This is a genomic window from Salinigranum salinum (assembly GCF_009176545.1).
GTDB classification, from domain to species: domain Archaea; phylum Halobacteriota; class Halobacteria; order Halobacteriales; family Haloferacaceae; genus Salinigranum; species Salinigranum salinum.
Genome location: NZ_VTOJ01000001.1, coordinates 2370991 through 2428096 on the forward strand (window position 1 = coordinate 2370991; position 57106 = coordinate 2428096).

51 protein-coding genes and 1 tRNA gene (1 of these 52 cut by a window edge) are annotated in these 57106 nt (G+C 68.0%); 27 read left to right on the forward strand and 25 right to left on the reverse strand.

Features of this window, described 5'->3' with window-relative positions:
* Positions 1–22: 22 nt before the first annotated feature.
* Complete coding sequence (locus tag FZP69_RS22555) at positions 23–616, reverse strand: cupredoxin domain-containing protein (RefSeq protein WP_192918548.1); 594 nt, start codon at positions 614–616, stop codon at positions 23–25.
* Between the two features lie 260 nt (positions 617–876).
* On the opposite strand from FZP69_RS22555, the gene FZP69_RS11420 reads away from it, so the two are divergent.
* A complete protein-coding gene (locus FZP69_RS11420) occupies positions 877–1704 on the forward strand; it encodes a hypothetical protein (protein ID WP_152041417.1) in 828 nt (275 codons plus the stop codon).
* A 20-nt stretch (positions 1705–1724) separates the two neighbouring features.
* Here FZP69_RS11420 and FZP69_RS22560 read toward each other — a convergent pair whose 3' ends face one another.
* The 7 genes from FZP69_RS22560 to FZP69_RS11450 form a co-directional block, all read right to left on the reverse strand.
* Complete coding sequence (locus FZP69_RS22560) at positions 1725–1886, reverse strand: hypothetical protein (RefSeq protein ID WP_192918549.1); 162 nt, start codon at positions 1884–1886, stop codon at positions 1725–1727.
* A gap of 48 nt (positions 1887–1934) precedes the next feature.
* A complete protein-coding gene (locus tag FZP69_RS11425) occupies positions 1935–2786 on the reverse strand; it encodes an N-acyl homoserine lactonase family protein (protein WP_192918550.1) in 852 nt (283 codons plus the stop codon).
* A 131-nt stretch (positions 2787–2917) separates the two neighbouring features.
* On the reverse strand, positions 2918–5047 hold the full coding sequence (locus FZP69_RS11430; RefSeq protein ID WP_240137557.1) for an ArnT family glycosyltransferase: 2130 nt from the start codon (positions 5045–5047) through the stop codon (positions 2918–2920).
* 6 nt (positions 5048–5053) lie between these two features.
* Positions 5054–6292 carry an ABC transporter ATP-binding protein gene (locus tag FZP69_RS11435; protein WP_152041419.1) on the reverse strand — a complete coding sequence of 413 codons (1239 nt, stop codon included), beginning with the start codon at positions 6290–6292 and terminating at the stop codon, positions 5054–5056.
* Positions 6282–7874, reverse strand: coding sequence for an ABC transporter permease (locus tag FZP69_RS11440; RefSeq protein ID WP_152041420.1), 1593 nt, complete (start codon positions 7872–7874; stop codon positions 6282–6284). The genes FZP69_RS11435 and FZP69_RS11440 overlap by 11 nt, the downstream gene beginning before the upstream one ends.
* Before the next feature lie 15 nt (positions 7875–7889).
* Positions 7890–9086, reverse strand: coding sequence for an extracellular solute-binding protein (locus FZP69_RS11445; RefSeq protein ID WP_152041421.1), 1197 nt, complete (start codon positions 9084–9086; stop codon positions 7890–7892).
* Between the two features lie 54 nt (positions 9087–9140).
* Positions 9141–10304: an alpha-1 4-glucan-protein synthase gene (locus FZP69_RS11450; protein ID WP_152041422.1), complete on the reverse strand. Its 1164-nt coding sequence runs from the start codon at positions 10302–10304 to the stop codon at positions 9141–9143.
* Between the two features lie 161 nt (positions 10305–10465).
* Between FZP69_RS11450 and FZP69_RS11455 the strand changes: the two genes are divergently transcribed.
* Entirely contained in the window at positions 10466–11884 is a 1419-nt protein-coding gene (locus tag FZP69_RS11455; protein WP_152041423.1) for a two-component system sensor histidine kinase NtrB, read from the forward strand.
* Between the two features lie 424 nt (positions 11885–12308).
* Here the strand turns inward: FZP69_RS11455 and FZP69_RS11460 are convergent, their stop codons facing one another.
* On the reverse strand, positions 12309–14663 hold the full coding sequence (locus FZP69_RS11460; RefSeq protein ID WP_152041424.1) for a DEAD/DEAH box helicase: 2355 nt from the start codon (positions 14661–14663) through the stop codon (positions 12309–12311).
* Between the two features lie 143 nt (positions 14664–14806).
* Between FZP69_RS11460 and FZP69_RS11465 the strand changes: the two genes are divergently transcribed.
* From FZP69_RS11465 to FZP69_RS11485, 5 genes are all read left to right on the forward strand, one after another.
* A complete protein-coding gene (locus FZP69_RS11465) occupies positions 14807–15331 on the forward strand; it encodes a transcription factor (RefSeq protein WP_152041425.1) in 525 nt (174 codons plus the stop codon).
* The gene (locus FZP69_RS11470; protein ID WP_152041426.1) at positions 15331–16002 is read left to right on the forward strand and encodes a DUF2110 family protein; all 672 of its coding nucleotides are present in this window, start codon (positions 15331–15333) and stop codon (positions 16000–16002) included. Before FZP69_RS11465 ends, FZP69_RS11470 begins: the two co-directional genes overlap by 1 nt.
* Before the next feature lie 15 nt (positions 16003–16017).
* The gene (locus FZP69_RS11475; protein WP_152041427.1) at positions 16018–16794 is read left to right on the forward strand and encodes a DUF5803 family protein; all 777 of its coding nucleotides are present in this window, start codon (positions 16018–16020) and stop codon (positions 16792–16794) included.
* A 460-nt stretch (positions 16795–17254) separates the two neighbouring features.
* Positions 17255–17596, forward strand: a complete 342-nt coding sequence (locus FZP69_RS22885) for a TrmB family transcriptional regulator (RefSeq protein ID WP_204959963.1) — start codon at positions 17255–17257, stop codon at positions 17594–17596.
* A gap of 70 nt (positions 17597–17666) precedes the next feature.
* The gene (locus FZP69_RS11485) at positions 17667–18365 is read left to right on the forward strand and encodes a competence/damage-inducible protein A (protein ID WP_152041429.1); all 699 of its coding nucleotides are present in this window, start codon (positions 17667–17669) and stop codon (positions 18363–18365) included.
* 14 nt (positions 18366–18379) lie between these two features.
* Here the strand turns inward: FZP69_RS11485 and FZP69_RS23255 are convergent, their stop codons facing one another.
* Positions 18380–18502, reverse strand: coding sequence for a hypothetical protein (locus FZP69_RS23255; RefSeq protein WP_275689356.1), 123 nt, complete (start codon positions 18500–18502; stop codon positions 18380–18382).
* Between the two features lie 96 nt (positions 18503–18598).
* On the opposite strand from FZP69_RS23255, the gene FZP69_RS11490 reads away from it, so the two are divergent.
* Both FZP69_RS11490 and FZP69_RS11495 read left to right on the forward strand, forming a co-directional pair.
* Positions 18599–19732 (forward strand): ATP-NAD kinase family protein, encoded by a 1134-nt coding sequence (locus tag FZP69_RS11490; RefSeq protein ID WP_152041430.1) that lies wholly within the window; start codon positions 18599–18601, stop codon positions 19730–19732.
* Between the two features lie 198 nt (positions 19733–19930).
* Positions 19931–20962, forward strand: coding sequence for a phosphate signaling complex PhoU family protein (locus FZP69_RS11495; RefSeq protein ID WP_152041431.1), 1032 nt, complete (start codon positions 19931–19933; stop codon positions 20960–20962).
* A gap of 49 nt (positions 20963–21011) precedes the next feature.
* Here the strand turns inward: FZP69_RS11495 and FZP69_RS11500 are convergent, their stop codons facing one another.
* Positions 21012–21587, reverse strand: a complete 576-nt coding sequence (locus FZP69_RS11500; protein ID WP_152041432.1) for a hypothetical protein — start codon at positions 21585–21587, stop codon at positions 21012–21014.
* 167 nt (positions 21588–21754) lie between these two features.
* On the opposite strand from FZP69_RS11500, the gene FZP69_RS11505 reads away from it, so the two are divergent.
* The 4 genes from FZP69_RS11505 to FZP69_RS11520 all read left to right on the forward strand — a co-directional run bounded on the left by FZP69_RS11505 (position 21755) and on the right by FZP69_RS11520 (position 23574).
* Positions 21755–21934, forward strand: a complete 180-nt coding sequence (locus FZP69_RS11505; RefSeq protein WP_152041433.1) for a DUF7525 family protein — start codon at positions 21755–21757, stop codon at positions 21932–21934.
* A 72-nt stretch (positions 21935–22006) separates the two neighbouring features.
* Entirely contained in the window at positions 22007–22231 is a 225-nt protein-coding gene (locus FZP69_RS11510) for a DUF7123 family protein (RefSeq protein WP_152041434.1), read from the forward strand.
* 92 nt (positions 22232–22323) lie between these two features.
* Positions 22324–22758, forward strand: coding sequence for an SRPBCC family protein (locus FZP69_RS11515; RefSeq protein ID WP_152041435.1), 435 nt, complete (start codon positions 22324–22326; stop codon positions 22756–22758).
* Between the two features lie 6 nt (positions 22759–22764).
* Complete coding sequence (locus tag FZP69_RS11520) at positions 22765–23574, forward strand: nitrilase-related carbon-nitrogen hydrolase (RefSeq protein ID WP_152041436.1); 810 nt, start codon at positions 22765–22767, stop codon at positions 23572–23574.
* A 283-nt stretch (positions 23575–23857) separates the two neighbouring features.
* On the opposite strand, the gene FZP69_RS11525 is transcribed toward FZP69_RS11520, so the two are convergent.
* Together FZP69_RS11525 and FZP69_RS11530 are read right to left on the reverse strand one after the other, a co-directional pair.
* Complete coding sequence (locus tag FZP69_RS11525) at positions 23858–24766, reverse strand: universal stress protein (RefSeq protein WP_152041437.1); 909 nt, start codon at positions 24764–24766, stop codon at positions 23858–23860.
* A gap of 217 nt (positions 24767–24983) precedes the next feature.
* Positions 24984–26510: an aldehyde dehydrogenase family protein gene (locus tag FZP69_RS11530; RefSeq protein ID WP_152041438.1), complete on the reverse strand. Its 1527-nt coding sequence runs from the start codon at positions 26508–26510 to the stop codon at positions 24984–24986.
* 160 nt (positions 26511–26670) lie between these two features.
* On the opposite strand from FZP69_RS11530, the gene FZP69_RS11535 reads away from it, so the two are divergent.
* On the forward strand, positions 26671–27387 hold the full coding sequence (locus FZP69_RS11535) for a helix-turn-helix domain-containing protein (protein ID WP_152041439.1): 717 nt from the start codon (positions 26671–26673) through the stop codon (positions 27385–27387).
* A gap of 257 nt (positions 27388–27644) precedes the next feature.
* Here FZP69_RS11535 and FZP69_RS11540 read toward each other — a convergent pair whose 3' ends face one another.
* On the reverse strand, positions 27645–28481 hold the full coding sequence (locus FZP69_RS11540) for a proline dehydrogenase family protein (RefSeq protein WP_152041440.1): 837 nt from the start codon (positions 28479–28481) through the stop codon (positions 27645–27647).
* A 183-nt stretch (positions 28482–28664) separates the two neighbouring features.
* Between FZP69_RS11540 and FZP69_RS11545 the strand changes: the two genes are divergently transcribed.
* From FZP69_RS11545 to FZP69_RS11565, 5 genes are read left to right on the forward strand one after another with little or no spacing between them, the layout of a single operon-like run.
* On the forward strand, positions 28665–30020 hold the full coding sequence (locus tag FZP69_RS11545) for an ABC transporter substrate-binding protein (protein ID WP_152041441.1): 1356 nt from the start codon (positions 28665–28667) through the stop codon (positions 30018–30020).
* Between the two features lie 7 nt (positions 30021–30027).
* Positions 30028–30969: a branched-chain amino acid ABC transporter permease gene (locus tag FZP69_RS11550; RefSeq protein ID WP_152041442.1), complete on the forward strand. Its 942-nt coding sequence runs from the start codon at positions 30028–30030 to the stop codon at positions 30967–30969.
* A gap of 1 nt (position 30970) precedes the next feature.
* Positions 30971–32149, forward strand: coding sequence for a branched-chain amino acid ABC transporter permease (locus FZP69_RS11555; RefSeq protein WP_152041443.1), 1179 nt, complete (start codon positions 30971–30973; stop codon positions 32147–32149).
* On the forward strand, positions 32142–32987 hold the full coding sequence (locus FZP69_RS11560; protein WP_152041444.1) for an ABC transporter ATP-binding protein: 846 nt from the start codon (positions 32142–32144) through the stop codon (positions 32985–32987). Before FZP69_RS11555 ends, FZP69_RS11560 begins: the two co-directional genes overlap by 8 nt.
* Positions 32984–33694 carry an ABC transporter ATP-binding protein gene (locus tag FZP69_RS11565; RefSeq protein WP_152041445.1) on the forward strand — a complete coding sequence of 237 codons (711 nt, stop codon included), beginning with the start codon at positions 32984–32986 and terminating at the stop codon, positions 33692–33694. Before FZP69_RS11560 ends, FZP69_RS11565 begins: the two co-directional genes overlap by 4 nt.
* 200 nt (positions 33695–33894) lie before the next feature.
* On the opposite strand, the gene gghA is transcribed toward FZP69_RS11565, so the two are convergent.
* Together gghA and malA are read right to left on the reverse strand one after the other, a co-directional pair.
* A complete protein-coding gene (gene gghA / locus FZP69_RS11570) occupies positions 33895–36345 on the reverse strand; it encodes a glucosylglycerol hydrolase (protein ID WP_152041446.1) in 2451 nt (816 codons plus the stop codon).
* The gene (gene malA, locus FZP69_RS11575) at positions 36342–38363 is read right to left on the reverse strand and encodes an alpha-amylase MalA (protein WP_275689357.1); all 2022 of its coding nucleotides are present in this window, start codon (positions 38361–38363) and stop codon (positions 36342–36344) included. Before malA ends, gghA begins: the two co-directional genes overlap by 4 nt.
* A 271-nt stretch (positions 38364–38634) precedes the next feature.
* Between malA and FZP69_RS11580 the strand changes: the two genes are divergently transcribed.
* The 3 genes from FZP69_RS11580 to FZP69_RS11590 all read left to right on the forward strand — a co-directional run bounded on the left by FZP69_RS11580 (position 38635) and on the right by FZP69_RS11590 (position 44571).
* Positions 38635–43179, forward strand: a complete 4545-nt coding sequence (locus FZP69_RS11580; protein WP_152041448.1) for a glycoside hydrolase family 15 protein — start codon at positions 38635–38637, stop codon at positions 43177–43179.
* 589 nt (positions 43180–43768) lie between these two features.
* On the forward strand, positions 43769–43975 hold the full coding sequence (locus FZP69_RS11585; protein WP_152041449.1) for a hypothetical protein: 207 nt from the start codon (positions 43769–43771) through the stop codon (positions 43973–43975).
* A 122-nt stretch (positions 43976–44097) separates the two neighbouring features.
* Positions 44098–44571, forward strand: a complete 474-nt coding sequence (locus tag FZP69_RS11590) for an SRPBCC family protein (RefSeq protein ID WP_152041450.1) — start codon at positions 44098–44100, stop codon at positions 44569–44571.
* A 36-nt stretch (positions 44572–44607) separates the two neighbouring features.
* Here the strand turns inward: FZP69_RS11590 and FZP69_RS11595 are convergent, their stop codons facing one another.
* Positions 44608–45258 carry a class I SAM-dependent methyltransferase gene (locus tag FZP69_RS11595; RefSeq protein ID WP_152041451.1) on the reverse strand — a complete coding sequence of 217 codons (651 nt, stop codon included), beginning with the start codon at positions 45256–45258 and terminating at the stop codon, positions 44608–44610.
* Between the two features lie 88 nt (positions 45259–45346).
* Between FZP69_RS11595 and FZP69_RS11600 the strand changes: the two genes are divergently transcribed.
* Positions 45347–45781, forward strand: coding sequence for a VOC family protein (locus FZP69_RS11600; protein WP_152041452.1), 435 nt, complete (start codon positions 45347–45349; stop codon positions 45779–45781).
* Between the two features lie 12 nt (positions 45782–45793).
* Here FZP69_RS11600 and FZP69_RS11605 read toward each other — a convergent pair whose 3' ends face one another.
* From FZP69_RS11605 to FZP69_RS11620, 4 genes are all read right to left on the reverse strand, one after another.
* Entirely contained in the window at positions 45794–46735 is a 942-nt protein-coding gene (locus tag FZP69_RS11605) for a DMT family transporter (protein WP_152041453.1), read from the reverse strand.
* Positions 46736–46760: 25 nt separating this feature from the next.
* On the reverse strand, positions 46761–47573 hold the full coding sequence (locus FZP69_RS11610) for a class I SAM-dependent methyltransferase (RefSeq protein WP_152041454.1): 813 nt from the start codon (positions 47571–47573) through the stop codon (positions 46761–46763).
* Positions 47574–47663: 90 nt separating this feature from the next.
* Positions 47664–48074, reverse strand: a complete 411-nt coding sequence (locus FZP69_RS11615; protein WP_152041455.1) for an acyl-CoA thioesterase — start codon at positions 48072–48074, stop codon at positions 47664–47666.
* 144 nt (positions 48075–48218) lie between these two features.
* Positions 48219–48494 carry a hypothetical protein gene (locus FZP69_RS11620; RefSeq protein ID WP_152041456.1) on the reverse strand — a complete coding sequence of 92 codons (276 nt, stop codon included), beginning with the start codon at positions 48492–48494 and terminating at the stop codon, positions 48219–48221.
* 313 nt (positions 48495–48807) lie between these two features.
* Here FZP69_RS11620 and FZP69_RS11625 point away from each other — a divergent pair, with 313 nt between their 5' ends.
* Positions 48808–49161 carry a 2Fe-2S iron-sulfur cluster-binding protein gene (locus FZP69_RS11625; RefSeq protein WP_152041457.1) on the forward strand — a complete coding sequence of 118 codons (354 nt, stop codon included), beginning with the start codon at positions 48808–48810 and terminating at the stop codon, positions 49159–49161.
* Positions 49162–49237: 76 nt separating this feature from the next.
* Here the strand turns inward: FZP69_RS11625 and FZP69_RS11630 are convergent, their stop codons facing one another.
* Entirely contained in the window at positions 49238–50221 is a 984-nt protein-coding gene (locus FZP69_RS11630) for a ferritin-like domain-containing protein (RefSeq protein WP_152041458.1), read from the reverse strand.
* A gap of 560 nt (positions 50222–50781) precedes the next feature.
* On the opposite strand from FZP69_RS11630, the gene FZP69_RS23415 reads away from it, so the two are divergent.
* Positions 50782–50985: a phage NrS-1 polymerase family protein gene (locus FZP69_RS23415; protein ID WP_394350161.1), complete on the forward strand. Its 204-nt coding sequence runs from the start codon at positions 50782–50784 to the stop codon at positions 50983–50985.
* 481 nt (positions 50986–51466) lie between these two features.
* On the opposite strand, the gene FZP69_RS11635 is transcribed toward FZP69_RS23415, so the two are convergent.
* Together FZP69_RS11635 and FZP69_RS11640 are read right to left on the reverse strand one after the other, a co-directional pair.
* On the reverse strand, positions 51467–51865 hold the full coding sequence (locus tag FZP69_RS11635) for a ribonuclease HI family protein (protein WP_152041459.1): 399 nt from the start codon (positions 51863–51865) through the stop codon (positions 51467–51469).
* 466 nt (positions 51866–52331) lie between these two features.
* Positions 52332–52405: transfer RNA gene (locus FZP69_RS11640), tRNA-Tyr, on the reverse strand.
* 99 nt (positions 52406–52504) lie between these two features.
* Here FZP69_RS11640 and FZP69_RS11645 point away from each other — a divergent pair.
* Positions 52505–53296 (forward strand): class I SAM-dependent methyltransferase, encoded by a 792-nt coding sequence (locus FZP69_RS11645; protein ID WP_152041460.1) that lies wholly within the window; start codon positions 52505–52507, stop codon positions 53294–53296.
* Positions 53297–53390: 94 nt separating this feature from the next.
* Here FZP69_RS11645 and FZP69_RS11650 read toward each other — a convergent pair whose 3' ends face one another.
* Positions 53391–55769 carry an N-6 DNA methylase gene (locus FZP69_RS11650; protein ID WP_152041461.1) on the reverse strand — a complete coding sequence of 793 codons (2379 nt, stop codon included), beginning with the start codon at positions 55767–55769 and terminating at the stop codon, positions 53391–53393.
* Between the two features lie 252 nt (positions 55770–56021).
* Here FZP69_RS11650 and FZP69_RS11655 point away from each other — a divergent pair, with 252 nt between their 5' ends.
* On the forward strand, positions 56022–57106 hold the 5' portion of the coding sequence (locus FZP69_RS11655; RefSeq protein ID WP_152041462.1) for a hypothetical protein. It continues 415 nt past the right edge of the window; the window shows 1085 of its 1500 coding nt (coding positions 1–1085); the start codon lies at positions 56022–56024; its stop codon lies beyond the right edge, outside the window.

The window sequence follows — 57106 nt, forward strand, 5'->3', positions numbered from 1 at the left end:
GGCAGCCTCGCCGGGTCGTCACTCAGTAGCCCGACTCACACGGCAGGTCGCCGTCGAACGTCGCGTCGCCGACGCTGACCAGCCCACACGAGGTCGACCGCCCCCACGTGGGACTGAAGTACGCGTACGTCCCCGGGTCCCGGAAGACGCGCGCGACGCTCCCGCCGCGGCCGAACTCGCGGGAGGTGAACTCCCACGGCGTCGTCGCCTCCCCGACCTGCGTGCTCTCGATCCGGTGGGCGTCGGGGTCGTCGTTCACCCACCTGACGCGGGTGTTCGGGGCGACGGCGAGCCGGTGCGGGTCGAACGACCCACCCGAGATCCGGACGGTCGCGGTCGCCGCCGGTTCGGGGGTGGGCGTCGGTGTCGGCGTCGCCGTTGGTGTCGCGGTTGACGTCGACGGAGAACTCGGGGTCGTCGACGCCGGCGACGTCGCACTCTCCGACGGCGTGGTGGTCCGAGTCGGTGTGGGTTCGGTCGTGACCGTCGTGGGAGTTCGTCCGTCGTCGGTCGTCCGGTCGGTGTCGTCGCTCCCGTCGTCTGCACCCCCGCCGAGACAGCCGGTCACGAGTGGGAGGCCAGCGACGCCGAGGAGGACGTGGCGTCGGGTTCGCATACGAGGGGTACGCTCGCTGGATTCATAACTCCCGGCCGGTCGATGGGCGCACACGGCCCGACCAACGCCCCGATCCACGTCAGGTCCGGGTACGGATGCGGTTTACACTCGAGTCGGGTTGTAGTCGGATTCGCCCGTCCCAGCGGCGAAGACGGCGAGCGAGTCGGGGGCGAAACGAGTCTACGCGGCCGCGTCGGTGGGTCAAATCACGCTCTGAGCCATGCGAACGTTGAGGTGTCGGGGCGACGTTCGGGCCCACGATGTCGATGCGCCGACGGACGGTCCTCGCGGTCGTCGCCGGCGGGCTCAGCGGCTGTCTCGGGCGATCCGACGAGGCCGAGACGAACTCGCCGCTGACGTCCGCGAACGCGACCGCGAACACGACGCCGACCGTGGTCGACCAGGGCCACGACGAGGAGGAGTACGCGCTGATCCGCCGCTCCGTCGGCGAGTCGGTCGAGGTGGTGGGCGGTACCGTCACCGTCGAGAACCCCCGCGTCCGGAAATCGGTCGTCGTCGACCAGCACACGAGCCCCGTGGCGATGCATCGAGGCGTCCAGTTCGTCGTCGTCGACGTCCCACACTCGCTCCGCGATCCGGACCTCGCCAGCCGGTTCCGGGTCCTCCGCGACGGTGCTCCCGCCGCGGGGAGGTCCGCGGCGGTCCGGACGGGGGCCCCCGAGCGGCTGACCGTGGCAGCGCCGGCCCCTTCACTGTCCGTCGACAGACTCGGACTCGCGTGGGTCCGCGGTCTCCCGGACTCGATCGTCTGGACGCTCCCGGCGTCGATCGGCGAGCGTCTCCGACACGAACCGGTCTTCGTCGTCCACGACGTCGCGCGCGGCACGGAAGCCGACCTCACGGTCACGTTCGACGTGGAGAACACCGGCGACCGCGACGGGCGGTTCAACGCCGTGGTTCGTAACACCGCGGCGGCCGACGCCTTCGACGTCGTCTCGTTCGACGTGTCCGCCGGGGAGCGCCTCGCGACGACGACTACGCCCGCGGTCGAGACCGACCCCGACCGGGCGCCGCCGCTCCTGGTCGAGTGGGGAACGGGGTCGAGGCGACTCGGGACGGACGGGTAGCGGCGACGACCGGTGCAGCGTCACTGCGCCGTCGGCGCGGAGAGGACGTCCTGGAGCACGTCACACTCCGAACAGGTCAGCACGAGCGCGTTCCCGACCGGGACGTCGCCTTCCCACACGGCGACCGACCGTCGTTCGAACGTCGCCGTCGCCCCGCAGTGCCCACAGACGTAGTCGGACATGCGTCACGGTACGCGGACGGGAGCCTAACCGTTGTGGTCGGGAGGGATCTACACCGTCGTCGTCGACTCGGTCTCCGCCGATGGTGCGCGAGCCAGCGGCACCGTCTCCCGCCGACGGAGACGTCGTGGGGCCTCGGGGTCGTGTGCCGGGAGGTAGACCGTCGGCGTCTCCTGTGCGAACCCTCGGATCCGCTCGATGGTCGCCTCGGCGTCGTCGTAGTCGTGGACGATGCCGCCGACGCCACCGCTGAGCAACTGTGCCTGCGAGAACGTCGCGTCGCCGGCGAGGAACACCGCGCACTCGTCGTCGTGACAGATAACGGACTGGTGACCGGGAGTGTGGCCCGACGTCGCGACGAGGACCACACCCTCGGCGAAGACGTGGCTCTCGGGGAACGGACCGAGCGAGCAGTCGTAGTCGACCGTGTGGAGGCGGACCCAGGTCGGCCAGTCGGGGTCGACCCCGATCACCGACGACGCCTCCCACTCCCGCCGTGCGACGACGACCTCGGCGTTGCGGAAGTAGGCGACCCCGTCGGCGTGGTCCGGGCCGAGGTGCGTCTCGACGACCCACCGGACATCGTCGGGGTCGAGCCCCATCCGTCGGAACTGGGGACCGATCTCCTCCTCGGGGGCGACGTCGAACCACTCCGCACGCGTGGCCAGGAGTCGCGAGCGGAACTCCCGTCGTTTCCGGTCGTAACAGGCCACCGTCGCCCCGGCGTCGACGACGACCAGTCCGTCGGGATGTTCGACCACCCACGCGTGGACGGGCAACGGCGCAGTCCACCGCCGGTCGGCGAGGATGTCGAGATACCGGAGCGACCGGCGTCGCCAGCGCGCGGCGACGTACCGCCGCTTCAGTCGCACCGTCCCCGTCCGGATCGGGTGGATCTTCATGACACCCGTACGGGGTGCCCGGTCATGTGGTTTGCTCTCGTTGCACGTCGTCGCGCCTGCCAGCCGTCCCGGCACTCGGGTCGACTCGCCGGCCGTCGGGGTGTAGTCCGACCCGCCGACCGCCCCGAGAGTCAGGTCGACTCGTCGACTCCCCGTGCGTCGGTCGCGACGGAGACGCCGTCGAGGTACTCCCCGTCGGGGCCGACCCACGTCCCCTCCGTGCCACATTCGGGCTGGAGCCGGCAGACGCGCGTCTCCGGCGGCCAGAGCACGCGGAGCCCCTCGTCGGAGGCGTCGACGGTTGCCTCCTGCCGGTAGGTGACCGACGATCCGCCGGTCGTCGCGAACCGCACGACGAGATCGACCTCGCTCGCGCCGGGGGGGATCGAGAGCCGGGGCGCGCCCGCCGCTCGCGCGTGGCTCGTCACCCTGGAGCCGTCGGGAGCCAGCGTCCACTCGACCTCGACGGTGTCGGCCCCGCGGATCGAGTCGACCCGGTAGCGCGCGAAGCCGTCTTCGGTCTCGAGCCGTATCGAGGCGGCCGTCGCGCCGGCGGGTACGCCGACGGTCGTCACCGCCGCGACCCGGTCGCCGTCGAGGACGTCCAGTGGGACCAGCCGCGGTTCGACCGGGCGGACCGCACCCGTCCACTCACCCCGGTAGGTGAAGCGGTACGGCGTCCTGCGGGTCGCGTCGAGCGCCCGCACGTCGTCGTCGGGCCCCTGATCGAGGACGAACAGCGCGGCACCGTCGAAGCCGGGGTCGTTGCGGAGGTACTGGAAGGGGTGCTGCTGCCAGTCGCCGTACGGATCGGGCGTGTAGATCAGGGCGTCCGTGAACTCCTGTCCGGGTTCCCGGTCGAACGGCTGGTAGGTCGCCGCGAGGCTGGCCGTGCGCTGGCGGTTCTCGCTCCACGGCTCCGCGAGCGCCGATCGCTCGACGCCCACGACGACCGGTGCCGAGACCACGAGCAGGAGGACGAGCACGAGCCGTGCCCGGGGGCGGGAGAGCCGCGTCGACAGCGTGGCCCGTAGCCGACGCCACAACGTGACCGCCCCGAGCGCGCCGAACACGGACAGCGGGAGGAGCAGGTCGAAGTGGTAGAACGGCCCGAGGAGGTCGATCAGCCCGTTCCGGAGGCCGTTGAGCGTCCCCCAGAAGTAGACGTTGCCGACCACGACGCTGCCGACGAGCCCACCGAGGAGCGTCACCCCCTCGCGGTCGACGGTCGGGACGCGGGAGGCGGCGACGACCCCGACGGCCGCGAGCGCCGTCCCGAGCGCGCCGAGCGGGGCGAACCGCGTGGCCAGCATCGAGAGCGCCTCGACCGTCGACGCGAACCCGAGCGCCGGGGTGTACTGCTCGGTGTAGCCCAGGATCGACCGGGTGCCGAAGCCGAGGCCGTCGCGGGGGGCGAACGCTTCGTAGGGGAACGTCGTGGGCTGTCCCGTGACGATCGCGTTGTAGCCGAGCGTGACGGCGACGAAGCCGAGACCCGGACCGGCGATGGCGGCGGTCCGTCGGGCGACGAGTCGGAGACGGTCACGAGACTCCCGGGCGCCGCGATACAGTTCGACGAGGGCGTGGACGACGAACGGCGTGGCGAACAGGACCGCCGTGTACGGCCGCGCGAAGAAGGCGACGCCGATGGCGACGCCCGCGGTGAGGCCGTACGCCGGGGAGTCCCGGCGGACCGCCCGGAGGTACGCGACTGCAAAGGCGAGGTTCCAGGCCGTCGTCGGCGCGTACGGGAGGAACACCGACGACGAGAGGAGGAACAGCGGTGCCGTCGACAACAGTCCGGCGGCGACGACGCCGACGGCCCGGTCCGCGACTTCACGCCCGACGAGGTACGTCGAGAACGCGTTCGCGGCCGCGACAGCCGCGAGTGCGAGATGCCAGTCACCCGCGAGCCGTCCGAGCGAGAACATCGCGGCCGGGACCGGGGCGTACTTCGAGTACATCCGGGGGCCCGTGGGGGTCGGCTCCGTCACGAAGAACCACGGACGGACCAGGTCGGCGATGGCGGGCGCGGGACGGAGGAACAGTTGGCCGTCGAGGAGCATCGCCGCCTGCAACAGATAGACGCCCTCGTCGTCGTTGACCGAGTGGTACGCGAAGAGGTCGGTCGAGACGAGGAAAACGCAGACGCCGGCCGCGAGTGCGACGAGAGCCGCGAGCGCGTCGAGACGGTCGCAGCCCCGCAGCCGGGCGCGTCCCCACGCACTCACGCCGTGGTCGAGGTCGGGGGTCGGGACCACGGGTGGTCAGTCGTCGGCGCCGTGGCGGAGGCGGTCCTCGCGGTTCTCGATCGCGGGACGCTGTTCGCGCGGGAACCACGCGAGTTCGTGGTCCGCCTGGAGCGTCACCCGAACGCGCTCGTCGAGCGGCACCTGTTCGTCGTGGTTGTGCATACACTGGACGCGGGTGTCGCCGTCGAGCGCGACCTCGTAGAGGATGGTCGGGCCGAGGTAGCGTTTGGTCACCACGCGGGCGTTGCCCGCCTCGTCGTCCCCGTGGTCACCGTCGGCGCGCGACAGCGGCGTCGCGTGCACGTCGTCGGGGCGGACGAGGATGTCGATGGCGGTGTCGTCGTACTCGGGGGCCAGCCCGTGGATCTGCTCGCGCGGGACCGGACCGACCTGCGTCTCGACGACGTCGCCGTCGACGTGGCCCGGGATGAACGACGCGTACCCCAGGAAGCCGGCGACGAACCGCGACTCGGGGTGCTGGAAGACGACCTCGGGGTCGCCGATCTGTTCGATGTGTCCGTCGTTGACGACGGCGACCCGGTCCGAGATGCTCATCGCCTCCTCCTGGTCGTGCGTGACCGAGATGGCCGTCACGCCGGCCTCCTTGATGATGTCGCGAACCTCCTCGCGCATCGCCACGCGGAGGTCGACGTCGAGGTTCGAGAACGGCTCGTCGAGGAGGAGAATCGCGGGTTCGGGCGCGAGCGACCGCGCGAGCGCGACCCGTTGCTGCTGGCCGCCCGAGAGTTCGTCCGGGTACGAGTCCGCCTGTGCCTCGAGACCGACGAGGTCCAGCAGTTCTGCGACCCGCCGTTCGGTCGCCTCGTCGTCGAGGTCCTTCAGTCCGAAGGCGACGTTCTCGGCCGCGGTCAGGTGGGGGAAGAGGGCGAACTCCTGGAAGACGACGCCGACGCCGCGCTGTTCGGGCGCGACGAACGTCCCCTCGCCGGAGACGGGGTCGCCGTTGAGGCGGATGGTTCCAGAGTCGGGGCGTTCGAGCCCGGCGATGAGCCGGAGCGTCGTGGTCTTCCCACAGCCCGAGGGACCGAGCATCGTGAGGATCTCGCCCTCCCTGACCGACAGGGAGAGATCCTCGATGACGGGCTCGGGGCCGAACCGTTTCGAGACGCCGTCGAGCTCGAGCACGGACGTCTCGCGCTCGGTCCCCGTTACGGGCTCCGTCCCCGTCTCGGACTCTGCCGTCGATTCCACCGCCGTCCGTCCGTCGTCGTTCGAGAGTACACTATCTGACATCGTACCCCTCCTGTGAGAGGATGACAAGCATCGACAGTCCGGAGACGCCGAGGAGTATCAGCGCGGGGATCGCGGCCTGGCCGAAGTAGCCGGACGCGTAGGCGGTCCAGATGTGGACGACGAGCGTCTTGAACCCCGAGGGCCGCAGGAGTAGGGTCGCCGGGAGTTCCTTCATCGTCGTCAGGAAGACGAGCGCAGCGCCGCCCAGGAGCCCCGGGGCGACGAGCGGGAGCGTCACCGAGCGGAAGGCTCCCACGGGGGTCCGACCCAGGGTTCGTGCCGCCTCGGGGAGCGCGGGGTCGACCCGGAGGAACGAGGCCTGGAGCGACCCAACCGCCTGCGGCAGGAACCGGACGAGGTAGGCGAACACCAGGAGGAACGTCGTCTGGTAGATCGGTGTCGCCACGGTCGTTCCGAGGAAGACGAGCGCCAGTCCGAGGACGACGCCCGGAACGGCGTAGCCGACGTAGGTCGCGCGCTCGGCGAGCGTCCCAATCGTCGACTCGCGTTTCGCCGCGAGGTAGGCGACCGGGAGGCCGGCGATGGTCGCGACGATCGCGGCGGCGGCGGAGACGCCGACCGAGTTGAACGCGTACTCCGCGCGGAACGCGAGCCCCTGGCCCACCGCGCTCGTGTCGCCGAGCCAGGTGACGAGGATGCCGAGCGGGACGACGAGCGCCAGACCCGCCACGGCGGCGCAGAGGCCCACGGCGGGCAGCGTCCACCGACCGAGCGGGACCACGTCGGTCGAGCGTCCGCCGGCAGTCGTCCGCTCGTTTCCGCTGATCTTCGACTCGAGCGCGAGGATGAACACCGTCAGCCCGACCAGCTGGAGCGACAGGAGGGTCGCGGTGTCCCGGCCGAAGGCGTTGAACTCCACGTAGATCACCCGCGTGAACGCGTCGAACTGCATGATCGCGGGCGTACCGAAGTCCGACAGCGCGTACAGCGCCACGAGCAGCGACCCCGCCGCGACCGCCGGCCGGATGTGTGGCAGCGTGACGTGTCTGAACGCCTCCCGGCGGGAGTGCTGGAGTGTCCGCGCCGCGTCGATGAGCGTCGTATCCAGCGACTTCAGCGCCGCCCGCGTCGTGATGTACACGTACGGGTAGGTGTACAGCGTGAGGACGAGGACCGCACCGTGAAAGCCGTAGATCTCTGGCAGGGATTCGACGCCGAGCGGAGCCAGGAAGCGCTGGAACGCCCCCCGAGGACCGAACGCCGAGACGAACGCGAACGCCCCGATGTAGCTCGGGATCACGAGCGGCAGCGACACCGCGACCGTCCAGAACCGGGCGAACGGCAGGTCCGTCCGGACGGTGAGAAAGGCGAGCGGCACTCCCAGGAGGATGGAGGCGGCGGTGACGCCGGCGACCAGGAGCGCGCTGTTGAAGAACACCTCGACCGTCGTCGGGCGAGTGAGGAGCGCGATCCCTTCGGCGACGCCGACGTCGAGCGCTGTCCGCACGAGCCAGACCAGGGGCAAGAGCACGGCTGCTGCGACCGCCGCCGCCGCGACCGTGAGGCCGAGGGGGAGCGGGTCGTCGGCCGTCTTCTGCGTGGTTCCCTGGTCTGTCGCCATCGTTTCTCCGTGGTCTTACAACACCCCGACGTCGCGCATCAGCCGCACCGTCCCTTCGAGATCGGACAACTGTGTCAGGTCTAACCCCTCGGGGGGATTCAATTCATCGATACTCGGCAGCGCGCCGATGGGGTCGACACCGGGGACGAGCGGGTACTCGAACGTGGTCCGCGCGAAGTAGTCCTGCGCCTCCGCCGACAGCAGATGTCGGACGAAGTTCGACGCGAGTGTCTGGTCCTCGGCGGTGTCGAGAACGAGCGCACCAGCGACGTTGAAGATCGCCCCGGCGTCACCCTCGGTGAACGCCGTCGAGATGGGTGCGTTCGGCCGGCCGGCCAGCACTCGCTGGATGTAGTAGTGGTTCGCGAACCCGGCGTTGATCTCGCCGTCGGCCACCGCCTGTGAGACGAGGAACTCGTCGGAGAACTCCTGCGCGCCGAGCTCCTGCATCCCCTCGAGCCAGGATCGGGTCTCCTCCTCGCCGTTGAGGACGCGCATCGCCGTGACGAACGCCTGGAACGACGAGTACGTCGGCGCCCAACCGATCGAGTCCTGGAAGGCGTCCGTCTCGGGGAACGCGAAGATGTCGTCGGGGACGTCGTCGTCGGAGAGCGCGTCCGTGTTGTACGGGATGGTCCGCGCCCGGCCGGAGGTCCCGATCCACTGGCCGTCGGGATCCTGGAACTCGCTTCGGACCATCTCGAGCACCTCGGAGGGGAGCTCGACCGTCCGCCCGGCGTCCTTCAGCGCGCCGAGCGCGCCGGCGTTCACCGAGAAGAACGCGTCCGCCGGGGAGTTTTGCCCCTCCGTCTGTATCTGGTTCACGAGGTCCGCCGCGGCGTTGTAACGCGGCCGGACGGTGAAGTCGGGGTAGAGGTCCTCGATGTAGCTGACGAGTTCGCCGACGAGCGCCTCGCCACGGCCCGAGTAGAGGGTCAGTTCGCCCGAGAGATCGGGCATCTCGGCCATCGGGACGCCGGAGATCTCTCGGTCGCCGAACGGGGAGCGCCCGGAGCCGATCTGTCCGACGGCCGCGGACCCACCGCTGCCGTCGCCGCCGCCCCCGTCACCGCCGCTCGTGTCGGTCTCGGTGTCGTTCCCGTCACCGTCACCCGATTGCCCGCCACACCCCGCGACCGACGCAACGCCGACAGTCGAGGCGACCGCGAGGAACTGACGCCGACTTCGACTGCTGTCCGAATCGTCGCTCATACATTGATTTAGGTCTGCCTAAAACCTAAATACCTACCGGTTCGTCGGCTCGCTTCAGTCGTCCGCCGGCACCGGCTCGGGATCGGTCTCGACGGGCGAGAGCGCGTCGAGACAGTCGAGCCAGTCGCGCATGTAGTCGCCGACGTGGTTCAGGAAGGCGCCGTTGTTCAGCGAGGAGAAGTCGCCTTCGGCGAGGCGGTCTGCCATCGACTCGAACGCCCCGGCGTACGTCTCCGCCCCCTCACCGACCTCGTCGACGTACTCCCAGAGGTGTTCGTTGAGTTCGAGTCCGGGCACCTCGTTGTTGAGGTCGTCGAACGTCGGCCGGGGGGCCTTGTTGTGCTCGCAGAGCGGGTAGCCCGTCAGCACGTCGTGGCCCAGGAGGTCCGCGGCGCGCTTGAGGAAGACGCCCGACCAGATGTCGTCGAACCGCCCGACGTCCCACTCGTTGTCGTCCATCGGGAGCTGGTAGAAGGCGGGGACGACCTCTCTCCTGAAGGCGAGGTTCATCGAGCAGACCGTCAGATACTGGCCGGGTTCGGTGACGAAATCGCCCGTGAAGTCCTCCCTCGTCGTTCGCGTCTGTGCCTGCCCCCGGAGGTCGCCGTCCATCAGGATGCGGACGGCGTCGAGGTCGGGGACGTTGGTCCACAGCCCCTGCGAGGCGACGACGTGGTCGACCTCCCGGACGCCGGTTTCGACCGTCTCGTCCATCGCGGCGTATGGGTACCCCCGGGGGTAGAGGCCGTGGTCCTCGAACGTCTGGTACAGCACGTTGACCCAGCGCTCGTCCGACCGGACGGACTCGACCTGCCCCTCGAACGCCAGGTTCTCCATGTGGCGACCGAAGAAGTCCCACTCGTCGTGTGGGAGCGTGTCGTCGTCGATGAAGACGCCGTAGTCGAAGTCGTTCGCCCACAGATACAGCAGGCCGAAGCTCGTCTGGGCGTGGCTCGCCGCCGGGATCAGGTGTGCGAACTCCGAGACGCCGTGGTCGTCGAACCACTCCTCGCGCCGGGAGCCGTCGAACACCGCGCCGGCGACGCCGAGCTCGTCGAGCATCCGCTCCATCGCCTCGCGGTCGCAGAAGTCCTCGGTCACGAGGACGAAGAAGAGTCGGTCGGTGTCGAAACCGTGCACCCGAGCGTTCTCGACGTAGGCCCGCACGCACTCGTACTCCCGGATCGTGGGGACGACGACGCAGACGTCGTGAGTCATCGCTCCCGAGTTTTTAGGCCGCCCTAAAATATCTGTTGATCGCGCGTGGAGCGCGCCCGGGCCCACGCCCGCGTGTCGGCCGCAGGATCACACCGGTGTGATCTATCACGACTGAGAACTGGTAAGTGATCGTTAAGTTCTGTAACTCTGAACAGAACGGCATGGAGGCGCCGATCCCGGGTCGCTGGTCCGTCGACCAGGTGGGAGAGTTCGTCTGGACGGCCCCTGCGGTCGTCGACCTCCCACCGAACTCGGGGAGTGTCACGGTGCTCACGGTCGGGTTCGTCGCGTGCGGTGCGGCCGTGATGGTGTACGCGTCGCTCTGGACGCGACGGTTGATCGAGTCGGTCGACCATCCTCCGGTTCGACGGACGTGGCGGGTCCTGTTCGGCCTCATGGTGTTCTTCGTGGTGGGGTATCTCGGGACGATCGCGCTCGTGTGGACGCGGAACCTCTGGGCGCTGGTTCCAGTGACGGGGGTGGTGTTCGGCGGCGGTGCGGTGTTCGTCCTCCTCGTCGTGCGGACGAGTCACGACACGGTCGATCGACTCGTCGAAACGACCGTCTCCCGTGAGTTCCTCAACGACGTCCTCGCGTCGATGGGCGATGCGCTGTTGATCGTCTCTCGGGACGGGCGAGTCCAGGAAGCGAATCCGGCAGCCGGGAAGTTGTTCGGTCTCGAACCCGGGAAGCTCGTCGGACGGACAGTCGACGACTTCTTCGTGGGCAATGCGGCCGCCATCGGCGTGGGGGACGACCCGGCCACGACGGACGGCGAAGCAACGGTCGTGACGGTGTCCGGTGAGACGGTGCCGGTGCTGTACTCGGCGTCGACCCTCTCGGCCGACAGCCACGACGGGCGCGGCGTCGTCTGTATCGTCCGCGACATCACCGGCCGCAAACGCCGCGAGGAGGCGCTCAGACGTCAGAACGACCGACTGGACGAGTTCGCATCGGTGATCTCACACGACCTCCGGAACCCGCTCGGCATCGCACAGGGACACCTCGACCTCGCCCGTGAAACCGGGTCGACGGAACACTTCCGGACGGTCGACTGTGCGCTCGAACGGATCGAGTCGCTCGTCGACGGGCTGTTGCGGCTGGCGCGACAGGGACAGACCGTCGGCGAGAGCCGTCCCGTTCCGCTCGGCGAGGTGGTCGACGGGGCGTGGCGGACGGTCGAGACCGAGGAGGCGAGTCTCCGAGTGACCGGCGAACTCGGTTCCGTGGAGGCGGACGAGGACCGATTGCGTCAGGCGCTGGAAAACCTGTTCCGCAACGCCCTGGACCACGCCGGGAGCCGGGTCACCGTCACGGTGAGTCCCCTCGCTGACGCGCCGGGGTTCGCCGTCGAAGACGACGGCCCCGGCGTCCCCGCGGACGAGCGCGGGGACGTGTTCGACTACGGCTACTCGACCGACGAAACAGGGACGGGGTTCGGCCTCGCGATCGTCCGGACCGTCGTCGAGGCCCACGGGTGGGACGTCTCGCTCACCGAGGGCGACGGCGGTGGGGCCAGATTCGAGATTCGGACGGCGGGGGCGTTCTCCGATCCGACGGGCGTCGAAGCCGCCGCCTGAACCGATCCCCGTGTCCGCGGGGGCGGTCGGTCACTGCGCGCCGAGCGCCGCCCGTTCGTCCTCGTCGAGTTCGAACCGATCGACCACGTCGTGGAGACTCTCACTCCGCTCCGACAGTCGGACGACCGTCGATGTGATCTCGTCGGTCGCCCAGGTCTGTTCGTCGACGCCCGTGAGGAACGGCTAGGTCGGCGTCTTCGTCCCCTCGACCGAACTTCGCGCGTCCTCGTTCGTCGTCTCGTCGACTGACTGGTCGCGGTCGGTCTCTCGGCGAGGGTGGTGACGTCCGCGACGACCGCGCGGTCGTCGTCCACGGATCCGTCGCTCCCCCGGTCGATCGAGCCACCTCGCGCGCCGGGTGAACCGGTAGAACTCGGGAGATGCTCGACGGGTGCGGTGGCAGCACGCCCGACCACGACTTCACTCAGTCCGTCGTCGTGAGCGACTCCAGCAACCGGACGGCGGGTGCCTTCGCCAGCGGCTCGTTCGCGTTCCCGCAGTGGGGCGACTGGACGCAGGCGGGACAGCCGTCGTGACAGGAACAGCCGTCGATCAGCCGGGCGGTCCGCCGCATCAGCGCCGCCACGTCATCGTAGCCGCTCTCGGTCAGCCCCACCCCGCCGGGGTGGCCGTCGTAGATGAAGATCGTCGACCGGTCGGTGTGTGGGTGGTACGGCGTCGAGAGCCCGCCGATGTCGGCGCGGTCGCAGAGCAACTGCAACGGAAAGAGCGAGATCATTCCGTGCTCGGCGGCGTGGATCCCGCCGTTGAAGCCGGTCTCACTCCAGCGCTCGCGTATCTCGGCCTCGACGTCGAGCGGGACGGTGAAGTACAGCGCCTTCGTCCGCAGGGTGGTCTCGGGCAGGTCGAGCGTCTCCCGCCCGAGGGTCGTCCCCCGGCGTGCGTCGCGCCGCTCGTACCCCGTGATTCGCTTGCGCATCGTCACCGTGGCGAAGGTGACCGCGTTGCCGTCCGCCGGGAGCGGCTTCGAGCGGTGGTCCCGCTCGACCGTGATCTCCTTGTCGTGGAGGACGCGGGTGTAGTAGTCGGCCCACGTCCGGTCGAGCGTCGCCACGTCGCGAGCGAGGTCCAGCTCCGTGACCTCGTACGTCGTCCCCTGGTGGTGGTAGATCGCGCCGGGGTGGGCGTCGCGGAGCGCGTCGTCGAACGCGAGCGAGGCGATCACCTCGTTCGACCGCCCGTCGAGCAGGTCGATCTCGCGGTCGGAGATGGTCCGCAGGCTCATCTCGTGCTGGGGGCTCCCTCCACCCGCGTACAGCCACCGCATCCCGTCGTCCGTCCCCCTGCGCTCCAGCCGTCCCGCCTCGGTGAGGTCGGCGACCACGTCGGGGAACGACGCGCCGAAGACCGCCTCGTCCGCCGGTGAGAGCCAGCTCTCGGCGGCGGCGCTGGCGACGTGGTCGGGGAGGAGGTAGTCGTTCGCGGGGTCGGTGACGGCCCGCTCCGGCTCTCCCGAGAAGAACTCCTCGGGTTCGCCCATCAGGTACTGGTCGAGCTGGTCCTCCCCGCCGACGAGGACGACGAGCGCGGGGTCGTCGCCGCGGCCCGCTCTACCGGCGCGCTGGTGGGTGGACATCCGCGTCCCGGGATAGCCGTCGAGCAGCACGGCGTCGAGGCCGCCGACGTCGACGCCCACCTCCAGCGCGTTCGTCGACCACACGCCCCGGAGGTCGCCCGCGTGGAGGTCGGCCTCCAGCTGGCGACGGCGGTCGTGCGTGAGCGCGGCCTGGTACGCCGCGACCTGCCCGGCGAGGTCGAACTCCCCGCGTTCCCTGAGCGCCGAGGCGCTCTCCGTGGCGTACCGTTCGGCGGTCTGTCGCGCCCGGGTGAACGCGAGCGTCTGGTACCCCTTCGCCACGAGGTCGACGAGGAGGTTCTTCGTCTCGACGTGCGACGACCTGCGGCGACCGCTCCCCGATCCGCCGCCCGCGGTTTCGCTCGCACCCCCGCCCGCGTCCTCGTACTCCGGGGGGTTCCAGAACAGCCAGTGGCGCGGCCCCGTCCCCGACGTGTCCTCGTCGACCAGCGCGTACGACGGTTCGGGCTGACCCGTCACCCGCGCGGCGTGTTCGACCGGGTTGCCGATGGTGGCCGAGCAGCAGACGAACCGCGGCTCCGACCCGAACCGTTCGCACGCCCGCGAGAGCCGCCGGAGGACGAGCGCGACGTGACTCCCGAAGACGCCGCGGTACTGGTGGACCTCGTCGACGACGACCAGTTCCAGAGAGGAGAAGAGCCACTCCCACAGCCGGCCCGCGTGGGGGAGGAGGGCGTAGTGGACCATGTCGGGGTTCGAGAGGACGAACGTGGGGCGACGGTCGCGGACCTCCCGTTTCTCGGTCTTGGAGAGCCGGCCCGTGTACTGGTCGACGGACACCCGGGAGCCGAAGCCCAGCCCGTGGGAGAGGTCCGACAGCGTCTCGGTCTGGTCCGCGATCAGCGCGTTCTGCGGACCGAGGTAGAGCGTACGACCGCCGTGGTCCATCGCGCGCTCGAACGCCGGGACGGTGTACGCGAGGCTCTTACCCGACGCGGTCTGCGTGGCGAGCACCACGTTCTGCCCCGCGCGGACGGCCTCGATCGCCCGGGCCTGGTGGTCGTACAGCTCCTCGATCCCGCGGTCGGCGAGCGCCGATTCGAGCCGGGGTTCGAGGTCGACGCTCGTGAAGGAGGGGTCGCGACCGGGGATCGTCCGGTGGTCGCGGATCTGTCCCCGGTAGTACGGGCGGTCGCGCAGCCACTCGATGAGGTCGTCCACGACCTCTCTGAGGCGTCGTCGGTTCTAACGGTTTGGGTCACGCGAGACGAACACGGGACGGGCGGAATCGACGTCTGCCCCCGACGCGGCCAGCCACCACACATCCGGAACTTTGAAACGACTGACCGGCGGAGAGATACCCAATGGCTTTTGAGGAGCTCTTGAACGATCCGGTCATCCAGAAGTACCTCCACGAACTGGTGGGACCGACGGGGATGCCGGTCGCTGCCGCACCGCCGGACGGGGAGGTGACCGACGAGGAACTCGCCGAGGAGCTCGGGCTCGAACTCAACGACGTGCGCCGGGCGCTGTTCATCCTCTACGAGAACGACCTCGCCTCCTACCGCCGGGTGCGCGACGAGGACTCGGGGTGGCTCACCTACCTCTGGACGTTCGAGTACGAGAACATTCCCGAGAACCTCGAAGAGGAGATGTACCGCCTGCTGGAGGCGCTGGACGCCCGGGAGGAGTACGAACGCACCCACGAGTTCTACCTCTGTGAGGTCTGTTCCTTACGATTCGAGTTCGGCGAGGCGATGGACTTCGGCTTCGAGTGTCCCGAGTGTGGCTCGCCGCTGGAGTCGATGGAGAACGGTCGCCTCGTCGAGGCGATGAACCGCCGCCTCGACGAACTCGAAGACGAACTCAACGTCGACGTGACCGGCTGATGGTCGTCCTCGCAACGAAGTGTTACGTGCGGGGTGACGCCCGTCGCCGCGCGCTCGACGGGATGGACGCGATGCTCCGCGACGACCTCGGGGATCTGGCCGTCGAGTGGACCGTCGGCGTCCGCGACGACGACTTCGTCTCCGTGACGGTCACGGGCGACGACGAGACGGTCGCACGCAACCTCCTCCGCGAGCGGTGGGGCGAGGTGCCCTCCGACGGTCGCCTCGTCGAGGGCGAGACCTACACGGGGACGCTCGAATCGTGGGACGACGAGGGGTTCGTCCTCGACGCCGGGGCCCAGGTACGGATCCCGACCGCGGAACTCGGCCTCGGTCGTGGGAGCGCCGGACAGATCCGCGACCGCTTCGGACTCGTCCAGCACCTCCCTCTCGAATTCGTCTACGGCCAGCCCTCGCGGCTCGCCGACGCGGAACGCGACCGCCTGTACGACTGGTCGCGCGGCCAGGGGCGCGTCAACGTGAACTCCACCACGAGGGGCGAGGCGCGCGCGACGGTCAACCGTGCGGGACACGCCGGAGACATCGTCACGGTCGAGCGGCTGGGACTCCTCGAACAGAGCATCGTCTGCGCCGAGGGGACCGACCCGCCGGGCCTCCTCGCGAGTATCGGCGGCTACCTTCCCGCGGAATTGAAGTGTGTCATCCCCTAGAGTCGAGGGGAACCGATGAATCGCCGCCATCTCCTCGCCTTCGCAGGGGTCGCCGTTCTCGCCCTGACGGCTGGCTGCTTCGGCCCCGGGGCGATCTCCGACGAGCAGCTGGATCAGGAACCCGCCGAGCCGTACGCCTGGGACAGCGGCCGTGACGTCCACATCGCCATCCAGACCGACTCGTCGTTCCGGGCGGTGTACAACGTCTCGGGCGAGAGCATCGAGCTGTTCAGACGCGACGGCTTCGGCGGTCGGAACCCGCTGAACGTCCGGGCCGTCAGGTATCGGTACCCCAACGGGACGGTCGTCTCGGGAGCGGAGTTCGAGGCGCGCGGGGGTGAGATCGACCGCTCGCGCGAGACCGTCACGGTGACGTTCCCCGACGGGGGCGAGGGTGGAAAGCTGGCGTTCACCGCGGGTGCGACCCCGAAACGGTTCAGTCTCCCCGTCTTCGTCGAGGGGTCGTACGAGGTCGTCCTCCCGCCGAACCGTCGCATCGACATCCCCGTCTTCGGGTCGGTCTCTCCGCGTGGGTCCTCCGCGGAGACCATCGACGGGCAGACCCACATCCGCTGGGAGGAGGTGACCTCGCGCGGGATCACCGTCCAGTACTACCTCCAGCGTGATATCCCGATCTTCGGCGCGATCGCCGCCGTCTCGATCGTGATCGGCCTCGGGGGGGCGTACTACTACAAGCGCCAGATCGACCGACTGCGGGAACTGCGCGAGGAGATGGGGCTCGACGTCGAGGTCGAAGAGAAGGACGACGGCCCGCCGCCGGGGATGCGGTGAGGTGCACGGGACGCGCCGACTCCCGTGTCCGCGTGCAGACGGAGCATCACCCGACACACGGTGAGTGGACCGACGACGGTGGGAGAAGCCAACTACGACAGGAGGGTGCCTGCACGTCGACCCGGGGGGAGTGAGGGGGGACGAGCCGAACGTGGCTTCTCCCGCTCTCCCATGGTCGAGTGACAAAATAAGTATTTGTCATTTGATGGGTGACAGCACGGCTCACGACGAGCGGAGAGCATCTGCGTCTATCGAAGAAAACGGGTCGGTTCGTCACGGACTGTTCCGGCGAACGCTCCGACTCCTCGCGTGTCACCGATACACTCACAAACTGTTTTCAGACCGTGTTTCGTCCGGGCGAACATGCCCGAACCGGGGCCCCCCGTCGATCCGTTGTCTCGCTCCGATCAGTCCGCCTCTCCGCCACCTTCTGACACACACGTGTCCTGCATTTCGGACGTTGACCACTGACGACGTCGGCACGGAGGCGATCGAACAGCTCACGGAACTCGGACTCGGCCTGTACGCCGCCCGGACGTTCGTCGCTCTCGTCGCCCTGTCGGGAGGGACGGCCGTCGACGTGAGTCGGGTGGTCGACGTCCCGCGTACCCGCGTCTACGACGCTGCCGAGGAGCTGGCCGACCAGGACCTCATCCGTGTCGACGACTCGACCCCACAGCGGTTCTCGCCGGTCGACGGCGACGAGGCCGCCGAGCGACTCCTCGACGACTACCGGACCCGGGTGGAGACCCTCCGATCCGCGCTGGCCGCGCTGGAGGACGACCGGCACCGGATCGGCTGATTCGGCGCTCCTCCGTGTGGCGGTCACCCGCCGCCTCCTGCTTTTTGTATCGGGGGTTCCTAGACGATCTATGCGAGTGGCCCTCGTGACCGTCGGTGACGAACTCCTCGCGGGCGACACGGTGAACACGAACGCGACGTGGCTCTGTGAACAGCTCACGAGCCGTGGCGTCGACGTCGAACGCGTCACCACGCTCCCCGACCGCGTGGCGGACATCGCCCGCGTCGTCAACGAGTACCGCGCCGAGTACGACGCCGTCGTCGTCACCGGCGGGCTCGGACCCACCCACGACGACGTGACGATGGAGGGGGTCGCCGCCGCGGTCGGCCGGTCGGTGGAGCAGCACGACGAGGCGCTCGAGTGGCTCACGACCCACGGCGGATACCAGGCGGCCGACCTCGTCGAGGGGACGACACATCTCCCTGCAGGCGCACGAATGCTCCCGAACCGCGAGGGCGTCGCGCCGGGCGCGGTCGTCGAGTCGGTGTACGTCCTCCCGGGCGTCCCGGCCGAGATGAAGACCATGTTCGAGGAGATCGCCGACGAGTTCGCGGGCGAACGCACCTACACGGTGGTCGTCGAGACACCCGACCCCGAGTCGTCGCTCATCCCGGTGATGGAGGCGGTCCAGGAGCGGTTCGCGGTGCGGATCGGCTCGTACCCCGGCGACTCCGTCCGACTGAAGCTCTCGGCGGCGAGCGAGGAGGAGGTGTCGGCGGCGGCGGCGTGGCTCCGCGAACAGGTCACACCGATGGACGAGGAGGCGTAGTCGGCGACCGAGTGTCAGCGACCGAGATAGAGCAGCCACGCGGCGGTGACGAGCAGGCTCGCGATCAACACGGCTGCGCCCGTCGCGCCGATGGGCAACACGGTCTCCGCGGCCTCCTGGAGCACGACAGCGTTCATACCCGATGCGTCCGACCGCCCCGGCATAACCGTGGCGATTCCGGCGACCGCGGACGAGTCCGCGCCCTTTTGACCGCACACCCACAATCGCCAGCTATGCGCATCGGTGTCGTGATCAACCCGATCGCCGGACTGGGCGGGCGGGTGGGACTGAAGGGAACGGACGGGAAAGTCGAGGAGGCCCGCGCGCTCGGCGCCGAACCCCGCGCCCCGGACCGGGCCCGACGGGCGCTGGAGGCGTTTGCCCGGCGTGCGCCCGACGCCACCGTCCTCACCTGGGATGCGCCGATGGGGGCCGACGTCGTCCGCGCGGCCGGCCTCGAACCGACGGTGCTCGGGTCGCCCGACGGGAGCGAGACGTCCGCGGCCGACACGCGCGATGCGGTCCGTGCGTTCGTCGACTACGTCCCGCCCCGGGAAGATCGAGACGGGCGAGCAGCGGAGCCCGAAGACGCGGGCGTCGACCTCGTGCTGTTCGTCGGCGGCGACGGAACCGCGGGGGACGTGGCCGACGCCATCGCGGCGGCGGTCTCGGACGCCACCGACGACCGACGGATCCCGATGCTCGGCGTGCCGGCGGGCGTGAAGGTGTACTCGTCGGTGTTCGCGGTCTCACCCGAGGACGCCGGGGAGATCGCGGCCACGTTCACTCGCGTCGAGGAGCGCGAGGTGATGGACATCGACGAGGACCAGTATCGCGAAGGGGAGGTCAACCCGGAGCTCCGCGCCGTCGCGTGGGTGCCCGTCGCGGAGTCGCTCCAGTCGTCGAAACAGACGGGCGGTGGCACCGTCGAGACGCTCGCGGAGGGCGTCGCCGCGGACGTCCGCGAGGGCGTCACGTACGTCCTCGGGCCCGGGAGCACCGTCGGCGCGATCAAGCGCGCGCTCGGGTTCGAGGGCTCGCCGCTGGGTGTGGACGTCTGGCGTGACGGCGAGGTGGTCGTCCACGACGGGACCGAGCAGGAGATCCTCGCGGCGCTCGGGGACGAGAACGTGATCGTCGTCTCGCCGATCGGCGGCCAGGGATTCGTCTTCGGTCGCGGCAACCCACAGCTGTCGCCCGCGGTCGTCCGCCAGTGTGACCTCCGGATCGTCGCCTCCCGGTCGAAACTCGACGACATCGGCGTGCTCAGAGTGGACACGGACGACCCCGAGCTGGACGAGGAGCTCCGGGGGTGGACCCGCGTCCGGATCGGTCGCGTCGAACAGCGGATGATGGAGATCGTCTGAGACAGGGGAGAGGGCAGGCGCACACCGGGGAGACGCGGGGCGGAGGCGGGGTCGGGTGGTCACTCCCGGACAGATCCGTGCCGACGGTGTCCATTTGTGACTATGTGATACTGTCTCGTGAAGATTCGAACGAGAAAATAATGTTGTATAAACTCACGATGGTGAAGATTAAGGTTGTTGAAGGTATACCTGGCGTGTATGGAGACGCGGAAGGTCCAGCGGCTCGGTCCGTCGACGCTAGCGATGACGCTGCCGGCGGAGTGGGCCAAGGAGCACGGTGTCGAGAAGGGAGACGAGGTGTCGTTGCGCATGGGCGGGAAGGGGACGCTGACCGTCCTGCCCGAGTCCGCCAACACGGAGGACTCGAAGGCGGTCATCCGTGCGGACAAACTGAACGCGAACGCGCTCGAACGCGCCATCGTCGCGCAGTACGTCCTCGGGCGGCGCATCATCCACATCGAGAAGAGCGAGGGCGCGCTCGACTCCGAACACATCAACGCCGTCTACAAGGCCGAGACCCAGCTGATGGGACTCGGCGTCATCGAGGAGACCCCCGAGCGGATCGCCATCCGCTGCTCCGTCGACCCCGAGGACTTCACCCTCGACAACCTCCTCGAACGGCTGGAGAACACGGGGAGCACGATGCGCGGGGAGGCGATCAAGGCGCTCGCACACGGGAACCCCGACCTCGCCCAGCGCGCGCTCAACCGCGAGCGGCAGGCGAACAAGATCTTCGTCCTCCTGCTCCGGTTGATCTTCACGGCGTACCAGAACCCGAGTCTGGCGCGCGCCGTGGGGCTCGAAGAGGGCTTCCCCCTGATCGGCTACCGGTCGGTCGCCAAGAACCTCGAACTCACCGCGGACAACGCCGAGGACATCGCCAACATCTGTCTGAACGCCGAGAACCACACGCTCGACGTCGACTCGGCGACGATGCGGCGGATCCGCGAGTTCACCGATCAGGTCGACGAGGTCACCGCGACGGCCGTCCGCGCCGTCGTCGACCGCGACTACGACCTCACCATCGAGGTGCGCGACATGTTTCGCGAACTCAAGGACCGCGAACGCGACATCCTCGACGACCTCCCCGAGATGGAGAACCAGAAGCTGCTGCAGGTGCGCGAGGTGCTCGTCAGCCTCCAGCAGACCGCGCAGTACGCGATGCGAAACGCCGAGATCGCGGCGAACCTCGCGCTCAACGAGGAGTCCGAGCACGTCACGTTGATCTAGACGCCGTGCCGTCGGCCCGTCCGACGGCGGGACAGCCGGGCAGGACGACTCACGCCGTCGTCGCGAGGAACGACGCGAGACTCACGACGACGCCGACCAGCAGGTAGCTCCCGATCCCGACGACCCCGGGACGGAGCAGGTCCGCCACGCGGGCCGTCCGGAGGTCGACTGTCGTCCTGAACGTCGACAGCCGGATGAAGATGACGAGCGCCGGGAGCAGAAACACGAGCGCAGAGAGGACCAGACCGGCCGCGACCGAGACGGCATCGGCGGGGACGGTTCCGGCCGCGGCGTCGAGACCCCGCCACCGGTGGACCCACGCCACGACGCGAAGCGTCGGATACGTCCAGAGCCACGCCACGAGGACGCTGCAGACGAGGTGGTAGACGCCGACCCGCCAGCGCGCCGTGTCGGTGTCGTACACGGGCATGGTCCACGGCGGGACGAGTCCGACGCCCTGCCACCACAACAACGGCAGCGTGAGGATCCCGGAGACGACTCCGATGGGGAGCCAGAGCCGGACGTCCCGGACGGCCAGCAGCAGGAAGTCCGGCCCTTCGAGGACCAGTGCGAACGAGAGGACGACGGCGGTGACGCGCAGGCCGAGGATCGTTCCGCGTCTCATCGTGTCCGTCCCGACGCGCGACCGTTCACGCTCATCCGTTCGAGCAGGAGCGACGGGGATCCGTCCGACGGCCGAAACAGCACGTTCGACGGTGTGTGGTTCGCCCGCCGGCGACGGCCGTCGGCGGTGTCGAATGAACTAAGTACGCAGTCGCGTTCTCGGGACACATGGAATCAACGGTCAGCTCGGACAAAGGAATCGGTTTCGCCGTGGTGCTCTCCCTCCTGACGCTGGTCGGCGCGGCCGTGATGCTGGGCGGTCCCGGACAGGTGGCGAAGGCGTGGGGGTTCGCCCTGGCGATGGTCGCGGCGATGCTGGCGGTCGTGTTCACACAGCTGTACTGGTGACGTCGACGATCGGCTCTCGAAACTGATACCCCACAAGTAACCGTTAAGAACGTCTGCCCCTAACCTTCTACGATGACTGACTACACCGAGGAAGAGCAGCGGATCGTCGCGTACCTGCGAGAGAGTGTCTCGTGCGGTGAGCGATACTTCCGTGCCAAGAACATCGCGGAGGCGATCGGTCTCTCTGCGAAACAGGTCGGTGCCCGCCTCCCCACGCTCGCGGAGAAGTCCGACGAGGTCGAGATCGAGAAGTGGGGTCGCGCGCGGTCGACGACCTGGCGCGTGACGCCGTCGTAAGGCGCTCTCTCCGTCGGTGCGGTTCCCCGATCCGACCCCGTCTTCTCCGGACGATTCCGCGCTTTTTTACCCGCTCCCACAGACGTACACACATGACAGTCCGTGTCCAGCGGACCTTCGAGTTCGACGCTCCGGGCGAGCGGGTCTGGGAGTTCATCTCCGACCCCGGAAAGCGCGCCGAGGCGATCAGCGTCGTCGAACGGTTCGAGGTCGACGAGGCGGGCAAGCGAGCCACCTGGCACATCAACCTCCCCATCCCCGTCATCAACAGGACGGCCGAGGTGGAGACGCGAGACGTCGTCGTCGAACCCCCTCGTTACGTGAAGTTCGTCGGCAAGTCCTCGGTGATGCGCGTCACGGGGGAACACACGATCGAGACGATCGACGAGTCGTCGTGCCGACTGGTCAACGAGTTCGTCGTCGACGGGCGGCTGCCGGGCGTCGAACGGTTCTTCAAGAAGAACCTCGATCGCGAGCTCCGCAACCTCGAACAGGCGCTCCGGCGCGAACTCGAACTCACGGCCTGACCCGCGATGCAGCTCACACTTGCCCAGCTGGAACAGAAGACGGGGGACGTCGAGGGGAACCGCGGCCGTGCCGCCGCGGCCGTCGAGCGCGCGGCGGATCGCGGCGCGGACCTGATCGCGCTCCCGGAGCTCTGGAACGTCGGCTACTTCTCGTTCGAGTCGTACGCGCGGGAGGCCGAGAGCGTCGAGGGTCCCACGCTGTCGGCCCTGAGTGCGCTCGCGGAGCGACACGACGTGGGGCTCCTCGCCGGGAGCATCGTCGAGGACCTCGGCGCGTCGGCTGCGGACGGCGTCGACGTGCCCGCCGACGAGGGGCTCGCCAACACCGCCGTCTTCTTCGACCGCGAGGGACGCCGTCGCGGGATCTACCGCAAACACCACCTGTTCGGCTACGGCTCGGCCGAGACGCGGCTCCTGACCGCCGGCGAGAACCTCCCGACGGTCGACTTCGAGGGGTTCACGCTCGGCTTCACCACGTGTTACGACCTCCGGTTCCCCGAACTCTACCGCGAACTGGCAGAGGCGGGCGTGACGCTCGTGCTCGTCCCGAGCGCGTGGCCCTACCCGCGCGTCGAACACTGGAAGCTCCTCCCACGCACCCGCGCCGTCGAGAACCTCGTCTACGTGGCGACGATCAACGGCGCGGCGGCGTTCGACGAGGCGACGCTTCTGGGGCGGTCGACCGTCTACGACCCCTGGGGGACGCCGCTGGCCAGTACCGGCGACGAACCGTCGCTCGTCACGACCGAGGTGACGCCCGAGCGCGTCGCCGCCGTGCGCGAGGAGTTCCCGGCGTGGCAGGACCGCCGCCGGTGACGGCCGACCGGCCCGGGTCGCCGGGTCCAGCCGCAGTCGGTGGGTTTAACTCGTTGCTCTTCATACGAGTAGTTGCCAACGGACGACGCTTTTCTCGTCGAAGTTGGCATTCAACGAAACACCGCGTCGACACCGCAGTATCGGGGTCTACTGTGGTACTCGTCCCGGACCGCGTGGCGACCCCCTGAGCCCGGCAGGGGTACACCACCACTTCGCGCTCCCGCCACCTCCCGTTTCGATTCGAACGATCAGCGTCGGCTCCGACCACGTCCGCGTGGCGACGTCACGACGGCCGTTTCACGACCAGTACGGGGACGTCGACTGTCCGGAGCACCGTGGATGCGACGCTCCCCAGCATCTGTCGGCGAAGGTTCGACCGGCCGTGTGAACCCATGACGACCAGGTCGATCTCCTGGTCGGTGACGTACTCCTCGATTCCGACGGCAGCACCCCCGAACGATGCAGTCCGGACGACGGCCGTCTCGACGTCCAGCGCGGGTGCCGTCGTCCGGAGTTCGGTCTCGACGCCCTCGACGACCCCCTTCCCGCGTTCCTCGAGTCGATCGACGAACGACTTCTCGAGCCCCCCCGCACTGAACATTCCACCCGCCTCTTGGAGGTCGACGACGTTCAGCACGTGGACGACCGCGTCGTAGCGCTGTGCGAACGCGGCCCCGTGTGGGGTGGCGACACCGGCGTTCTCGCTTCCGTCCGTGGGGAGGAGGATCCGGTCGTAGTCGGGGTCTCCCGCGCTCGCCGACTCGGACGCCTCGTCCGCTCCCGGAACGACGAACACGGGGACGTCGCTCCGGTGGAGTACGTGCTCGGTGACGCCGCCGAGCAGGCGCCTTCCGAGGCCAGTCATCCCCTGTCGTCCGAGGACGATCAGGTCGGCGTCCCGTTCGGCGGCGAACGCACAGATCTCGGCGGCGGGCTTGCCGTCCCTTCGTTCCGTCCGGACGGACTGGTCGCGCTCTGCGGCGAGTTCCGTGATCTCCTCGAGGATCGCATCACTCCGTTCGCGGAGTCGTTCCGTCTCGTCGCCGCCCCTCGCCAGTCGGAGCGCGCTCCGTTCGACGACGGAGAGCACGTCGACCGTGGCGTTGAACGCCGCCGCGAGGGCGAGGCCGCGACTCGCCGCGCGGGTCGCTTCCGGACTCCCGTCGACGGGAATCACCACGTGGGAGTACATCGTGTTCAGGGACCGTTCGACCGACGGCCTCTTCACGCTTTGCTATATCTGACCGTCCGACCGCCGACGACGCTGTCGGGACCTGGGACACACCGGGACGGCCGGTCGTGCTCGACGTATCGAAACCTGCCAGTCGTGCTCGACGTATCGAAACCTGCCGCCCGCGGCGGTCCTCGACGTCGACGCCGCGAACGTCCCTCACCCGGAAACCGAACGCTCAGTCGTCCTTCGTCTTGATGTCGGCCGACAGCCCCTGTGCCATCTGGATGTCCTTCGAGTTGTTGAGCGTCCACGCCGTGCGCTCGGTGACGGCCTCGATGACCTCTCTCGCGCTCGGGTAGCCGTTGCCCGACTTCTTCACGCCGCCGAACGGGAGCTGGACCTCGGCCCCGATGCAGGGGAGGTTGCCGTAGGCGAGGCCGACTTCGGCGTTGTCGCGGTAGTAGTTGATCTGGCGGTAGTCCTCGGAGATGACCGCGCCGGCGAGCCCGTAGTCGGTGTCGTTGTGGATCTCGACCGCCTCGGCGATGTCACCAGAATACTTCAGCAGGGCGACGTGCGGGCCGAACACTTCCTCGTGCGTACACCGGAGGTCCTCGTAGGCGTCGGCCTCGTAGACGAACGGGCCGACCCAGTGGCCCTCGGCGTGGCCGTCGGGGATCTCGTCGGGAGCGAGCTCGGTCCGGTCGACGAGGACGTTCACGTCCTCTCTCTTCGCGAGATCGTTGTACCGGGTGACCTTGTCGACGTGAGCGGCCTCGATGAGCGGGCCCATGAACGTGTCCTCGTCGAGCGGGTCGCCGACGGCGACGTTCTCGGCGACCTCGACGAAGCGCTCTTTGAACTCGTCGTACACCGCCTCGTGGACGATGAGCCGCTCGGAGGACACACAGCGCTGGCCGGTGGTCTTGAACGAACTCATCACCGCGGAGTGGACCGCGACGTCGAGGTCGGCCTCCTCGGTGACGACGATGCCGTTCTTCCCACCCATCTCACACGCCGCGAGTTTGCCGGGCTCGCCGCCGACCTTCGAGGCGATCTCGTGGCCGACTTCGGCGCTTCCGGTGAACAGCACGGTGTCGACGCGGGGGTCGTCGACGATTTCGGCTCCGGCGTCGCCGAACCCCTGGACCATGTTGAAGACGCCGTCGGGGATCCCGGTGTCGTCGAACATCTCGGCGATGATCTGCGCGCACCACGGGGTCTGCTCGGCGGGCTTCCACACCACGGTGTTCCCCTCGACGAGCGAGACGGCCATGTGCCAGAAGGGGATCGCCACGGGGAAGTTCCACGGGGTGATGCAGCCGACGACGCCCCGGGGTTTCCGCCGCATGTAGGCGTCCTTGCTCGGGATCTCCGAGGGGACGACGTCACCCTTCGGGTGGCGCGCGTCGCCGGCGGCCCACTCGACCATGTGCCACGCCTCGATGACGTCTGCCTTCCCTTCGGAGATCTCCTTGCCGCACTCCTTCGTGACGACTTCGCCCAGTTCGTCGGTCCGGTCGCGGAGTTCGTGGTAGATCTCCCAGAGGTACTCCGCGCGGTCGATGTGCGACAGCGCCCGCCACTCCTCGAACGTCTCGTCCGCGGCGGCGAGCGCGGTGTCGACGTCCGCCTCCGTGCCGCGTCTGAACGTCGCGAGCGGCTCGCCCGTCGCGGGGTTCTCGCTCTCGAATGTCTCGGTTCCCGTCCCCTCGACCCACTCGCCGTCGATGTAGTGTCTGTAGACGTCGTCTGATGCCATGAGTGTAGGTGATGCGCGTCCCGGATTAATATACGCAACCGTCCATGGAAGGGTCGGCGCGGTCGTCGTGCCGCGGGCACCATCCCGCGCGGCACGTCGCCCCGCTTACACCGCGCGCTCATATGGTAAACGTAAACATACCTGACTCGCAACGGCGTGTATGAGCAGCGAAACGGTCGGTGGTGGAACGCGGCTAACCCTCGATCTCTGGCATCCGAACTGCTGGGCGCTGGAGGCGACGTCGGAACATCCCGGTGGCATCCTCGCCCACGCGATCTACGACGCGCCGGCTGCGGCGGGGAGCACGGTCAACGGCCTGTTCACGGTCTACGGCGATTCGAGCAACGAGGTCGAGACGCTGCTCGACCACATCCGCGACTCGCGGCTCACGGGCGACGTGCAGGAGCTCAAGGCACGCTTCGGCCAGCCCGGACGCAGTATCTCGCCGGGCAACGCCGCCCGCGAGTTCTTCCTGGAGTACGACCCAGGCGACATGATCTGTCCGAAGCTCGTCCGCCAGGGGTTCGTCCACAGTGCCCCCTGCCGGATCGAGGGGGGCCGCGAGTACTGGCAGGTCGTCTACGCGGGCGAACGCGAACGGATCGAACCCAAACTCGACGTGATCCGCGAGGAGCAGGCGGCCGACATCGACGTCGCCCGGATCGCCACCTCGGGCTCGGCGGAGTCCGAGCGGGAGCGCCGCCTCGACACGCTCACCCCGAGCCAGCGCGACGTGTTCGACCTCGCCCGGGACCGCGGCTACTACGAGTGGCCCCGCGGCGTCTCCACCCGCGACCTCGCCGACGAACTCGACGTCTCGAAGACGACCCTGCTCGAACACCTCCGCAAGGCCGAGGCGAAACTGCTGGACCCGTGACCGGCGTCTTCTCCGGTCACGTCCGGGATTCGTCGGAGCGTTCGAGGAGTTCGACGTCTCTCGGTGGCCCGATCGCAGGGACTCGATCCTCTCGGTCGAGATAGCTCCACCGTGATGCCGGTCGTCACGCTGCTGCGAACGGGCGTGGGTCGGTCACCTCGACATCCACGCCAGCGCGTGGATACCACAGCCGTGGGACGACCTGCAGAGGGAGTCTGGTGGGTCTCGACGACGTCGACCGGCCGGCCGCGCCTCTTCTAGTTCCCGACGACGGCCCGCAACGCGAACAGCGCGTTCTCCTTGCGTTCGCGGATGCGCCGGTAGAAGTACGAGAACCACTTGCTGCCGTACGGGATGTACTGCCACACCTCGTACTCCTCGGCGAGCTCGAACTGTGCGTCCTCGCGGACGCCCATGAGCATCTGCACCTCGAAGTCGGTTCCGTGTTCGTCGTGGAGCTCTCTCGCGACGTCGATCATCGCCGGGTCGTGGCTGCCGACCGCGACACCGCCCTCGAACTCGCGGAACATGAGTTCGAGATACTCCCTGTACATCCGGTCGACCTCGCTCTTCTTCTTGTACGCGATCTCCTTCGGTTCGTCGTACGCGCCCTTGACGAGCCTGACTTTCCCCGGGAGAGGTGCGAGTCGCTGCAGGTCCTCGCCCGTTCGCTTGAGGTTCGCCTGCGTGCAGACGCCGACCATCCCGTCGGTCTCGCGTGCGAGTCGCTCGTAGGCGTCGAGCGTCACGTCGGTCGTCGTGTGGTCCTCCATGTCGATCCAGACGAACACCTCTCGCGCCGCGGCGTGGTCGACGATGCGGTCGAGGTTCTCAACGAACACGTCGTCGCCGACGTCGAGCCCGATCTGCGACGGTTTCACCGAGATGCAGGCGTCGACGTCCGACTCGTGGATGTCGTCGACCAGATCGACGTACGCGTCGGCGTCCTCGTCGGCGGGCGGGCGCTCCTGGTAGTGCTCCCCGAGGAGGTTGAGGATGCCCTTCACGTCCCCGTCGTTCAGGTCGCGAACGTGGTCGAGGGCTTCGGCCGGACCCTCCCCGGCGACGAAGTTGCTGGCGATCGGCGGGATCATACTTCTCACTACCGTCCCTGCCGTCTAAAGGTGGGCACCTACCATATTCTGCAGTACTATACCGGTCGAAAGAATAGAATTTGACGAACGGTTCGGTCGGACCACTCGACTGACGTCGCCTATCCCTACCATGGACGGTTTCATCTATAAGCCCGGGCTGTGGATAGCCCGTGATAGTTCGCTATGAAACCGATTCGCACGCGGAACTGGACGCGCAGGGACCTCGTCAAACTCTCCGGCCTCGTTGGCCTCACCAGCCTCGCCGGTTGTGCAGGAACCACCGAGGACGGGGGAAGCGACGGCAGCGGGGACGGTAGCAGCGATGGGAGCAGTGGGGACGGTGGCAGCGACGGCGGCTCCAACGACGGTAGTTCGGAGGAGACTGAAACCGAGACCGAGACCGAGAGCGGGGGTTCGGAGAGTGGGCCCTACACCATCGGGATGGTCAACTCGCTGACGGGGTCGCTGTCTGCGTTCGGTGAACGCAACCAGCGCGGGAAGGACCTCGCGCTGGAGGCGGTCAACGCCGTCGGCATCGACGGCCGGGAACTGGCCATCACCGTCGAGGACTCGGAGAGCCAGCCACAGGGTGGTGTCTCTGCGGCCCAGAAGCTGGTCAACCAGGACGGGGTCCCGTTCCTCATCGGCGCGGTGGGTTCGGGCGTCTCGCTGGCCATCTACGAGTCCGTCGTTCAGGGGACCGACGTGGTCCAGCTGAGCCAGAACTCCACGGGGCTGAGCCTGACGGACTTCCCCGGCCTGCTGCGGATGTCGCCGACCGGGCGCACCCAGTCCACCGCCCTGTCGAACATCATCTCCGACGACGGCTACGACTCGGTCGCGCTCACGTACGTCAACAACGACTACGGACAGAGCCTGGCCGACGCCTTCGTCAACGCGTGGGACGGTGAGATCGCCTACAACAGCCCCCACGACCAGGAACAGCAGTCGTACTCCAGTGTGGTCTCCGAGATGAACAGCGCCGGCGCCGACGCGTGGCTGTTCATCACCTATCAGGCGGAGTTCGCGACGATGGTCAACGAGGCGTACTCGTCCGGCTACGAGGCCCAGTTCTACGGGGCCGACTCCGTCTCGGGCGACAACGTCCTCGAGAACACGCCGGAGGGCAGCATCGACGGGATGAAGATCGTCGTGCCCTCGGCACCCGTCGAGGAAGAGAACTACCAGCAGTTCGCCGCGGAGTTCGAGGAGGCCTACGGTGAGCAGCCGACCTCGTGGTCGGCCTACGCCTACGACTGCGTCATCAACGCGGCACTGGCCATCCAGGCCGCCGACGAGTTCACCGGTGCGGCGCTTCAGGAGACGGTCCGCGAGGTATCGCGGCCAGAGGGTGAACAGGTCACCTCGTTCGAGGCTGCCAGTCAGATTCTGGCCGACGGCGGCGGTCCGAGCGACGTCGACTACCAGGGGGTCAGTGGCCCCATCGACTTCAACGAAGCCGGCGACCCCGTTGGCTTCCTGCAGATTCAGACGGTCCAAGACCACGGGTACGTCGGCACCGGCTTCATCGAGTCCTGACCGGGCCATGGTACTCGACTACCTCGCAAGCGGTCTCGTGTTCAGCAGCATCATCGTCCTGGGGAGCATCGGGCTCTCGCTGATATACAGCATCGCGAACTTCGCGAACTTCGCCCACGGCGACACGATGACCGTCGGCGCCTACGCCGCGCTCGTCACGTTCGGGGCCACCGGGGGCCTCGGCGCTGGCCTCCTCGGCCTGCCAGTCGGGTTCTTCGTTGCGCTGGTGGTCGGTATCGTCGCGGCGGCCGTCGTGGCCGTCCTCACGGAGAAGGTGGTCTACGACGGCATGGACACCGGCTCGATCGAGCTGCTCATCACGTCCATCGGAATCGCGTTCATCTACCGGGCCATCATCCGGATGGGCTTCGGCGCGGACTTCACGCGCTACGATGTCCAGACGCTGCGCCCCATCGAGACGCTGTTGCCCTACGGCATCCGCGTCACGCAACACGACGTGGCCATCGTCCTCTCGGCGTTCGTCCTCGTTGGGGGCCTGCACACGCTGCTCCAGTACAGCGACCTCGGGCGCAAGATGCGGGCGATGGCCGACAACCCCGACCTCGCGCGCGTCAGCGGCATTCGGACCGACCGGGTGAAGCTCTGGACGTGGATCATCGGTGCCGGTCTCGCCGGCTCGGGCGGGGTGTTCCTGGGGCTGTACAACCAGCTCTCGCCGCGCATGGGGTTCAACCTGCTCCTGCTCATCTTCGCCGCCGTCATCCTCGGCGGCATCGGTTCGGTCTACGGGGCGATGCTCGGCGGCTTCCTCATCGGGATGATAAACCAGTTGACGCCCGTACTCGGGCAACTGGGCGAACTCCTGCCGCTCGTCCCGGACACGTTCGCCATCCCCATCGGCATCGAGTACGCGAACGCCATCGCGTTCGTCATCATGGTCGCGGTCCTGCTCGTCAGGCCGCGCGGTATCGCCGGGGAGGGAGCCTGAGATGGGGGTACTCAGCGACCCACGGGGGTACTGGGGAGACCTCACGACCCCCGAACGCGGGGTCGTCGGCGCCATCACCGCCTTCGCCGGTCTCCTCGTGCTCGGCCTGCTCACCGGGGTGCTCGCACCGGCGTACTTCCTCTACCTCGTCGGCCTCGCGGGGATGTACGCGCTACTCTCGTTCGGGCTGAACTCCCAGTGGGGGTTCACCGGACTCATCAACTTCAGCGTGGCCGCCTTCTTCGGCCTCGGTGCATACGGCACCGCGCTGATGAGCGCCAGTTCGTCGCCGATTGCCGGGCAGTTCCTGCCCATCTTCGGGTTGGTCGCCGCGCTGGTGCTGGCCGCGGTACTGGCCGTCGCCATCGGCATCCCGACCCTGCGCCTGCGCGCGGACTACCTCGCAATCGCCTCGCTCGGCCTCGCCGAAGTGGTCCGACTGATCGTCCTCAACGAACGCGAGCTGACGAACGGGAGCGCCGGTGTCCGTGGCATCCCGACGTTCTTCGAGGGGTGGCCGGTGCTCGAAACCCTGCCACAGCAACTGCCGGGTATCTTCATCCAGCCGCTCCCCGGGACGCGACTCGTCTTCGAGGAGCCGTTCTGGAGCGCGCTGTTGAACGTGGCGGTCGTCGTCACGTTCGTCGCCGGGAGTTACGCCATCCTCCGGCGGGCACATCGCTCGCCGTGGGGGCGCGTCCTCCGAACCATCCGGGGGGACGAGGACCTCGCGCGTGCACTCGGCAAGCACACCTACGGGTTCAAGATGCAGTCGTTCGTCCTCGGGAGCCTCATCATGGCGCTCGCGGGGGTGTTCTACGCGCACCTGAACCTCTACGTCAGCCCGAGCGACCTCGATCCAGTGACCACGTTCTACGTCTGGGTCGCCGTCATCCTCGGCGGCAGCGGATCGAACCGCGGTGCGCTGTTCGGCGGTATCGTCATCGTCACCATCCGTGAGGGGACGCGCTTCCTCAACGGCTTCGAGTGGATCCCGGTCGACGTGGCGCCGCTACGCATTCTCCTGATCGGTGTCCTCATCGTGGTACTGATGCGCTACCGACCGCAGGGAATCCTCCCGCCGCAGCGGGAACTCATCTGGCCGAGCGTCGTCGACGAGGCACCCGACCAGCCGACGTCAGGCGTCCGCGAAGCCAGGACGGGAGGGAACGATGACTGACGCCGACACGACGGTCGCCGGCGACCGTGAGGAGGAGACGACGGGGACCGTTCGGTCCGACAAAGACGGTGGCCGCGACCTCGTCCTCGAGGTCGACGGCCTCCGGAAGTCCTTCGGGGCGCTGACCGCGACCGACGACGCCTCGTTCTCGGTCGAACGCGGTACCATCACGGGTCTCATCGGCCCGAACGGTGCCGGGAAGTCGACCCTGTTCAACCTCGTCTCGGGCTTTTACAAGCCCGACGCCGGGTCGGTCACGGTCAACGGCGTCGACGTGACCGGGATCGAGCCCTACGAGGTCGCCGACTACGGCCTCATCCGGACGTTCCAGACCCCGCGCAAACTCGAGGGGATGACCGTTCGGGAGGCGATGCTCGTCGGCCCGCGCAACCAGCCCGGCGAGTCCTTCCGGAACCTGTTTCTCAACCCGAGCGCGGTCGAGGAACGCGAACGGGCGAACCTCGAGCGGGCAGAACGCATCCTCGAGGAGTTCGAGATCGACCACCTCGCGACCCAGCCGGCGACCAAGATATCGGGCGGCCAGATGAAACTGGTCGAACTCGCGCGTGCGATGCTGGCCGAACCGGAACTGCTCCTGCTCGACGAACCCGCCGCCGGGGTGAACCCGACGCTGCGGAACAAGCTCGCCGAGCAGATTCGCCGCCTCAACGAACAGGGCACCACGTTCCTGCTCATCGAACACGACATGGACTTCGTGATGAAACTCGCCGACCCGGTCATCGTCCTCGACCAGGGCAGCGTCCTGATGGAGGGAACACCGGCACAGGTCCAGAGCGACGAACGTGTCATCGACGCCTACCTCGGAGGGAGCCCGTGAGCGACCACGTCCTCGAGCTGACGGACGTCGACAGCGGCTACGGCGAAGTGCAGGTGCTCGACGACCTCACGTTACACCTCGACGCCGGTGAGATCGTCTGTCTCATCGGTCCGAACGGGGCCGGCAAGTCGACCGTGCTGAAGACCGCCTTCGGGATGCTGACGCCGTGGACCGGGTCGGTCACCTACCACGGTGACGAAATCGGCGGGATGGCCCCCGAGGACATCGTCCGCGAGGGCATCGGCTTCGTCCCACAGACCGACAACGTGTTCGGATCGCTGACCATCGACGAGAACCTCCGGATGGGCGGGGTCGCCCGGTCGTCGGGACTCGACGACGTCATCGGCCGCCTCTACGAGCGATTCCCACTCCTCGACGAGAAGCGGGCGGCGAAGGCCCGTACGCTCTCGGGGGGACAGCGGCAGGTGCTCGCGTTCGCCCGTGCCCTGGTGATGGAGCCCGACGTGTTGCTCATCGACGAGCCGTCCGCCGGGCTGGCACCCAACACGGCCGACGAGGTATTCGGCCACGTGACCGCCGTCAACGAACTCGACACGGCGATCCTCATGGTCGAACAGAACGCGAAGAAAGGGCTCGGCATCTCCGACCGGGGGTACGTCCTCGACCAGGGGACCGTCGCCTACGAGGACGAGGCCGGACAGCTGCTCGACAACCCCGAAGTCTCCAGGCTGTACCTCGGCGGCTGACCGTCCCTCCGACCGGACGGTCCGGCCACGCGTCCGCCGGCGTCACGACTCGTTCCGCGAGAGCACCCAGAACGTCGGGAGACCGAGACGGTGGGGCAGCGCGCGCGTCAGCGTTCGGTTACTGAGCCACGGAACGTCCCCCCGTCTCCAGCCGGTTTTCGGCTGGTCGACGGAAGTCCCGGCGGTGGCCGGCGTTCGACTCAGGGCTCGCGTCGCCAGACGATCCCCTGGGCGTTGTCGAGCTCCACCTCGTCGCCGCCGTCGACGCCGGGTGCGGCGAGTGCGACCGCCCAGTCGTCGGTCGGGATCGAGGGCATCTCCGCCTGCAGGATCTCGGGTGAGACCTCGACCGGGACGCCCTCCATGTTCGCCGCGAACAGCAACTGTTCGTCGCCGTCGGGCGAGATCCGGAAGCCGTAGTAGACGACTGTTCCCTCGGTGGGGTGGCGGTAGCCGTAGTACTCCTCGCTCTCGAAGTCGACGTCCGAGCGGAGCCACGGGCGTTCCTGGCGGAACTCGCGAACCTGGAGGTCGAACGCGGTCCGCTCGTCGTCCTGGGCGTCGTGCCAGTGCGAGAGGTTCGCGAAGTCGTGGACGTCCTGCATCCACGCGTAGCCGTACGCCTCGAGGTCGTCGGCCGCGAGGTCGTCGCCGAGCGGCTGGTCCATCTCCGAGAGCATCGCCGCCATCACGTCGAGGTCGTACTCCGTCGACTTGACCGTCGCGGACAGGGCGTCCATGAACGTCAGCAGTTCCTCCTTCTCCTCGAAACCGAGCTCTTTGACCCGCTGGAAGTGGTCCGGGCTCTGGAACTGTTCCTCGCGCACCTGCCAGTAGAGGAACTTCGACTCGTCGGAGACCACCTTGACGTTCCAGATCGAGTCCGTGTCGCGGACGAACCCCCACGGCGCGCGCATGTTGGCGTGGACGAAGTCCATCGGCACCCCCGGCGCGAAGCAGTAGAAGAACATCGACGACGCGGGGTTGTTGTACGCGGCGTCGAGCGTCTCGGGGTAGTCCTCACCCAGATAGGGGTTGACGGGCGACTGGTTGAACGACACGGTGGGGTCGATCTGCGTCCCCCGCCGGATGGTGTCGTGGTTCGCCACCCCCGTGAGCCACTGGCTGCCGAACTCACACACTTCGCGGACACGCCACCACTTCGTCGCCCAGAACGTCAGCAGGGCGGGCGTGTTGTGCGCGAACGTGATCGGCGACCACTGGAACGAGTGGGGGTGCTGTTCGATCAACGCGCGATACGAGGAGGCGAGCTCCCAGTCCTCGCGCGGCCACGGCCGCCCGTCCTCGTAGATCATCCACGGGCGGTACTCGGTGCCGGCGACCTCCTGCGTGACGCGGTCCATCTCGGCGAGGAACGCGTCGTCGTGGACGTTCTCGTCGCGACCGGGGTCGTAGTAGGTGAAATCCTGTGCGCCGTCGACGCGGATGCCGTCGGCACCGTAATCCATCCGGCGGCGCTGGAGTTCGAGCAGGATCGCGCGGACGGTGGGGTGTTTGTAGTGCAGGTGTTTGCCGTACATCCCCGGCCCCTCGAAGTAGTCGTCGTTGAGGAGTTCGGCACCGCGGTTGTCGGCGTGACCGAGCGCGACGTCGAACACCACCTTGATCGGGTCGGGGAGGTTGTGACACGCGGCGATGAAGTCGACGAGTTCGTCCGGACGGCCCGTCTCGAGTACGGCCGGATTGGTCGCCGAGTACGCCGAGACGACGATGTCGTACCCCCAGTTGATCATGTCGGGGCGGTCGACCTCGACGGAGAGCGTCCCCTCGCTGTCGTCGTCTCCCGCTCCACCCGCGCCGTCTGCCGTCTCCGCCCGCCAGTAGTCGTCGAACTCGCGGTTCTCCGTGAGGGGTTCGACGGGCATCAGCTGGATGCCGTCGTAGCCGACGAAGTTGCGTTCGGCGGGGGTCAGCTCTTCGCCCGATTCGAGCTTCTCGCCGATGGTCTCGTAGTGGCGAGCCAGCCCCCCGAGCGTGCCGTCCTCGGTGGCGGTGCCGGGGTGGATCTCGACCATCGCGTTCGCGGGGTCCACGCGGGGAAGCCCGTCGTGTTCGGTGGTGGAGACGCGCTCGTCGCCCGTTCCGAGCGCCTCGAAGTAGTCGCGGTCGGCGCGCGAGGCGTCGAGCGACGCCCAGTCGTACAGCTCCGGGGGGGCGAACGCGCCGAACGGCGTCGAGTACGCGAGCGGGTCCGTGACGGTCTCTTCCCCGTCGTCGGTCTCGTACACCAGCCGGTAGAACGCCCCGAACTGCTCCCGCGTGCCCGCGCGAACGTCCTCGACGGCGACCCAGTGGTAGTCGCCGTTGCGGTCGACGTCGACGCGGTCGCGGTGGAACTCGATCTCGTCGCCCTCGTCGTCCAGGGACTCGTAGTCGATCCCCTCGGTCGGCGTCAGCAGTTCGAGCGAGACGGCCTCGGCCGCGACGCCCTCGTCGAGGAGTTCGGGCGTCCAGAAGCCGAACTCGGCGACCCCCGCGTCGGCGTCGTAGTGGGCTCCCAGCCGGGTGACGATCTCCTTCGCCGCCTCGAAGTCGTCGTCGTGATCGGCGACGACGGCGTCGTGCCACTCGACGAGGGCCGCGGTGGCGTCGTCGTCGCGGCTCGGTTCGGTGTACGTGACTTGGCTCATCGCTCCTCGAGGACCGCGACGCTCTCGACCTCGACCGTGCCGTCGGAGACGACGGTCTCTCCGCTGACGAGGTTGGTGGCGTCGACGTCCGCGTCGATCTCGGCGTACTGCGGGGCGTCACCGAAGTTGAGGACGACGACGACCGACTGTCCCTCGGCCTCGCGGCGGAACGCGGTGACCTTCTCCGAGGAGGCCTCGTAGTCGATACGACCGATCTCGCCGCGGAAGTTCAGCGCCGGCGTCTCCGAGCGCATCTCGATGAGGTGTTCGTAATGTTCGCGGACGTCGTCGCGGGCGTGATCCCACGCGAGCGCGTCGCGGCGGCCGCGCTGACCGATCTCCTGGCCGCCGTACAGCATCGGCACGCCGGGCAGCGTGAACAGCGCACCGGCGCTGGCGAAGGCGGCCTCGTCGCCGCACTCGACGATGTAGCGCGTCTCGTCGTGGTTCTCCTGGTAGAGCATGAACGACGCGTGATCCGGGAAGCCAACCTCGGTCCGCTGCTCGATGGCGTCGAGGATCGCGTCCGCGGGCTGGTGACCGTCGCCCACCTGCCGGAGCGTGAAGTACAGCGTCGTGTCGAAGTGCATGTCGAACATCCCCTCGTGGAAGTCGGCGATGTAGGGGATGGTCTCGTCGAGCAGCAGGAAGTCGGGGTCCTGCGACTTCACGCGGTCGCGCAGCTCCTGCCAGAAGGTGAACGGGACGGCCCACGCCATGTCGCAGCGGAAGCCGTCGACGATCTCGAACCACTGCTGGACCGCGTCGAGCAGGTAGCGGCGCACCTCGAGGTTGTGGTAGTCGAAGTTGGCGATGTACTCCCAGTCGAAGTACGTCCCCGGTTCGCCGTTCTCCTGCCACTCGTACCAGTCGTAGTACTCCGAGTCGGGGTTCTTGTAGGCGTCTTGGAAGAACGGGTGCTGGCGCGCGGAGTGGTTGAGCACGAGGTCGAACAGCACCTTCATGCCGCGGTCGTGGGCGGCGTCGACGAACTCCTGGTACGCCTCCATGTCGCCGAGGTCGTCGGCGACGGAGTAGAAGTCGACGATGTTGTAGCCGTGGGGTGCGTGGTCGTTCTGCAGGACCGGCGTGAGCCAGAGACAGTCGACGCCCAGCTCCTCGAGGTAGTCGAGCCGCTTCTGGATGGCCGCGAACGTGTTCTCGGCCTCGTCGTCGTCGGAGGCGAAGCCGCGGACGTAGATCTCGTACAGCGTGATGTCCTTCGACCACTCCGGCGGCTCGTAGAGGCGGCCGGTCTCGACCTGTTTCTCACTGGGGTCGTGCGTCGCCACCCCACCGTCCGTCCGAGCACCCTCGCCGAAGTCGATCGTCGTCCCTTTCACGCGGATCTCGATGGCGTCCGCGACCGAGTACTCCGAGTCGATCGAGACGGCGTGGACGCGCGTCTTCTCCTCGAACGCCTCCGTTGGAATCGTGAGCGTCCAGCCGTCGACCGCCACCTTCGAGTCGTCGACCGGCCAGCGGTCGTCGACGAGGAACTCCACGGAGAGGTCCTCGCGCGGCGTCGAACTGTTCGGGTTGGGCTGTGGGTCGGCCTCGACGACGACCGTGTCGCCCTCGACGCGACCGTGGAGCGTGACCCGGGGACGACCGCCGCCGGTGCCCTCCTTCTTCGCGCCGAGCGCGCCGCTCCCGGAGCCCGAGACGCCGGAGATGCCGGAGACGCCCGAGACGCCCGAGACACCGGACATCCCCGACTGCCCGGACATCCCCGACTGCCCGGACGAACCGGCACCGCGGCCGCTGGGGGCGAGTTCGCCCGGGAAGACGCGGATGGTGAGTTCGTCGACGCCGAGCGGACCGGTGAGTTCGAGGACGAACGTTCCCGCGGCGTCGGGCGTGAAGTCGACGACGGGCTCGTCGCCGAACGAGAGCTGGCTCGAGATCGGTGCGGATTTGACGCGCCACGTGTAGTCGGCGTCCGGATCCGGATCGCGCGGGGCGACCTGAACCGTTTCGCCGACTGCCATGAACTGAGGCGGACCTGGATGGTGCATGGGCGCTAGTGGAGAGAGGAGCCACTTTTGTTTTGCGAAAGCGACGAGTTATTGACTACGGGTGTAGTGGTCGACGCTCGCCCGGTCGGAAACTGATTTACTACTGATGTAGTGGTCGACAAGACAAATTTATATGCCTGCGCTAATGAACATCCGAAGAACGCAGTATAATGAACCTGCCGCTCGAGCGACGTCCGCCAACCGACCGAGGGGACGGACACCCCGGGTGGATTTCGTCAACACTTATGTACTCCGACCGTTCCTTCACGCCATGAGACTGAGAACCGCACTGAACGAATACAAACGGGACCGCGGGGAGCGGTTTCCCGAAGAGTCCCCGACGGCCGCCGGGGCGTTCTCCGGCCACGGCGACCGTCTCGTCTACGTCGACCCGTCTGGGTCGATCAGGGACTACTCCTCGTCGCTCTCCGGTCTCTACGGTATCGATCGGTCGCGCTTCGGCATCGAAACCGACGACGGTACCCGGTGGTTCGACGAACTCGAACCCGTCCGCCAGCACTACTACCGCGAGACGACGCTCGTCGAGACAGAGTACGACGCGGGCGAGTACACGGTCCACCAGTACGACCTGACGCTCGGTCGCGCCCACGTCACCCACGTCGAACTCCGCGGTGCGATCCCCACGGACGCGCATCTGACCGCCTTTCTCACGTTCGCCCCCGAGGGACGCGAGACGCGCGTCGGGCGGCTCATCCACGAGGAGGGTGGCCCGAACGGGACGAAGGCCGTCGAGGTGTTCCACCGGACCGAACACGACTACGTCACCGCCTCGACGGGGCTGGACGACGTCCGGGGGCAGATCCCCGAGCGGTTCGACGAAGTGCTCTCCGACGACGCGTTCGAGTTCCCGCGCGAGGCCGTCCTCGAACGGTACGAGGACACCCACCTGAGCGGCGACGTCGTCGTCAGTGCCCCGCTCGAACGCGAGGGTCGGGCCGTCCAGACGACGCTCGTCACGCAGCTCTCGAACCACTCGGAGGTCAGCCGGGAGGACGCACTCGCGGACCTCCGCCACTGCGCGCTCAACCACGCCACCGCGGACGAACTTCGCACTGGCGCGCGCGAGCGCGCGGAAGTGTACGTCCCGGAGGATACGCCGCGAGAGGAACTCTGCCGGGCGGATCTCCGCGCGCTGTCGCTGCTCACGGCGCCGACCGGGGCTCACATCGCCGGCCCCGAGTTCGACCCGTTCTACGCCCACTCGGGCGGCTACGGCTACACGTGGTTCCGCGACGAGGCGGAAGTGAACAAGCACCTGCTCGAAGCCGACCAGACGTTCGACCTCGGCGTTCGCGACCGCCTCGCCACCAGTGCTCGCTTCTTCATCGACACGCAGCTCGACGACGGGTCGTGGCCGCACCGCGCGTGGGCGTCGGACGGCTCGCTCGCTCCCGGCTGGGCTCACGCGCGCGTGGAGAAATCGAAGAAGCCCGAGTACCAGGCCGACCAGACCGCCGCCGTCCTGACGTACCTGGCGACGATCCTGCGGGACCGACGCGAGGACCTCGACGACGAACTCGCCGGGGCGATCCAGCAGTCGCTCTCGGACGGCGTCGGCGCGCTCGACGAGACGCTCGACGACTACGGGCTCCCCGAGACGTGCCAGAACCTCTGGGAGAACATGGTCGGGCAGTTCACTCACACCACGGCCGCGTACCTGCAGGCGTACGCGGCGGTCGCACGGGCACCGGTTCGCGACGAACTCCGCGAACACGCCGCGGCGCAGGCCGACGTCGTGTTCGAGGGACTCGAGGAGCTGTGGAACTCGAAGCAGGAGACGTACGTCCTCCGGCTGCGGGGGAACAACTTCGACTCCCGCCTCGACTCGGGGACGCTGGCGCTCGTCGACGCCTTCGTCGAGTACGACGCGGTCTGCGACCTCCCCGAGACGCACGTCGACCGGCTCGTCTCTCACGTCGAGACGACGCTCGATGGGCTGTACCGCGAATCCGGCCACGCGAACGTGAGCGGCCTCATCCGGTTCGAGGAGGACTACTGGCGCTCGGCCGAACAGCACGACGAGAAGATCTGGTCCGTCTCGACCGCGTGGGGCGCCAGCGCGGCCGCCCGCCTCGGCGCGTTCCTCACGGAGCGCGACCGCGACGACGAGGCGGCGGCGTGCTTCGACGAAGCCGCGAACCTGTACGAGTGCATGGACCCCTCCAGCGGGCTCGTCACGTCGGCGGGCTACCTCGCCGAACAGGTGTTCGACGACGGGAGTTACGACTCCGCCACGCCGCTCGGCTGGCCCCACGCCGTGCGCCTGCAGACCACCGCGCTGCTGTCGCAACACGACGCCCTCCCCGCACCGAAGGCCGCCCCGTCGGGGCCGGAGGACCGCCCCCGGTGGACCACCGGCGAGAAGTACGGCGTGGGGACCGTCGCCGACCACCGCGCGGAAGACCCCTCCCGGGTGTGGTTCACGCTCACCGAGGGGTCGCTCACCGAACTGCGGTTCCCGCGCGTCGACCTGATGAACCTCCGGACGCTCGACCTCCTCGTGGTCGACGCCGACGAGGAGTCCACGTACACGGCGCGGACGCACAACGAGACCCGCCGCGACGACCACGCCGACACCATCGAGCGACACGCCGAGATGACCGAGGACGACGCGCTGCTGTTCAGACACGTCATCACGGAGACCGGCGACGGTCGCGGCCACGAGTGGGAGCTCACGGTCGAGTACGCCACCGACCCCGAACACGACGCACTCCTGGCCGACGTCCGGTTCGAGGCCGACGACGACAACGAGTACGAGCTGTACGCGGTCGCCGACACCGCACTCGTGAACACGGGCTCGCAGGACCGCGGTATCCGACTGGGCCAGATGGGCGGCTACCACCTCGTCGCCCGCGACGCCGAGGCGTACGACGTCGGCGAGGCCGGCGAGCCGCTGTTGATCGACGAGGACGGCGACGAGTACTCCGTGGCGGTGGCGCTCACCTCTGCCGGACGGTTCGACTGGGCCACCGTGGGGGTCGCTGGCTCCTCACACCTCGCGGAGCTGTTCTCGAAGGGCGTGCTCCCAACGCCGCAGGAGCGCGTCGAGAACGAGAGTGTCGTCCTCATCGGCCGCATCGGGTCGGGTCCCGACGTCGAGGAGACGCTCGCGCTCGGCTTCGCGGAGAACGCCGACACCGCGGCGGCGCTCGGCGAGGCCGCAGGGGCGCTCACCCGTGGCTACGAGACGGTCCGCACCGCGTACGCCGACTCCTGGGAGGAGTTCCTCGGGGACAAGAGCGTCCCCGACTCGGTCTCGAACGACGACGCGCTCCTCGCGCAGTACAAGGCCGCGCTGATGTCGCTTCGCGCCGTGGAAGACAAAACGTTCCAGGGTGCGGGGCTGGCGTCGCCGTCGGTGCCCTGGGGCGAAGCAGTGGCCGCCGAGGAGTCGAAGGGGTACGGCTACAACTTCACGTGGTCGCGCGACCTCTACCAGGTCTTCACCGTCTTCGAGGCCGTCGGCGACATCGAGACGGCGATCGACAACCTGTCGTACATCTATAACTACCAGCAGGACGACCGCGGCTTCATCCCGCAGAACACCTACCTCAACGGCCGGACGAGGTGGGGTGGCGAGCAGATGGACAACATCTCCTTCCCGCAGGTGATGGCGTACATGCTCACTCAGCACGGCGTCACGTTCGACGACGTCGACTACTCGTACGCGAACGTCAAGCGCTCGGCGGACTACGTCGCACGAAACGGTCCGCCCACGGCACAGGAACGCTGGGAGGAGGAGGCGGGCTACTCGCCGTCGTCGATCGCGGCGGAGATCGCCGGCCTCGCCTGCGCCGGCGCGGTCGCGCTCGACGAGGGCCACACTGCGGACGCGCTCATCTGGCTCTCCCTCGCGGACGACTGGACCGAACACGTCGAGGAGTGGACCGCCACGGAGACGGGCACCGAGCGCCACACCAACACGCCGTACTACGTCCGCATCACGCGCGACGGTGACCCGGAAGCGGGCCACCTTCGGACCCTGGCGAACAACGGCCCGACGCTCGACGAGCGCGAGATCATCGACGGCGGCTTCCTCGAGTTGACTCGGCTGGGCATCAAGCCGTGGGACGACGAGACGATCAAGAACACCATCGAGGAGGTCGACGCCACGATCAGGGTCGACACGCCCCACGGGCCGGCCTTCTACCGCTACAACGGCGACGGCTACGGCGAGCGCGAGCGCGACGAGGAGGGTGCTCCCTGGTCGGTCGAAGCAAAGGGGAAGGGTCGGCTCTGGCCCATCTTCACCGGCGAGCGCGCCGAGTACGAACTCCTCAACGAGGAGACGGCGGAGGACGCGCTCCAGCCGGAGAACATGCTCCGGACGATGCAGCGGTTCGCCAACTCCGGCCGGATGCTCGCCGAACAGGTGTGGGACCGCGAACACTCGACGGCGTACAACTGGGAGTTCGGCGAGGGCACCGGTGCGGCGACCCCGCTGGCGTGGTCGATGGCACAGTACGTCCGCCTCGCACACGGCATCGACGCCGGCGCACCCGTCGAGATGCCCACGTTCCTCCGCGAGCGCTACCTCGAGTCCGACCTCCCCGAGGGACCGTCGCTCCGCGTGAACACCCGGTTCGAGGGCGACAGCCTCGTCATCTCCGGCTCCACCGACGGCGTCGTCGTCTCGATCAAGACGCCGAGCGAGACGCGGCTCGTCGAGCCCGAAGACGGCGAGTTCTCGGCGAAACTCGGCATCGAGTACGGCGAGAACCAGATCACCGTCGCCGCCGCGACCGACGAGGATCTCACCGTCGCCGGCACGACCGTCACGCGCTTTACGCTCTGAGCGACGGTCGCGCCCGCGGCTCTGAGCGGCTCGTGCTCGCGTCCGTGGCCGGCAGGGGTCTCCCTTTCCGACCGACCGTACCGGTGTCTCCTTCTCGACACGTGTGGTGACGAGTCGTCCGTTCTGTACACTCCAGTACGGTCGTGTCCGTGTGTTTCCCGGTAGCGTACCTGAAACAGACTTATACCGGTTTCTCACAAGCACTGTGACAGGAGGCGCACGGACGCGCCCCTCGTTTCGAGAACCTATGACCACCGTCCTCCACCTTCACCTCGACTGGCGCTCGGCTCTCCACCGGTAGCCACTGGGACACCCCGCAGTGTACTGACGGCACGTCGCCGTCCGATCACCTCCACGGGGTCCGTCCCGACCGTCGCCACCTGCGACCGGTCTCCGTCACGGCTATCCGGTCGGTGCGTCACGTCGTCGGTGTCGTTCCGTCACTCGCACCGTTCGCGTGGTCTCCGTCGCCCGTGACGGACCCGACGCTCCTGACGGCACCGACGAACCCCTCCGGCCCCTGCGCCCCGCGCCCCGTTCGCCGCGACGCAGGTCGGTACACACGACAACCACCCAACCACAGTCCGCGATGGTTCAGATCGTCCCTCCACACACCCCGCTCGAATCGCACGAAGACCAGCGAGACGCCGTCCAGCGACGCGCGGCGCCCGCCGTCACGTCGGTCGCGATCGTGACGTGCGTCGTCCTCGCCGTCGGTCTGTTGACGTACCCCATGTTGCTCTCGGCCGCGTTCGCGACGTTCGGCGTCGGCCTCGTCGTCGGCCGCCGGCTGTAATCGCGGGCCGGCACCGAGCCGTTCGGCCTCCGAACGTTCGGTCCTCCATCCGGTCTCGCCCGCGTCGCCGGTCGGGACGACACGACCGGTGCCCCTTTCTTTCCGACCCACCAGACGACAGTATGGCGAGATACCAGCGGCGGACCCGCGTCGCGGCACCGCTCGACGAGGTGTGGGCGTTCCACTCCCGGATCGAGGGGTTAGAGGCGCTCACGCCGAACTGGATGCATCTGCGGGTCGAGGCAGTACGCGGGCCCGACGGCGACGACGACCCCGCCGTGCTCGACGTCGGTACACGGATCCGACTCTCGACACAGCCGTTCGGCGTCGGCCCCCGACAGACGTTCACGTCGCGGATCGTCGCCCGCGAGGAAGGGGAGGGGACGGCCACGTTCACCGACGACATGACCGACGGACCCTTTCGGCGGTGGGAGCACACCCACCGCTTCTTCGCCGATGGCGACGAGACCGTGATCGAGGACGACGTTGAGTACGCCTTCCCCGTCGGCGACGCCCTCCTCGGACCGCTCTCGGTCGTGGGCTTCGAGCCGATGTTCCGTTACCGCCACCGGAAGACGCGCGAGCTGCTGGAGTGAGCCGGTTCCCGAACCCACACCGCCGCCCGGTGAGTTTCACTCGCGACGCGCCAGCACGAACAGCGCCGTACTCCCGAGCGGGTCGTCGACCCGCCGCTCCCACTCGATCGCGAAGCCGGCCTCGCGGAGCTGTGACTTCGTCGCTTCCGAGCCGGGGGTGCTCCAGAACATGGCGTGGCCGCTCCCCAGCCAGTTCCGACGGACGGACTCCGACCGCCCGGATCCGACGGTGGTGAGCACCGCACCACCCGGCCGGAGAACGCGAGCGAACTCCCTGTAGACGCCCGGATGTTCCTCGCGGGGGACGTGGAAGACGGCGTGGTAGGCGGTGATCGCGTCGAACGACTCCTCGACGAACGGGAGCGCGGTCATGTCGGCCTGCACGACCGCGGCCCGGGGGACTGCCCGACGTGCGAGGTCTAGCTGGACCCGCGAGAAGTCGAGGCCGACCACGTCGAGCGCGGGATCGGCGTCGTGGAGGGTGGCGATCGTCCGTCGACCGTCACCACAGCCGACGTCGAGCACGCGAGCCGGACCGTCGGTCCCGTCCGCGAGGTCGGCCGCGAGCTCCCGAAGCAGGTCTGTGTCGGGTCCGTCGGCGCGTCGGGCGGCCGCGTAGTCGTCGGCGACGGCGTCCCACGCCCGCCGAACGGCGTTGCGGCGCGCGGCCCCGTGTTCGTCGGTCATAGGGGAGAGACGGACGGAGCGTTCCTGACGCTTGCGGCCGACGGCGGACGGGCGACACGGTTTTCGGGCGTCGACCGAAAGCCCGGGTATGGATCCTGACACCGACGCGGTCGACGACCTCTCCGTCGTCGACCTCGACCACGTCGCGCTCCGCGTCGCCGACCTCGACCGCGCCCTCGCGTTCTACCACGACCTGCTCGGGCTCCCGATCAGGGACCGCGAACGGTACGACCGGGGCGACGTCCCCTACGTCGCAGTGGTCGCGGGCGGCCGCCACCTCCACCTGGTTCCCGACGAGTCGTTCGACGCCGCCGACGTCGGCGGCGAACACGTCTGTCTCCTCCTCCGCTCGTCGGCGGTCGACTCCCGGGCGGAACTGGAGACGCTCCTCGACGACCTGGCGGCGGCGGGCGTCGAGGTCGAACCGGACGAGCCGAAGAAACGCTACGGCGCGTACGGCCGGGCGTGGGCGGCGTACGTCCGCGACCCCGACGGGCGACGCGTCGAACTCAAACTCCACTGAGCCGATGTCGTCTCAGGCCCCCTCGGGCCGGCCGTCTGCCTCGGGGGGGTCGCTCGTCTCCGTCCCGCCGGCGGTCGTGACCGCGATCCCGACGAGGACCACGACGCCACCGGCGACGGTCGCCCCCGTCGGCACCTCGCCGAGGAGCACGAGCGCCAGGAGCGTCGATCCGAGCGGTTCTCCGAGGAGCGAGACGCTCACGACGGAGGAGTCGACGTGAGCGAGCACCCAGTTGATCACCGTGTGGCCGAACAGCCCCGGACCGACCGCCATCGCCGCGAACAGCACCCACTCGCGGGGCGGGTACCCCCCGAGCGGGTGTCCCTCGACGAGGGTGACGACGAGGAGCGTGAGGGCGCAGACGGTGTAGACGACCGTCACGTAGGGGACGAGCGAGACGCGCTGACGGATCGAGCGACCGGCGAGGACGTATCCCGCGGCGGCGACGGCACCCACGACGGCGAGGCCGTTGCCGTACAGCGGGCGCTGGCCGGCGAGCGCGACGCCGGAGAGGAAGTCGCCGAGCGACATCGCGACCATCCCGGCGACGGCGACGAGGATGCCGGCGGCGCGGCGACGACCGACCCGTTCGTCGAGGAGCACCCAGGCACCGAGCGCGACGAACAGCGGCTGGGACTGCACGAGGGTGACCGAGGCCGCCACGGAGGTCCACTCGAGGCTCTCGAACCACGCGGCGAAGTGGACGGCGAGGGCGACGCCCGTCACGCAGGCGACGAACGCGTCCCGGGCGCGCAGTTTCCGGAAGTCGGCCCGATACCGGGTGAGTGCCCACGGGAGGAGGAGACCGACTGTGAAGACGACCCGGTACATCGCCTTCACGACCGAGGGCGCAGCCGAATACCGGACGAGGATAGCGCTCGTCGAGACGGCGACGATCGCCACGGCGAGGGCGGCCAGCGGCGGCGTCCGGCGTTCGAGGGCGACGAGACTCACGTCGAGGGCGTGGGTGGCGACCGGTTTACGTCTGCCGTTCGTCCACCGCGGGACCGGACGTTCCGTCCGTCTGGAGACGGAGACGGAACAGTCGCTTCGGGACGACGAACGACTCGACGCCGTCGGGACCGAACGCGACCTCGAACCGCTGGACCGCGCCCGGCGGGGCGTGCTCGAAGCGCCGCCGGAGCTTCCGACGGCGCTCGCCGGAGACGTCGGTGCGGTCACACCAGGCGGCGAAGTCGAGCCGCCGCGTGACGCTCGCGACCGTCTCGACGGCGAATCCCGCGGCCTCGAAGCGTCGACGCCACGCGTCGGGCGTGTCGAGGCCGACGTGCGTCGGATCGCGGCGGCGTTCGACCCGGTCGAGAAACGCCGCGAGACGCGCGTCGTCGGGAGCGACGTTGTCCTCGAACGCGAACACGCCGCCGGGGACGAGGACGCGTGCCGTCTCCGCGACGAACTGTTCGGGCGCGGGGAAGTGGTGGGCGGCGATCCGGCACGACACGGCGTCGAACGTCTCCGCGGCGAAGGGAAGCCGTTCGGCGTCGGCGACGCATCCCTCGACGCCGTAGGTCTCGACCGCAGTGGCGACCATCGTCGGTGCGGCGTCCGTGGCGACGACGGTCCGGACGCCGACGTCTGCGAGCGCACCCGCGGTGTGCCCGGCCCCCGTCGCCATGTCGAGCGCCCGGTCGGCGTCGGCACACCACGCCGCGAGCGTCTCGAGGTCCGCTCCCGTGCGGTGGGCGTCGCTCTCCAGGTAGTCGGGGGCCGCCGCGTCGAAGCGGGCGGCGGTCGTACGCTTGTCGTCGGGCGTCGGGTCGCCGTCGGTCACGACCTGCGTTCGGTGGGGAACGATAGAAACCTATCCCCGTTCGGTAGCGGTGTGGTTTCGACACGTCGTGTCGGGTCGACCGACCCCCGACTACGACGCGTCCGAGCGTGCGGCCGCGACCCGCTCGCGCCACGCTTCCGGCACCTCGGTCGGCTCCCTGTCGCCGTCGACGGCGACCTGGACGGTCTCCGCGGTTGCGACGGTGTCCCCGTCGTATCGGAGTTCGTACCCCATGGTGAAACTGGTCCGACCGAAGTCGGTGATGCCGACCGCGACGGTCGCCTCACCGACGTCGGAGATCGCCTTCCGGTAGTCGAGTTCCAGCCGTGCGACGACGAAGCTGATGTCGTGGACGCCGCTGTCGAGCACGTGGTCGAAGTAGTCGACGCGGGCCTCCTCGCAGAGCGTGGCGTAGACCGCGTTGTTGACGTGGCCGAACGTGTCGAGATCGGAGTATCGGACCCGGACGGTGGTCTGGTAGTGGAGATCGGGATCAGTCACATCGGAGAGTCCGCCGCCGCGTCGAAAACACCGTCGGTCGCGGCGCCGATGGACAGCGACCGGACGTGTCGACGGGGGTGACCGGGGCACGCGACCGGCCCGCGTCTCGGCCGACCTGGCGAGACCGACGATCGGGCGGACGCGTCAACCGACGACGTCGAGTCGTGACCGAGACGAGACGGAGGGGAGCCCACACGCCTTCCAGACGTTCGCTCGACCACCGACGCGGGTCATCTGTACCGGGATCGTCGTCCCGGCGGGGAGCGCCGAGAGCACGGAGCGGATCCGATCGGAGGCGTAGTCGACGAGGTAGCGCGTCTCCTTCGTCCGTTCCACCTCGACCGTCATCGTTCCGTGGTCGTTCATCGACCGTCTGACCACGATTGGAACGGCTGGAGGGAGGGCCCCTTGTCGGCTCATACGTATCGGTCCACCGCCCGGCTACTTAAATTATAGTCCTACTGGTATGTTCCAGGTCTTGTCAATCAATAGCACTCTCGAGAGCCGTGTACAAGGCCGATACGCTCAATAACGTCGAGTGTCAGAGAACAATCGTGAATGGCGAACTGTTCGGGCAAACCGAGCGTCGAGTCGGTGGTCGTCGCGTGCGTCTCTCGCAGCCACCACGTGCCGGACGTGTCGCGTCCACCCGGGTCGAACCGTCGGTGCGTTCGGCTCGCGCGACGGAGTCGGCTGGTGAGCGAGTCGGACGACGGCGACGGGGGCGTCGCACGTGACCGACACGGACGGGGACGACGAGGAAGCGCGAGTCACACTCGTCGTCCGGCACGGCACCGGGGAGACGACGCTCGGCGTGCGCCAGGGTCGGGTCCTCCGCGACGTCCTCCTGGAGTACGGGTTCTCGCCGTACTCACGGGCTACCGAACGGCTCAACTGTGGTGGCCGTGGCCTGTGTGCGACCTGCGGCGTTCGTCTTCGGGCGGGACCGGCACCCGACCACTGGCACGACCGACTCGCCGACCGGTTCGGCTACCCACGGCTGTCGTGTCAGGTCGAGGTCGAGGAGGGGATGGTGGTCGAACTCGACGAGGAGAAACTGGTGTGGGGCCGGCGGGAGTCCGGGTAACTGACGCCGAAAGACCACTGGCCCGGCGAACGATTATCGCCCCGAGTCGCTCGGACCGCTCCTCCGGCCGAGCACCCTATCCGCAGCGGATCTCCGCTCGGGTCTCGTCACTGAGCCGTTCGTTCGACCCGGGCTCGAACGCGACGAGGACGGCAGTTCCGCTGGGAACCCCCCGCTTCGTGTACGACTCACCCGGGTCGAGCACCGGGCGTCCATCGACCGCGTCGACGCCCTTGCCGTCGATGTCACGGAGTTCGACTCTCCGCTCGGAGACGTTCGTCACCGTGACCTTCGCCGGGTTCGAGACGTCACAGTCGACTGCCACGTCGAACGGTTGGTCGGAGTCGCTCGCGTCGCAGTCGACGATGAACCCGCCGGCCGCGTCGAGCACTTCCTGCTTGGTTCGCGTGGGGTCGAACGACTCCGGGAACGGATCGGCGTCGGTGAGGAAGTTGAGGTACGACGCGTGGCGTGCCTCCACCGTGGCGATGGTCGCCCCGGCGGTCAGCAGTTCCGCGTCCTCGATCAGACTGATCGCGCCGTCGTACGCCGAGACGCCCGTGTTCTCCAGCACGGCCGCGATGGCGAGGAAGTCGTCGACGTCGTCGACGCCGAAGTCGTAACACGCCTCCTCGACGGGATCGCCGCCGAGGTCTTCGATGATCTCCGTGAGGGTGTCGACGTGGGCCTTCTCGTGGTCCCTGACGTCGACGAGGTTCGGCCGGACGTCCTCGCGGGTGCGGTTGCCGAAGCCGTTCAGCGTCTTCGCCCGCCTGAAGTCCTTCTCGTCGAACTCCTCGAGGAGGTCGCGGTAGAACGCGTACTCCAGGTGTTCGAGCGTGAGCGCGAAGTTCAGCACGTCGACGTCGCTCGTGTCGTCGTCGTCCGCGTCGTGTGCCAGTGCCTCGCTCGACCCACCGAGCGCTAACACGAGCGCCCCGCCGCCGAGCGCGGCCGACTTCTGGAGGAACGACCGCCGCGAGGAGAGCGATCCGTTCTTCAGGCTGTCGACGATGCGTCGCGTCTCGGTCGCCGTCTCGCCGGTGTCTGTGTCAGACATGCAACTCGTGCCAGGATGGTTCGACATAAACTGATTTTCCGGAAAGTGGCCCGACCGCCACCGACGTGTCACCCAATCACCAGGGAATTGTGACCCAAATCCGTCGCCCCCCGTCGCCGTGGAGCTCGCAAAACTGAGCCGGATCGTTCGCCTCGTCGAGCGTCGCGTCGACTCTCCTACCTCGCTCGACGCGGTACGACGATGTGGAGGAGACGAACGACTCCTCTCCGGTAGCTGGGGAGATGCTCGGTGCAGAGGGTGAGAACCTCCCCGAGGAACACTCCCCATCGTGCGACGGTTCGACTCCTACACCAGCCATCGAGTTCGGGCACGGGCTTGCACGTCATCGCAGAAGGCGAGCGATTGGACGGCCACACGCCTCGTGGTGACGTGTCCGAGAGTGGTCACCTCGATACGTACGACGAGAGCCAGTGCTTCGTCCTCACGGGAGCGGTGTACGACGGTTTCATGTCGAACGAGAGTCGCCCGCTGTCGTCCGAGAGGTACTCCAGTTGTGGCGAGGGAGTAACGAGGGACGACCATCCGCATTGGAGGCGGATATGGCCTTCGTGAAGCAACTCTACGACTGGTGTCAGGGCGACCAACAGTTGATGGACGAGTGCTTCCGAGGCTCTGGTCGGATGCGTCCGAAGTGGGATGAGGCACACTTCTCTGACGGAGCCGTCTATGGGGAGATGATCATACGGAAGATCTGCCGAACCAACAGCAACACTTTTGCAGGGAGATACGTGGAGCGGCAATAGGCATCTGAACCATCACCCTCACAGAATAATCAATACAAAAGAACGAAATATTTGTATGTCTCTTAGTTCTGAAAGAACGAAATATTTATATGACTCGTCCTACTTGTTAGGAACGCAATGCCCGGTGCATGTTACTTTTGTGGCGGAAAAGTCAATAATGGACAAGACGGCGTCAAATGTGTTGGTTGCCCCTCTTGGCTCCATGTCCAATGTTTGGACAAAAATGGGCTATTAGAAGAGAGAGGTGGAGGTATATTTAGTAGTGGAAGTCTATATGGCAAATGCCCCAACTGTGGGAAGGAAGGTTCTTTAGACGTCAACGCCCGGATGGGAGACATCTGAATACGGTATCGGCGATCTATTTAACACTCACAGCGGCTTCCATATTATCGTACAAGAGTTCCACGGAGGTGATTTCTGGAGACTGGAGTGCTTCCATGTGGTTTCTTCCATATAGCGCCTTTCCCAAAGTCAGTCTCCCTCAGTCGTCCAACTCTCGATCTACCAACTCATCAGCCCGTAGGTTCTCCTCTCGGTCGACCCACGCTATCTCGAACGTCTCGAACTCCTCGGACAAGTCCCGTGCGCGGTCACGAAGTTCACGGAGGTGTTGCTCGTTCGTCTGCCAGCCATCCATGACCTGCCTCACCACCAACTGCGAGTCACCCCTCGCGTCAACCTCGGTGCACCCCTTCTCGGAGGCGACCTCCAACCCTCGGATGAGAGCGTGGTACTCCGCTTCGTTGCAGGTGGCTTTGCCGAGGTGGTCACTCCCCTCATCAGACCAGTCCTCGACCTCTATCGTGTAACCGATGGCCGCAGGACCGGGATTGGAAGGACGAGCGCCTCCGTCGAAGTGGATGACTGCAGGTGTGGTCATCTCCACCCACCACCTGTGTTATCTCGGCTGACCATCGCTCGATGCGTGTCACTCTGTGTTGTGATTTGAGTCATCGTATCTCCCCATCTTATCTTCTGACAATCGGGCGCCCTTCACGGGGTGTTTCACATAGAGGGCATCTGATCGAGATTCGACATCGACCCTACCTCGGTCGCATATGTCTGGGCTCTCAGCAGACTGATCTTCGAAGTCGGGGTGGCTCCCTTCTGTAGGGGCGAGTTCAACGCGCTCATAAAAAGAAAACACTTCGCTCAAGACTTGTGCGAACGCCCGAGAGCAGTTCACGACTTCGTCCGAAAGAACTAGGTCCTCTCAGCGTGTTCGGCTATCCGCGAAGGCACGACAGCGGTAACCCGAGCAAGGTGACCTGTTCAACTCACAACGGGCGAGCGGGAATCGCACGACAGCGCCACTCCCGTCAACTCCGAAACGACAGGTGAGAAAGTCCGCTCTCCCCGATTTGAACGGGGGGCAAGCCGATCTACAGTCGGCTGCTCTACCAGGCTGAGCTAAGAGCGGTCATCGTATCGTAGTCGGGGCTCGAAATTTAAGCGTTCTCATTCCGTCCGCCTCCGCCGACCCCCGACGCTTACCTCGTGGTCGACGTACGTGGATCGGATGAGCGACGAACCGGACGGGTGGGACGCCGACCGCTACGACGACCAGTGCGCGTTCGTCTCTGAGTACGGCGAGCGCGTGACCGACCTCCTCGACCTCGCACCGGGCGACCGCGTCCTCGACCTCGGCTGTGGGACCGGCCAGCTCGCGCGACGACTTACCGAGACGGGAGTCGACGTGACCGGTGTCGACAGCTCCCGCAGCATGATCGACGCGGCCCGCGAGCGACACGGCGAGCGCGACGGGCTCCGGTTCGTCCACGGCGACGCCCGCGACCTCCCCGCGCTGTTCGAGGACGCGAAACCGTTCGACGCCGTCTTCTCCAACGCGGCCCTCCACTGGGTTCCGGACGACGACCACGACGCCGTCCTCGGCGGCGTGACGACGTTGCTCACGTCCGGGGGCCAGTTCGTCGCCGAACTCGGTGGACGCGGCAACGTCGCCCGGATCGTCGACGGGGTGCGGACCGAACTCGACACCCGCGGCTACGACTGCGAGAGCCCGTGGTACTTCCCGAGCGTCGGTGAGTACGCCCCGCGGCTGGAGGCGCACGGACTGGAGGTGCGACGCGCACACCTGTTCGACCGTCCGACGGAACTCGACGGGGGTGCCGACGGACTGCGCGAGTGGCTCGCCGTCTTCGGCGACGAACTCCTCGCGTCGGTGCCCGACGCGGAGGTCTCGAGCGTCGTCGACGCGGTCGACGACCGACTGCGCGACGACCGCTTCCACGACGGGGTGTGGATCGCCGACTACCGACGGCTGCGGTTCCGTTCGGTGAAGGTGGCGTAGTCGCGGCCGCGGTCGTCGCCGCGACCGAAAAAGTCGAAGCACACCAGAATCGGTCGATTCCGCCGGTCGCCGGCACGGATCGCGTCTGCGGTCGTCACGTCTGCGTCTCGCCGTCGCGTTCTTCGAGGAACCGGGTCGTGACCGCGTCGACCTCGCGTTCGACGGGGACGAGTTCCGGGATCGTCAGCCGGTTGTACGCCCGCTTCGAGCGATCCGTGTACTCGGGCACGATCTCGTGTGCCTGGCGCGAGAGGGTGGCGAGCCGCTCCTGTACCGGCGTCGCCTCCCACGGCGGGAGGGACAGCGAGGAGACCACCGACTTCGAGAGGCTGGCTTTCGTGCTCCCGGCGACGTCGCGCAGACAGCGCTGGTACGGCGCGGCGTTGAGCAGCGCACAGAGGTAGTGCGCCTCGCGTTCGTCCTCACAGGCGACGAACATACAGTGGTCGCCGGGGACGACCGACTTCTCGCCGAGGAGCGCGTCGTCGACCGTCGACACGACGGTGAAGTGTGGGTTGAAGCCGAGGCGACACCAGACGACCTTGTACGGGGCCCACGTGTACGGTCCGAGACCGAACAGGGAGTAGAAGGGACCCGCATCGAACCACGACGACCCTCGCGCCTCCAGGCGGTCGCGGTGGCGGACGAGGTAGTCGTACGTCGCAGGCGCCTCCCGTGCGAGGACGCGTTCGTTGTCCTCCCCGGCCTGTCGCTGGGGCACGAGGAACCGATCGTGGCCGAACAGCCCCCACTTGACGACGTGTTTCGACCGGAGGTACGGGTAGACGTGCGTCGGTTCGAGCTCTCGGAGCAGCTCCCGATCGACGGAGAAGACGGCCTTGGCGTCGTCTTTCAGCCCGTGTCTGATCCGGTAGGCACACTCACCGAGCGCGTCGACGTCGGCGTCGACTCGGTGCCACGGCGTCGTCCTGTCGTCGGGGTCGATGGGCCTGAGAGCCGTTTCGGTCCGCGAGAGCGTCGCCCGGAGCGCGGCGAGAGAGCCGAAGTCGGGAGCGCGATCCGTCGGCTCCCACACGGTCGTCGGGACGGAGGCCGGTCCGGTGGTCTCCATGCCCGTGTCCGTCTCCATGCCTGTATCCACGTCCGTGTCCGTGCCTGTATCCATGCCCGCCTCCGTGCCTGTATCCATGCCCGCCTCCGTGTCCGTCTCCATACCCGCCTCCGTATCCGCGTCCGCTCCCGGGGACGAACCCGTTGAGCCGACCCGGAACAGGTAGAGGGCGGCCGCGGCGTCGACGCCGCCGAACGGGTCGAGCGCGGAGAAGTCGTGGACGTGTTCGATGGTGAGCGGCCGCGAGCCGACCCGTCCCGAGCGCAGGAGCCGTCCTGCGGGACCCCTGAGGTGGTCACGCTTGAGGACGAACGCGGCGACGCCGTCGTCGTGGAGGTAGCGGTCGAGACAGGTCCAGACGAACGGGAGCGAGAGGTCGTCGTTCCCGTGACCGAGGCGAGCCGTGGCTCCCTCGTGTTCGAACAGTCCAAGGCGCTCGATCGGCCCGTCTCGAAGCCGCGTCTTCTGCGCCTCCGGCAGTCGTTCCCAGGGGATCCACGGTGGGTTCCCGAGCAACACCATCGCCGACCCGGCGAGGTCTCCCGGAGGGTCGTCGGTGAGACCGAGCGCGTCCCCGACGAACACCGGCAGCGAGAGCGAGTCGACGTCGGTCTCGACGACGAGGGGGAGCACGGTGAGCAGGTACGCCGTCCGGGCGGCGGCGACCGCGACCGGGTTGACGTCGACTCCCACGACGGTCTCGGTCAGGCGCTTGAGCGCCGTGGCTGGACTCGTCGACGCCTCGCGCGCCCCGGCTCGCTTCCGGCGGAGTGCGGCCGTCAGAAACGCGCCCGCCCCACACCCCGGATCGACGACCACTGCCGTCGGAAAGTCCTCTACGGTCGTCGCGGCCGCCTCAACGCCGAGGTCGGCCAGTCCGGGCGGGGTGTAGTACTCGCCGAACACCCGGCGCGACCGCGACGGGACGACGCCCTGGTAGAGGCGACGGAGGTCGTCGACGTCCGTCGCGAGGAGCATCGCCGGGTCGACTGGCGTGGGCTCGTCTCCGGGTTCGATCGCACCGGCGTCGCCGGCGGCATCGACGGCGTCGGCGTCGACGAGAGAGACGTCGACGACGTCGTGGACTGACGAGAGGTCGAGTCCGTCCGAGGGGGTGTCGACAGTGAGATCGAACGTCGTCTCGACCGTTCGGTAGAGGGTGGAGACGGCCGCGTCGAACGAGAGTGCGTCGAGGAACAGCTCCCGGGCAGAGACGGTTCCGGCGGCGTCGACAGCGGACGCCTCACTGGCGTCGTCGAAGACGGCTCCGTGGTGTGTTCGGACGTGGTCGCACCAGTCGTCGAAGACCGACGCGACCTGGCCGTCGCCCGCGTCGAGCCGCGAGGCGAGCCGTGACCGATAGTCGTCGACCGCCGCGAGGTCGACACCGGGCAGCGTCATCGGGTGTAGGTGGACGACGACTCGTAAAACGGTTCGCCATCCGTGGTCGACCCATCCCCGGAAGTCGGCGACTCCGCCTCACCGAGGCGTCAGAGGGTTATCAGCGTCAATAATTTGAACGTCGAATTTATCTACTCGCCAACGTCTCATCCGCACGGACGAGGTGAGCCGAGGGAACCCGACTGGCCGCGCTGTCGGGACCTCGACAGGTGACCGGTCCACTGGACACCCACAATGGGGACGATAGAAAACATGACTTCACTCACGCAACCAGCCGACTACTCCGTCGCCGAACTGAAAGACGCCCTCGAAGAGATCGACGACCCCGAAGAGCTCGAACGGCTCCTCGACGCCGAGCGGGACGGCGAGAACCGCGTGACCGCCACGGAGGCTATCGAACAGCGCCTCGAGGCGGTCGATGCCGACGACGCGGTTGACGCCGACGCCGACGTTGCGGACGACGACGAAGCGGCCGACGCGCCCGTCGACACCGGCGGTGACTCCGTCAAGGAGACGCCGGACGAGGACGCGACCGTCGCCTCCCGTGACCGGGTCGCCCCCGCGACCACAGCCACCGAGACCGACGGGAACGCGGTCGAACGCCTCCGGGACGAGGCGATGGCCGAGAGTGCCGACGCCGCCCGCGGCTCGCTGGACCTCTCCACGACGCAGGCCGAGGCGATGTCGCTGTCGACGAACGCCTCCGGTCTGGAGGACGACCTCGGACAGCAGCTCGTCGAGAACCTCGAACGGATCCGCCGCAGCTTCGAGGACGCCTCCGAGGAGGGGGGTCGCGTCGAAGCCCGCATCCGTCACCTGCAGAACGAGGTCAGCGACCTGAAGTCCTACACCAACGCGCTCGAGGAGTTCCTCGACGAGGAGGGCACGGGCCGACAGGTGATCGAGTCGGTTCGCGCCGACATGGCCGCCCTCGAGGACGATCTCGCGGAGGTCACGAACGACGTACAGATCCACGGCCGCAACCTCGGGAAGCTCTGGGAGGTGATCGAGGACATCGAGAACGAACTCTCCCGCTTCCACGAGATCGTCGACCGCCAGCGCCGTGAACTTGGCGACGTCGCCGAAGACGTCGACGCGGTCGAGTCGGCGCTCCACGAGGTCCGCGAGACCGCCGACGAGCGATACGACGCCCAGCGCTCCCGGCTCGACGGTCTCGACGAGACGCTCGACGACCACGCCGGCACACTCGACGCGCACGCTGACTCGCTCGACGGCCTCGACGAGACGCTCGACGATCACGCCGGCACGCTCGACAGCCTCGACGAGACGCTCGACGACCACGCTGACTCACTCGACGACCACGCCGACACGCTCGA

Excerpts from the sequence above, each read along its gene's own strand:
- FZP69_RS22555 (WP_192918548.1), bottom strand. The coding sequence starts at position 616 with ATGCGAACCCGACGCCACGTCCTCCTCGGCGTCGCTGGCCTCCCACTC.
- FZP69_RS11420 (WP_152041417.1), top strand. The coding sequence starts at position 877 with ATGTCGATGCGCCGACGGACGGTCCTCGCGGTCGTCGCCGGCGGGCTC.
- FZP69_RS22560 (WP_192918549.1), bottom strand. The coding sequence starts at position 1,886 with ATGTCCGACTACGTCTGTGGGCACTGCGGGGCGACGGCGACGTTCGAA.
- FZP69_RS11425 (WP_192918550.1), bottom strand. The coding sequence starts at position 2,786 with ATGAAGATCCACCCGATCCGGACGGGGACGGTGCGACTGAAGCGGCGG.
- FZP69_RS11435 (WP_152041419.1), bottom strand. The coding sequence starts at position 6,292 with ATGTCAGATAGTGTACTCTCGAACGACGACGGACGGACGGCGGTGGAA.
- FZP69_RS11440 (WP_152041420.1), bottom strand. The coding sequence starts at position 7,874 with ATGGCGACAGACCAGGGAACCACGCAGAAGACGGCCGACGACCCGCTC.
- FZP69_RS11445 (WP_152041421.1), bottom strand. The coding sequence starts at position 9,086 with ATGAGCGACGATTCGGACAGCAGTCGAAGTCGGCGTCAGTTCCTCGCG.
- FZP69_RS11450 (WP_152041422.1), bottom strand. The coding sequence starts at position 10,304 with ATGACTCACGACGTCTGCGTCGTCGTCCCCACGATCCGGGAGTACGAG.
- FZP69_RS11455 (WP_152041423.1), top strand. The coding sequence starts at position 10,466 with ATGGAGGCGCCGATCCCGGGTCGCTGGTCCGTCGACCAGGTGGGAGAG.
- FZP69_RS11465 (WP_152041425.1), top strand. The coding sequence starts at position 14,807 with ATGGCTTTTGAGGAGCTCTTGAACGATCCGGTCATCCAGAAGTACCTC.
- FZP69_RS11470 (WP_152041426.1), top strand. The coding sequence starts at position 15,331 with ATGGTCGTCCTCGCAACGAAGTGTTACGTGCGGGGTGACGCCCGTCGC.
- FZP69_RS11475 (WP_152041427.1), top strand. The coding sequence starts at position 16,018 with ATGAATCGCCGCCATCTCCTCGCCTTCGCAGGGGTCGCCGTTCTCGCC.
- FZP69_RS11485 (WP_152041429.1), top strand. The coding sequence starts at position 17,667 with ATGCGAGTGGCCCTCGTGACCGTCGGTGACGAACTCCTCGCGGGCGAC.
- FZP69_RS23255 (WP_275689356.1), bottom strand. The coding sequence starts at position 18,502 with ATGAACGCTGTCGTGCTCCAGGAGGCCGCGGAGACCGTGTTGCCCATC.
- FZP69_RS11490 (WP_152041430.1), top strand. The coding sequence starts at position 18,599 with ATGCGCATCGGTGTCGTGATCAACCCGATCGCCGGACTGGGCGGGCGG.
- FZP69_RS11495 (WP_152041431.1), top strand. The coding sequence starts at position 19,931 with ATGGAGACGCGGAAGGTCCAGCGGCTCGGTCCGTCGACGCTAGCGATG.
- FZP69_RS11500 (WP_152041432.1), bottom strand. The coding sequence starts at position 21,587 with ATGAGACGCGGAACGATCCTCGGCCTGCGCGTCACCGCCGTCGTCCTC.
- FZP69_RS11505 (WP_152041433.1), top strand. The coding sequence starts at position 21,755 with ATGGAATCAACGGTCAGCTCGGACAAAGGAATCGGTTTCGCCGTGGTG.
- FZP69_RS11510 (WP_152041434.1), top strand. The coding sequence starts at position 22,007 with ATGACTGACTACACCGAGGAAGAGCAGCGGATCGTCGCGTACCTGCGA.
- FZP69_RS11515 (WP_152041435.1), top strand. The coding sequence starts at position 22,324 with ATGACAGTCCGTGTCCAGCGGACCTTCGAGTTCGACGCTCCGGGCGAG.
- FZP69_RS11520 (WP_152041436.1), top strand. The coding sequence starts at position 22,765 with ATGCAGCTCACACTTGCCCAGCTGGAACAGAAGACGGGGGACGTCGAG.
- FZP69_RS11525 (WP_152041437.1), bottom strand. The coding sequence starts at position 24,766 with ATGTACTCCCACGTGGTGATTCCCGTCGACGGGAGTCCGGAAGCGACC.
- FZP69_RS11530 (WP_152041438.1), bottom strand. The coding sequence starts at position 26,510 with ATGGCATCAGACGACGTCTACAGACACTACATCGACGGCGAGTGGGTC.
- FZP69_RS11535 (WP_152041439.1), top strand. The coding sequence starts at position 26,671 with ATGAGCAGCGAAACGGTCGGTGGTGGAACGCGGCTAACCCTCGATCTC.
- FZP69_RS11540 (WP_152041440.1), bottom strand. The coding sequence starts at position 28,481 with ATGATCCCGCCGATCGCCAGCAACTTCGTCGCCGGGGAGGGTCCGGCC.
- FZP69_RS11545 (WP_152041441.1), top strand. The coding sequence starts at position 28,665 with ATGAAACCGATTCGCACGCGGAACTGGACGCGCAGGGACCTCGTCAAA.
- FZP69_RS11550 (WP_152041442.1), top strand. The coding sequence starts at position 30,028 with ATGGTACTCGACTACCTCGCAAGCGGTCTCGTGTTCAGCAGCATCATC.
- FZP69_RS11555 (WP_152041443.1), top strand. The coding sequence starts at position 30,971 with ATGGGGGTACTCAGCGACCCACGGGGGTACTGGGGAGACCTCACGACC.
- FZP69_RS11560 (WP_152041444.1), top strand. The coding sequence starts at position 32,142 with ATGACTGACGCCGACACGACGGTCGCCGGCGACCGTGAGGAGGAGACG.
- gghA (WP_152041446.1), bottom strand. The coding sequence starts at position 36,345 with ATGAGCCAAGTCACGTACACCGAACCGAGCCGCGACGACGACGCCACC.
- malA (WP_275689357.1), bottom strand. The coding sequence starts at position 38,363 with ATGCACCATCCAGGTCCGCCTCAGTTCATGGCAGTCGGCGAAACGGTT.
- FZP69_RS11580 (WP_152041448.1), top strand. The coding sequence starts at position 38,635 with ATGAGACTGAGAACCGCACTGAACGAATACAAACGGGACCGCGGGGAG.
- FZP69_RS11585 (WP_152041449.1), top strand. The coding sequence starts at position 43,769 with ATGGTTCAGATCGTCCCTCCACACACCCCGCTCGAATCGCACGAAGAC.
- FZP69_RS11590 (WP_152041450.1), top strand. The coding sequence starts at position 44,098 with ATGGCGAGATACCAGCGGCGGACCCGCGTCGCGGCACCGCTCGACGAG.
- FZP69_RS11595 (WP_152041451.1), bottom strand. The coding sequence starts at position 45,258 with ATGACCGACGAACACGGGGCCGCGCGCCGCAACGCCGTTCGGCGGGCG.
- FZP69_RS11600 (WP_152041452.1), top strand. The coding sequence starts at position 45,347 with ATGGATCCTGACACCGACGCGGTCGACGACCTCTCCGTCGTCGACCTC.
- FZP69_RS11620 (WP_152041456.1), bottom strand. The coding sequence starts at position 48,494 with ATGAGCCGACAAGGGGCCCTCCCTCCAGCCGTTCCAATCGTGGTCAGA.
- FZP69_RS11630 (WP_152041458.1), bottom strand. The coding sequence starts at position 50,221 with ATGTCTGACACAGACACCGGCGAGACGGCGACCGAGACGCGACGCATC.
- FZP69_RS23415 (WP_394350161.1), top strand. The coding sequence starts at position 50,782 with ATGGCCTTCGTGAAGCAACTCTACGACTGGTGTCAGGGCGACCAACAG.
- FZP69_RS11635 (WP_152041459.1), bottom strand. The coding sequence starts at position 51,865 with ATGACCACACCTGCAGTCATCCACTTCGACGGAGGCGCTCGTCCTTCC.
- FZP69_RS11645 (WP_152041460.1), top strand. The coding sequence starts at position 52,505 with ATGAGCGACGAACCGGACGGGTGGGACGCCGACCGCTACGACGACCAG.
- FZP69_RS11650 (WP_152041461.1), bottom strand. The coding sequence starts at position 55,769 with ATGACGCTGCCCGGTGTCGACCTCGCGGCGGTCGACGACTATCGGTCA.